We start from the raw sequence: 57,671 nt of genomic DNA on the forward strand, positions 1-57,671 counted from the left end.
CTTCTTGCTCAAAACCAAGCTTGGTTAATAATGCCCTAGAGGCTTGGTTATCGGGATGTATATCCGCTTCTAAACGGCGTATTGATAGATGTGTTCTTAAATAATCAATAAAAGCAATCATTGCCTCATACATCAACCCTTTTCCTTGAAAGGCGTTATCAAGACAATAACCAATTTCACCACGGCAAGAATGGAGATGATGATTGAAGAATACACACATGCCAATAAGTTTATCTGTTGCTTTATCAATAATGGCTAAACGCAGATATTCCTTACGCTCCATATGCGTAATATCCTGAATAATATCTTCCTTCGCTTGTTGTATATTTTGCCAAGGAAGATGGCTCCAATAACGAGTAACCTCAGGAGAGCTCATGATCTGGAACCACTCTTGAGCATCCTTCATGGCAAAAGAGCGTAATAATAATCGCTCTGTTTCAATACGAATATCAGCATAACGCATTTTACAACTTCTCTTATTGCTGTTTAGGCGAGACAAAAGCGATACATACCGGCTCTGCCAGTGCATCAGGCTCAGAGCGAAACATGATCTCTTGAGTATCTGCTATTTTTAAACTCGGCCAATATTGTAATCCCGCATCAAAATGGGCTTTATCACAGTAATACCCCACCGGGCCAATCAATAAGACACCTTTGTCCTCTAATTGCGCCAACGTAATATGACGGTTATAAATATTAGGGGGCTGAACATCTTTCTCGACAATCCAGGGTTGGGCTGATAGCGGTCTATCTTTGCCATAAAAAGTGACCCACTCATGCATATACTCACCCCCTACATAAGATAAAGGCTGATGATAATGCTGATGCCAAGCATTCTCGACATCTTGTACAAAGGTTTTAACACCAATAAACTTTTGACCCGCATTACGCACATTAGCAGCTTGTACTACCGTATAACCAGATACCACTAACATACCAAAAACCGCTAAACCATATAACACACCACGTAATGAACGCTTAGGTATGACACTAATTGAGCCGACAAAAAGAGCGGTAGCCACTGACATAAAAGGTTGTAACCACTCAGTGATACGTCCCCCTTCATGGAAACTAAACCAAATAAAAATAATCGCTAATGGGAATAGCAAAATAAAATTCAATAATTGACTATCTTGAGAAGTACGCCAACTAACTCGCCCACCATAAAGACGTACAATTCCCCACATTAGTAGCACTGGATAGAAAACCGTTAAAGCGGCACGTAACGTACGTAAATTAAAACGTGCTTCTATTTGTGAGCCGACCCATTTAAAGGCGGCAAAGTCGTTTTGCCACAACCAAATAAAATTAGGTATGACAAACGCCAACCAAATAGCTATCGCAAAGTAAAAATAAGGGGAGCGATAGCTTTGACGAACTTTAGGTACTAATACGCTTAATAAGAATACCGCACCAATCAGGGCTAATGAGGAGTATTTCCCCATAGTAGCCACCCCCATCACTGCAGCGAATCCACACCAATATTTGGGGTTGTCATTGATAGCGCATAAAAAGAAATAGAGCGCCCAAGGCCAGCAACCCACTAAAATATAATTATCGTTATAAGGAATGATATCGAAATTAATAATTCCTGATAAATTTAAACCTAACATGGCAAACCAAGCTAGGTGATAATTTTTGGTTAACTTATAGGCTAAATTCCAAACACCTAATAAGCCGATGGCTATCATCACAAAGTGGATAAAATACCAATAAAAGCTAAAATCAATACCACCATAAATGGCTGGCCACATAATAAAACCAACAAACCAAGGGTTTTTAGGTGAGCCCCAACCGCCATTAGTACCCCAGTTAACCGCTTCTACGGCATCATAAGGTACGGTGGGATCAAATAAATAGCTGACGATAATCCATAAAACCGCATAACCAATTATCCACCAATAAACTGGTTTGCGTAATCGAGCAAATGATAATGTCATAATAAACAGAATGTTAAGTTAATTAGTTTAAATTTATAGTTAATTGCTATCACAATACAGTAAAGTATAGTAAACCGAGCGCTACATTGTACGTGAGTAAATATTAAATTGTCTTAAATTCGTGCTTTTATCGCAAAATAGTTTCTGATAGATTGCGCAACCAATAAGATCACAAATCGAGTTACCATTATGAATATGATTAAAAGAAAACCCGCAGCTAAAACGCGTAAAAAAACACGTGAAGAGCTAAATGCAGAAGGACGTGAACGTAAGCGCCAGAAAAAGCATCGTGGCAATCCTGCTGGTAACCGTCAGCAGGAAGCGATGAAAAAAGAGCAAGCGCAAACCAATGAACAGAAAGATCCACGTATTGGTAGTAAAAAACCCATCCCTCTCATCGTGGATAATCAGGCGCCTAAAGTAGATAAGAAAAAATCCACGCCAGCAAAAATGGAGCCTATGCGCTTATCGTTAGAAGAAGAGTTAGCACTCTTAGAGAATGATACTCGTTTAGATGAATTACTCTCTCGTCTGGAAGAAGGGGGTAAACTCAATCCAGAAGAGCAAGCTTATACTGAAAAAACCCTTGATCGCATCGATGCGTTAATGGCGGAATTAGGCATTGAGTTTGAAGAAGATGACGATGAAGAAAAAACAGAAGATATTATGCAGTTATTAAAAGGTAAGTAATTTATCGTTACCCTATCTTAATCTGACAGATACCAAATATATATTGGTATCTGTTCATTTCCTTTCTCTCTATTTTAGAGAGTCATAATTAGAAATTATGATTTTTTATTTAAATTTATTTTTTAAATAAAAGCTCAGACAACTCTATCTATTTCTTATTAATTAACCCTGATATTCTATTTTTCTTCTTTTAATATACGAGTAATAATAAGTATGGATAATAAACAACACTATTTAGATATCGCCGCAGGGCAAGGAAAAAAAGAGCCCTCTCGTATAGTGGCATTCCCTGCACAGCCACTAAACTATGCATTGATAGAACAACGCCTAGAAGAACAGACCGAATACACAGATGGTGAGATAAGCTATCTTAGTGATGATCTTGATGAAGGTTTTTTCTATCATTGCCAACATGGCGATGATGAGCTCCATTTTTTTATCTGTCTGCTACCACGATCAGAAGATTATCAAATACGTCCTATGTATGCGACAGATGAGATGACTCCTGAGCTATTAGCCCATGCCAATGCCACCACTCAAGACATCTTATTAGAAACGATGTTCTCTGACACCCTACATCCTTTAGCGAGTTATCGCCATCAGCTCAATCTACTGAACATAATTGCGCCAGAAATGATCCTCGCACTGGATGAATCTGCCGCAGGTAAAGGATTAACTCCCGAATGGATACGCTTTCAATTGGAGACACCCGATCTCTATCCTGAAGTAGAAAGTTTGTATGTTATTCATGCAGTTTACGATACAGAAAATGATCCACCAACCATGTTCTGGTTTCATACCCATGGCTTGCAACGTTGTGGCTTAACTGAAGTTGATTTAGTGATCCCAAGCATGTTGGAATCTTACTACGGTATTCCTGATCTTTTCCGTTGCTTCGTCAATAACAGTATTAACAACCGCCAAATTGAATTTGGCGAGCCGATGCTTTGTGGACAAACTTCGTCAGGATTAGAATATTTAGTCGCGCTACCCTTTGAAGAAGGTATACGTCACGTTAATCAGTCCACACCTTTAGATAGTCTTAGACCATTAGAAGAGATGCGTTATAACACTCAAAGGGCACCACATGGCGTATTTCTGGGCGATATGGCTGATAGAGACGAATATCATCAGCACCCATCATCGATGTTATTTAGAACTAATGAAGAAAACCCTATTTTAGAAACTTTCTTTAAAGGTTATGAAGAACAACAAGCCATGATGCTACTACGCAGTAACGAAGAAACCTACGAAATGGCAGAAAAGGCCAAAAGGCGTTGGCAATATTTTCTCTCCATGTTTGATAACTACCATCAGCCCCCCGTAGAGAAAAAAACCGGTTTCTTGGCAAAATTATTAGGTAGTAAAGAGAGCAATGAAGAAACTGAGAGCCCATGGCAATTTATGATTAAGTTTGGTATTCCTTATGGTGATAAGGAAGAAAAAGAGCTTGAGCACATGTGGTTTATCCCTCAGTCTCGAGAAGGTGACCGAATTTATGCTAAGTTACTTAACGTACCATTCTATGTACAAGAAATGGAAGAAGGTGGCATTTATCCCATTGATATTGCGTTCATCACTGATTGGGTTATCTCTTATGAAGGTTATAGTTATACCCCTAATACGATTTATCAACTTTTTAGCCACCAGCAGACTCACTAATCCCACTAATTAACTAGCACTATTCTCTGCAACGGGATCTGTCAGTATGACCTTGATGATAGATCCCGTTAATAGCATTCACTGATTGTTACACTAATGATGCGCAATTATCTCTAACTGTTACAGTTTGTTTTTTGATGAATAACAGTACAGCCTTCACGGCATTTATCTGATAGCTTTTCGACCATTATTATAAATTAAATTGATGTACATCAAGAGAACACATAGCCATTGTGGGCTAAATTATACTCAATAAAGATGGTTATAATTCTCATTTGCATTAAATATTTACCTAATCACCCTATTTTTCTTGTGCGTTTTCTTTTTAAATGCGTTAATAATTATCAGTATCATTATTTTTTGTATCAATATAATTAGTGGAAGGACGTTTTATGTCTCTCATTCCAAATCATAGCTACAAGATCCTCAGCTATTCCCCGCAAATTAGCCCTGCCTATCGGCAGAAGCTATTATCATTAGGGATGCTGCCAGGCGCTATTTTCAATGTGATCCGTATCGCACCTTTAGGTGATCCTATCCAAATTGAAACTCATCGGGTCTCTTTAATTTTGCGTAAAAAAGATCTCGCTTTGATAAATCTTAGCGAAATCGCTCATAACGAAAAATAACAGCTTATTTATCAACTACTCAGGCAATACAACTACTGGCATCACTATTATGACTCCTCTTACTATTGGTCTTATCGGTAATCCTAATGCGGGTAAAACAACGCTTTTTAATCAGTTAACAGGCTCTCGTCAACGTGTCGGTAACTGGGCGGGTGTTACTGTTGAACGTAAGGTAGGTCGCTTTACAACCAAAAATCATAAAATTGAATTAGTTGACTTACCGGGCACTTATTCTTTAACAACAATTTCAGAACAGACCTCTCTGGATGAGCAAATTGCTTGTCACTTCATCTTAAGTAATGAAGCGGATATGTTGATTAACGTTGTAGATGCTTCCAATCTTGAACGTAATCTTTATCTCACATTACAACTGCTTGAACTCGGTATTCCCTGTATCGTGGCACTGAATATGCTTGATATTGCTGAACACCAAAATATGCAAATTGATATTCAAGCACTTTCTGAACAACTCGGTTGTCCGGTGATCCCTATGGTATCAACCAAGGCATCAGGGATTGATAAACTGAAAGACACTATTGATAGCTTTCCAGCCACCAAAAGAAAACCCGAAGAGTTACTAACTTCTTATCCAACATGGTTATTAAACGAAGTTGAATCTTTAGCTGAAAAAATTAATCACGATGAATTCAATTTACAGCAACGCCGTTGGATGGCATTACAATGTTTAGAAGGGGATATCTATACTCATCAACGTGCTGAAATTACCTCACAAGAGATAAAAGCCATTCGTCAGCGCATTCAAACTGAGCATAGTAATGAGCCAGAATTAGTGATTGCCGATGCACGTTATCAAAACATTGAGCGTATTTGCCATGCAGTCATTAATATGGAGTCCATTAAGCCCAATCAGCTCACACAAAATATCGATAAAGTGATATTAAATCGCTGGTTAGGTGTTCCTATCTTCTTGTTTGTCATGTATTTAATGTTTGTGCTTGCCATCAATATTGGTGGAGCATTGCAACCCGCGTTTGAAGGTGGCTCTGAAGCTATCTTTATACATGGGATCCAATGGCTAGGTGCAACATTCAATTTCCCTGAATGGTTAACTATTTTCCTTGCTCAAGGTGTTGGTGGTGGTATTAATACTGTACTCCCTCTGGTACCACAAATCGGCATGATGTATCTCTTTTTATCTATCCTTGAAGACTCTGGCTATATGGCACGTGCTGCTTTCGTGATGGATAGATTAATGCAAGCGCTAGGATTGCCCGGTAAATCCTTTGTACCGCTGATTGTTGGATTTGGTTGTAACGTCCCATCTATTATGGGGGCACGTACTCTAGACGCCCCAAGAGAGCGATTAATTACTATCTTAATGGCTCCCTTTATGTCTTGTGGTGCACGTTTAGCCATATTTGCTGTTTTTGCTGCCGCATTCTTTGGTAAAAATGGCGCCAGCGTGGTTTTTTCACTTTATTTATTAGGGATCCTTGTTGCTATTTTGACGGGTTTACTACTCAAACATACCATTATGCGAGGTGAAGCTTCTCCTTTTGTCATGGAGTTGCCGGTTTATCACGTTCCCCATATCAAAACCTTATTAATACAAACTTGGCAACGTTTAAAAGGCTTTGTTATCCGCGCGGGTAAAGTGATTATCATCGCCAGTATGTTTATTGGTGCATTAAATAGCTTCACTTTTTCCGGTAAAGCGGCTGATAGTATTAATGATTCTGCCCTCGCTTCCGTCAGTAAAGTAATCACTCCGTTATTGCAACCTATTGGTGTGCATAACGATAACTGGCAAGCTACCGTTGGTTTAGTCACTGGGGCAATGGCAAAAGAAGTGGTTGTGGGAACATTAAATACACTGTACACCGCAGAAAGTATTGTTAATGAACCTTTCGTTCCTGAAGAGTTTGATCTATGGGGCGAAATTGGTGACGCCTTTGCTGAAACTTGGGATAGCTTAAAAGAAACCTTTACATTCGCCGCACTTTCCAACCCTATTGAGGCAAGTAAAGGTGATGGTGAAATGGATACGGGGACTATGGGTACCATGGGCAGCAAATTTGGTAGTGCAATAGCGGCCTATAGCTACTTAATTTTCGTTCTACTATATGTGCCTTGTGTCTCCGTAATGGGGGCTATTGCTCGTGAAACCAGTCGTGGTTGGATGACATTCTCTATTCTTTGGGGATTAAATATTGCTTACTCACTTGCCGCGTTATTCTACCAAACAGCGACATTTAGCGAACATCCACAAAGTAGTACCATCACCATTGCTGCTGTATTGATATTTAACTTAATTGTCTTTGTACTATTACGTAAATCTCGTCATCGTCTCAGTTTTAATTTAAGTAACAAACGCTCATTAGCGAAACAGTGCTGTGGTAAACAAGGTAGCTGTCACTAAGTCACAAAAGGAAAAATAAGATGGCAAGTTTGATGCAAGTTCGTGATTGTGTCGCGCTTAACGGTCGGGCTGATGCTCGTCTTGTCAGCCATCAGCTTAATATGCCTGAACCTATGGTAAAGGCGATGTTAGAGCGGCTTACGTTAATGGGTAAATTACAAGAGGTAGATGTAGAAGAGTGCTTGGTGGGTAGCTGTAAAAGCTGCCCTGAAGCCACCGCATGTCAGACTAAAGTTTATCAGTTACGCTCCTAACTCACTGTCTCTTTTAAACATATACCTTCCATATCCCCCTGCTATCTCACAGGGGGTTTTTCTGATAATCAAAATGAATTTTTTTCAACTTTTGCTGGTTATTCTTCATTTTACTTTTCCCACCATCTGCGCATAATCCAATCCTTAAATAGCCATAAAGACATCTAAATGTCCAAAATGAAATTATATACATTTACCTTAATTAGGATAATAAATTATGCCGATTACTGAATTCTCATCCATTATCTCTACGGGTACACAAGGTGGGTTGCAGATGCAATGTGCTTCTCGCCAATTTCAATTATTACTTGATGAGCCTATTTCATTGGGTGGAAACGACACCGCGATGACCCCCGTTGAAGCGTTACTTGGCACACTTGGTGCTTGTAAATGCATTGTTGCTAAGAGCTTCGCCCGCCTACATCATATTAATCTCCATAATATTCGTATTGAGGTAAAAGGCGAGCTAGATATCGATGGCTTTATGGGAAAGAATAAACAGGCTAAAATCGGCTTTAGTAAGATAACGACGCATTTCTATATCCAAGCAGATAATAGTAAAACAGAAATAGAAGCTTTTATCGCCTTTATTGAACGAACCTGCCCTATATTAGATACCATAACCAACCCACCAGAATGCGAAACGCTATATCATCTTGAATAGCCTATTAGCGTTATAACCTCTTCATTCATGCCAGAATTGATAAGGCCTCACACTGCTTTAACAAGGTTTCACTAAATTCATCCGGATGAGAAATAAAGGGAGCATGTGCGGCATGGCGAAAAATAACCGAAGGAGAGTCAGGATAATGAGCATCTAATAAAGCTGCGACTTTTCTTGGCACTAAACCATCTAAATAACCATAAAGCCGAATAAAAGGACAACATAAGGTAGTAAGCTGTTCTCGCAAATCTTCTGTACGTAAAATTTCCAGCCCGCCGTTTAATGTTTCAACGGAAGGCAAAGGTTGTGCCAACACGACCGCTTTCAAGGCCTTAGTATCTTCACGAGCACTTTGAGTACCGAGTGTTTGCAAGGCTAAAAAGCGCTCAACCGTTCGATGAAAGTTATCACTCAATTGTTGCTCGAAACCTTTTAACACGTCTGGCTTAATTCCTGGCCATGTTTCATGAGCAGCAAAACAGGGGGAAGAGGCAACGGTAATTAACGCCCGTACATTATTAGGATTATCAAGTGCAATACGGCTTGCCACTAATCCCCCTAATGACCATCCTAGCCAAATGGCTTTTTTTTCAGGCGCCTGTGAAAAAACAATATCAGCCATCTCTTTAAGCGTTAGCACAGGAAAACCTTGGCTTCTGCCGTATCCCGGTAAATCAACCAGATGCAGGGTAAAATGCGAGCTTAATCGCGTGATGATTGATTGCCAAACCTGAGCATTCAAGCCCCATCCGTGCAATAGCACAAGATGCGTTTTTCCTTCACCTAAAGTCTGCCAATACAATTTATTCATTGTTATGCTCTCTTCTCTTATTTTACAGGGATGTTCACTATGCTGATAACAATAGCAGGATATTGCTGGTTATGTCGTCAACCATTGCGGTATGGTAACCACAGCATTTGTTCAAGTTGTATTCGTCATCTGCCACAACAAAATAATCGTTGTCCGGGATGTTTGTATCCCTCTACCCACTCAATGATATTGTGTGGACGGTGTTTGCGATCACCACCTCGCTGGAAACAGATGTTGACAGTCACTGACTATCGCCCACCGCTTAATAAATTATTACACCTTTATAAATATCATCCTCGCCCTCAGATAGCATTATGTCTTGCGAAACTTTTTTTATTACGGTGGCTTGCTCATCGTCGCGAGAATTTAGTTCGCAAGCCAGAGCAAATTATTAGCGTACCGCTACATCGACATCGTCGTTGGCGTAGAGGCTTCGACCAAGTTGAGGCTATCGCTAAACCTTTGGCAAGATGGTTAAATTGTCCTTATCACCCTAATACCTTGATAAGAACTCGTGCTACACTGGCACAAACACATCTTAATGCCAAACAAAGGCAACAAAATTTAGATAATGCCTTTATCGTAAATCGCACAGTGTCAGTGGCAGGCAAGGATCTGGCACTGATTGATGATGTTATCACCACAAGCGCGACGCTCAATGCTATTGTACCTTTGCTATTTCGTGCTGGAGCACGCTCTGTTGAGGTATGGGCTATTTGCCGAACCTTGTAGTTAACCGTCAATTGGGCGTATGATAACCAACCAGAACAGTCAACTATTGAGCAAGACGATATGATTACTATTACTGATGCCGCACAGGCACACTTCGCCAAACTATTGGCTAATCAAGAACCCAATACTCAAATCCGTGTTTTTGTCATTAACCCAGGAACACCTAACGCTGAGTGTGGCGTTTCTTACTGTCCACCCGATGCAGTAGAGCCGAACGACACAGAAATTAAATTTGAAAAACTTTCTGCTTATGTTGATGACATCAGTGCACCTTTCTTAGAAGATGCAGAAATTGACTTTGTCACAGACCAATTAGGCTCACAATTAACATTAAAAGCACCTAATGCAAAAATGCGTAAAGTGGCTGACGATGCGCCTTTAATTGAACGTGTTGAATATGTACTGCAATCACAAATCAATCCACAGTTAGCGAGTCACGGTGGCCGCGTAAGCTTGATGGAAATCACTGAAGATGGCTATGCTATCTTACAATTCGGTGGTGGTTGTAATGGCTGCTCCATGATTGATGTCACTTTAAAAGATGGTATCGAAAAAGAGCTACTTAACCTGTTCCCAGAAGAGTTAAAAGGCGTGAAAGATTTAACCGAACACCAACGTGGTGATCACTCCTACTACTGATCCTCTATTACAAATCCCCTTTGATATTCACCTGCACAGATATCCTAGGGGATTTGTGTATATGCCATTATCATTTACAAAAGGTAACGCCATCTTTACTGATTTGACGTTATTATAGTGATATCGTTCTCTCGCTCAGAACATAACAATGTAATTAACAATATAATAAATAAGACAATTATGGATAGTTTTCAATTTCTTAGTGTTGAACAAGCCTATCAATTTTGGGTATCTCAATCGGCTATTTTAGTTGATGTAAGAGATCCGCAAAGTTATCGTCTTGGTCATGCCACTGGCGCTTTTCATTTAACAAATGATACGCTTAACCAATTTCTACAAGATGCTGATTTTGATGTTCCTGTGATGGTGATGTGTTATCACGGTCATAGTAGCCAAGGCGCAGCACAATATCTGGTCAATATGGGCTTTGAAACCGTATATAGTATTAATGGCGGTTTTGAAGCATGGCTAAGAGAGTTTCCTCAAGCGATAACTTCTCTGCAATAATTACAGATGAGTTTCTCAATGATCCACATTATCACACTATCTAACCCGCAACTTGCTGATATGTTCGTCAATTATATGGCGACAAAAGGTGTTCGGATCCACGCAAAAACAGAAAATCAACAAGTCAGCCTTTGGTTGGAAAACGAACAACAACTCAATCAGGTTGAAAGTGAGCTAAAAACCTTTCTTCGTGAACCTTTTCACCCTCGTTACCAAGCGGCAAGTTGGCAAACAGGTACGCCTCAACGTACGGGTCTACAATATCGCCCGGCTTTTTCAATCAAAAGCATGGTGCAACAATCAGGCCCTTTAACGGTTTTGACCATTATTTTATGTGTGCTCGTCTTTATCTGGCAGCAAATAGTGGGCGATTACAATGTCATGTTACACCTTGCATGGCCATACGATGCTAGTCTCGATTTTGAACTATGGCGTTATATCACCCCAGCATTTGTTCACTTTTCGCTCATGCATATCGCCTTTAATTTAGCGATGTGGTGGTATTTAGCCAGCCAAACAGAAAAACAACTGGGTACAGGCAAATTATTTGTCATTATGCTCATTTCTGCGCTATTTAGTAATTGGGCACAATCACTGTTTGCAGAATCCAACTTTGGTGGACTTTCTGGTGTTGTTTACGCGCTAATTAGCTATGTTGGCTTAACAGGTTTGCGGGCTCCAGAAAAAGGGATCGGTGTTCCTACCGGCTTAATTGTTTTTTCCATATTGTGGATAATCGCGGGTTATATGGGCGTTTTAGGTGATTCTATCGGAAATGCTGCACATTTTGCCGGCTTCCTTATCGGCTTATTGATGGCTTTGTGGGATAATCGACATCAATTATCTCGTCAATCATAATAAAATTAACATGATATTTTTAACTTTAGGGGACACCTGTGAAGCAAACACAACGGCATGATGCCATCATCGAACTGGTACGCTTACAAGGCTATGTCAGCACCGAAGAATTGGTGGAACATTTTGAGGTCAGCCCACAGACTATCCGACGTGATTTAAATGAATTAGCGGAAAAGAACAAAATCCAACGTCATCATGGAGGCGCTGCATTACCATCTAGCTCTGTGAATGCCGCTTACCACGACCGTAAGATCATGTGGTCTGATGAAAAATCACGTATTGCCCAACGTGTTGCTAGCTTAATTCCTGATGGTGCAACACTATTTATTGATATTGGTACTACCCCTGAAGCCGTAGCCCATGCACTGATTAACCATAAAAATCTGCGTATCGTCACTAATAATCTGAATGTCGCCACTTTATTGATGGATAAAGAAGACTTTCGCTTGATCTTAGCGGGTGGCGAAGTGCGTACCCGTGATGGTGGTATTGTCGGTGAAGCCACCCTGGATTTTATCTCTCAATTCCGCCTTGATTACGGCATCTTAGGGATAAGTGGTATTGATATGGACGGATCTTTGTTGGAATTTGACTACCATGAAGTCCGCACTAAACGTGCCATAATCGAAAATTCTCGTTGTGTTATGCTAGTGACCGACCACTCTAAATTTGGCCGTAACGCGATGGTCAATCTTGGTAATATGAATCTGATTGATTACCTTTTCACCGACCAAGAGCCACCATCTGGCATTCAAAAAATTATTGAACAACATAACGTTCAGCTTGAGCTTTGCTAGGATAACCCTCTATTAAAAAGTACCTTTCGGGGTACTTTTTCCTAAAATTTTCCGCTTTTTTTACCTATTTATTCTTTTGTCAAACCCCATTCCCTTTCCTATTCTTATCAATAACATCATTTGTTCTTTTCAGTTAATAAGCACACTAAATGTAGGGATATGATAATAAATTGTTATTTATATCACGCAGTAATGTTTTTTATCGGTTATATAGTTGGCATTTCCAACAAAATTCATTACAATTATGAGCGAAAACGAACATTAAAGAATTGTTTCGCGCATTCTTAGGAGGATGTTATGGAAACTAAAGACTTGATTGTCATCGGCGGCGGAATAAACGGCGCTGGAATTGCGGCGGATGCAGCAGGCCGAGGCCTTTCAGTATTAATGCTGGAAGCTCAAGACTTAGCCAGTGCAACATCTTCCGCTAGCTCAAAATTAATTCATGGTGGCTTACGCTATTTAGAGCATTACGAATTCCGTTTAGTCAGTGAAGCATTGGCTGAACGTGAAGTTTTATTGCGTTTGGCACCTCATATCGCATTTCCGATGCGTTTCCGTTTACCGCATCAACCTCATCTACGCCCAGCATGGATGATCCGCATTGGTTTATTCCTCTATGATCACCTAGGCAAACGTGTCAGTTTACCGGGCAGTAAAAGTATTAAATTCGGGGCTAACTCTGTCTTAAAACCTGAATTAACTCGTGGTTTTGAATATTCCGACTGTTGGGTAGATGATGCTCGTTTAGTAGTATTAAATGCGCAAGAGATCGTTCGTCGTGGCGGTGAAGTTCGTACTCGTACCAAAGTGACGCGCGCTTGGCGTGAAAACGATTTATGGATGGTGGAAGCACAAGATTTACGCACCGGTGAAACTTCTCGCTATCAAGCAAAAGCATTAGTGAATGCAGCCGGTCCTTGGGTTAAAACATTATTCGATGAAGGGTTAAAATTAAAATCACCTTATGGTATTCGCTTAATCAAAGGTAGCCATATTGTGATCCCACGTGCTCACGATGAACCCCAAGCCTATATCTTACAAAATGAAGATAACCGCATTGTATTCGTGATCCCTTGGATGGATGAGTTCTCTATTATTGGTACCACTGATGTTGAATACAAAGGTGATCCAAAAGATGTGGCTATTGATAACAATGAAGTTGAGTACTTATTAAAAGTCTATAACGACCACTTTAAGAAACAACTGACCAAAGACGATATCGTCTGGAATTATTCAGGGGTGCGTCCATTGTGTGATGACGAATCCGATTCGCCACAAGCTATCACTCGTGACTATACCTTAGATGTACATGATGATAATGGTAAAACACCACTACTCTCTGTGTTTGGTGGTAAATTAACGACTTATCGTAAACTCGGTGAACACGCGGTTGATAAGCTAAATGCTTATTTCCCTAATATGGGTCAAGCGTGGACAAAAGAGGGTCAATTACCGGGGGGGAACTTAGAAGGTTACGATCGTGATGGCTATTCACGTCTTATTCGCCAACGTCATCCTTGGTTACCAGAAGCATTAGCACTACGTTTTGCTCGCACTTATGGTAGCAATACTGAAGTGTTGCTAGAAGGAATTACTGATTTAGCCGGAATGGGCGAAAATTTCGGTCATAATCTTTACGAAGCTGAATTACGTTATTTAGTTAAACATGAGTGGGTGATTGAGCTTGATGATGCTATTTGGCGTCGTACCAAACTTGGTATGTGGCTTAATGATGAACAAAAACAACGTATTACGCAATGGTTAGAGGCAAATACGCACACAGCATAATGCAGTAAAATATTCTCTGACTCTGTTCAATGTTCTTATTAGCAATTTTTGTGGCGCGATAATAGCGCCACTTTTTTTATTGCCGCATATGATGCTATTGACATTACACCTGACAAACCCATCAATAATTGCTTCAGCTGGTTTTGCACTGTTTTTGCAAAAATTCCATTAAAACCACAGCATTATTCTGTTTTTCATCTTTAGCGGAATACAGTAATACTAATGGTTTTTCTTTGGCTACCTTCAATAGTGGTTGCCAACTTTCCGGTATTGCTTCTAATTCTTTTATATAGCGAGCCGTAAATTGTGTGAAATCGCCATTTTCATGAAACCATTTTCTTAATTCAGTAGAAGGCGCGAGCGCTTTATTCCATTCATCATAATGAAAATCGCTCTTTTTCACCCCTCTAGGCCATAATCTATCCACTAATACACGATAACCTTCATGCTTACCGTCTTTATCATCATAGACACGTTTACAAGTGATCATTTCTACTCCCATTCAATCAATGAGTTAATTTTATTATAGAAGAAAATCTTCAAACGTATCCCTTCTGCGACTTTACGTTATTTAAGGTTGTCATCGTGCAACATGAAATTTTCTCCTCTTCCGATTGAATTATCCTCATTGAAACTAAGGTGAATAACTGTTGACTAAATAACCGAATTAAGAGAATCTACATCTAGACGTCTAAATGGTTAGATGGGTAAAAATAAGTAGCGATACTTAACGGAATAACAATAACAACATGTGACACAACGATTGATGAGGTATAGGTATGAGCTTTTATCACGCAAGCCAGCATGAAGCGCTTAATCAAAATCTTGCTGAATTAGATGGCCAGATCCAAGTTTCTTTTGAGTTTTTTCCTCCTCGCACACAAGAGATGGAAAATACACTCTGGCAATCACTGGCTCGTCTAAATACCTTAAAACCTAGCTTTGTTTCGGTCACTTATGGTGCAAATTCAGGTGAACGAGATAGAACACATGCCATTATTAAAGATATAAAAGAGCGTACAGGCCTTGAGGCGGCACCACATTTAACCTGCATTGATGCCTGTCGTGAAGAATTACAGCATATTGCCCAAGACTATTGGCAAAGTGGCATTCGTCATATTGTGGCGCTACGGGGAGATTTACCTGATAACAGCCAGAAGCCAGATATGTATGCCGTTGATCTGGTTCATTTACTGAAAGATGTAGGAGATTTTGATATTTCGGTTGCTGCTTATCCAGAAGTGCATCCCGAAGCTAAAAGCGCACAGGCTGATCTTATTAATTTAAAAAAGAAAGTGGATGCCGGCGCTAATCGAGCCATTACACAATTTTTCTTTGATGTAGAAAGTTACTTACGCTTTCGTGATCGCTGTGTTTCAACGGGTATTGATGTAGAAATTGTTCCAGGTATTTTACCTGTCACCAATTTTAAACAGTTAAAACGTTTTGCCGGATTAACCAATGTGAAGATCCCCGGTTGGATGCATAAAATGTTTGATGGCTTAGATAACGATCCAGAAACTCGCGCACTGGTTGGGGCTTCTATCGCTATTGATATGGTGAAAATTTTAAGCCGTGAGGGCGTGAAAGATTTCCATTTTTACACTCTTAACCGCTCTGAATTGACCTACGCCATTTGCCATACATTAGGTGTTCGCCCACAACTTGCGAAGGTTTAGTCTTATCACCCCGCCCATAGTCTATTGGCGGGGTTTTTCTAGGCGAGATTATTTTGCAAAATGATAAGGTTGCTCGATAGGAAGTAAGCTATATGCAGTATCTAGATCGCCATTAGTAATACAAGTATCTATTTTACGCACTTTATCAGTAATATCGGTAATATTAACAATCCACTCATTGCAATATTTTTCTACTGCTTGATTACGTAACCCTATTTGAATAGTGCGATAACTTAAGCGATTAAGATAAATATCTCGTTCAGGATCCCACTGAATACGAATATCACTGGTTTCTGTTGCTTCTTGCCATTCTTTGGCACTCACATAGTGGTCTGGATCGAAATGACTGACCACACCTTGTGTTAGCATCTGTTGAAAGCCTTCATGGGTAATATCAACAGCCAAAATAGACGCTTGATTGGGATCTTTGCGCCCCCACCCTGAGCGATACATCATCCAAAGAAAGGAGGGTTTTACCCAAGTCATACGGGTCATACTAAAAGGGGGAGAAACAAAAGTACCATTTGCGACTGCGCTCTGAGCGATAGTAGTAGAATAGGCTTGGTAAACACGGACAAAATCATCCGTATAGTATGCCCTTACTTGACACTCAGGACATCGGTCAACATCATCGTTCATCTTTCTTTAATATCCTTTTATATTAATAAAATGGAGCTATCTGCTTAAATTATGAGCCTCTAACCAGAGATAATCAAGAGCCCCTATTTTCATTAGGGATTTAATAGAATATGACACCGTGACAAGCCATACAAAAGAATGATCATAAAGCGCATAAATTAAAATGGCCATTATCGCTGCAATAATAAAAAATTTAATCTTGCAAAATATATCTTACACTACGTCCACCAGCGCCAAAGGTGCTCAATACATTGTACTGATTATCAAAACGACTCGATCACGAAATTTACATTAAGTTCTCTTTTATTTTCTGATCACTAGCGCTGACTAAATAATTATTTTCTCTTTCCTTCTTTCTTTATAGGAAGAAAGGAAAATATTAAGCAAATAATCACAAATGATACTAATAGTATTCGACCATAGAAATAGGGAAAAAACCGAACAATCAAAACACTATAAAGGACAAAAAAAATAGCAATAATGCTTAATATTAAAGATTGTTTAAGGTCTTTTAAAAAAAAGAAAATATTTTTTTCATACATAGCCTACATTAAAGTCGCATATCTGATGATATAACATTCATCATATCAGAAGAGAATGGGTAGCCATTAACCACATACATCCCCCCAATGAGGCGAATAGAAAGCTTATTCTACTCACAAAGTGAGGCGAATAATCACGATATTTGACTCATGCTCCTGCAATTAAGCGTTTGATAAGTTGTGTTTTAATTAATGGAGGTGCTTTCACTACGTTACCTGCTATCTTAGCAGTCATGATTTCAAAGGCTTTTTCTACCAATAAGGTTTCATCTTGCTTCATTGACCAGACATTATTGGGTAAAAAACTTAACATAACGTGATCATCAAAAGTACCTATATTGATATGTGCGGGAATAACACCTTCTGTTTGGCGAATAGCACTTAATACGCCTTCTAAAATGGGCAGTGATGAGGCAATAAAATGACTGGGGATCTGCCGATGTTGTTCAAGATATTGCTTCATCATCTGTTCACCATCTTTGGTGGTGTTATGTTCTGCATAGGAAACGGTTACATGGCTTTCATCACCATAATGGGCTTTGATCGCCTGAACATAACCGCGCAAACGAGCTGCAATAGTAGGAAGAAGAGCATCACCGGCAAAAAAGTGGATTGGCGCATCTTGCTGTATCATCGCTTTCGTTAATTGTGCACCACTATCACAGTTATCAGACGCCACGCAAATTGCATTACTAACAGAAAAATCTCTATCTAAGAAAACTAAAGGCTTTTGACGATGTTTAACGTGATGTTGCTGATTTTTTCGACTCGCTGAAACAATAAAAATCCCATCAACATTACGCTCATCCATAGACTTTACGAGCTTATTTTCATTTTTAATATCACCATAGGTACAACTTATCATCAGCTGGCAACCAATCTGGTGACAATGCATCTCTAACTTTTCCGCTAAAGCAGCAAAGAAGGGGTTGGACAGCCGAGGAATAACCAGACCATAGGTATCTGTTTTATTGAGTTTTAAGCTTCTTGCCGCATGGTTAACGGTATAACCAAAAACTTCGACATAATCAGCAATTTTTTTCTGGGTTTTTGCACTGATCCGATATTGATCACCTTTACCATTGAGTACTAATCGTACTGTGGTGATAGATAAATTCAGATCATTTGCAATTTGTTCAACTGTTTTTGCCATTAATGTTCCGTCATTGATATTGCCCTCATTTTGCTAACAATGAGGGCGGATTAACCTTTATTAAGCAGATTGACTACGCCATTTTTTCCACATTGATTTTAACCCAGGTCCGACAATAGGTAACAGCAGTGTTAATAGTGCAATAGCGAGGAATGTCGCAGTAATAGGTCGTGTATAGAGAATCGATAAATCCCCTTGAGACATCATTAAAGCACGGCGTAAGTTAGATTCTGCCATCGGCCCAAGGATAATACCTATCACCACCGGAGACATCGAAAAATCGAGCTTAATCATAATATAAGCCAGTAATCCTGCCCCCATCATCACAAAAACATCAATGATGCTATGGTTAACTGAATAAGCCCCCACACTACACAACACAAAGATAATGGGTACTAATACTCTTCGTGGTACATCCATCACACGTACAAACAGTTTCATACACAAGAAGCCTAAGATACCGAGAAAAATATTCGCCATCATTAAGCCGATAAAAATACTGTTCACTTCAACGGGATTATCCGTAAATAACTGTGGCCCTAGCGCTAATCCTTGCACCATAAAAGCTCCCATAATAATCGCCGTTGCGCCATCACCGGGAATACCTAAAGTCATTAGAGGTACCATGGTGCCACCCGTCACCGAGTTAGCCCCCGCTTCCGGTGCTGAAACCCCTTCGGGTGATCCTTTTCCAAATTCTTCAGGGTGTTTTGACCAACGTTTTGCTTCGTTATACGAGATAAAAGATGAAATATCTCCCCCAGTCCCAGGAATAGCACCAATAGCCGTTCCTATCGCTGATGAACGAAAATAGGTAGGTAAAACACGTTTAAAATCGAGCCACGTAGGTAATACACGATGAATACGGGCATTAATTTTCTCGCTTTTCTTCTGCTTGCGCTCACGATACTCTTCTTCAAAGCTAATCAAGCCTTGAGAAAATGCAAAGAGTCCCACGAGGATTGGAATAAACGAGACGCCCCCCATAAGATACACGGTATCAAACGTAAAACGTGGCCCAGCTGTCATAGGATCAAGCCCGATAGTGGCAATTGCAAGACCAATCGCGCCCCCCATTAATCCTTTCACAATCGATTGCGATGATACACTGGTAATAATACTTATGCCAAATACCGCAAGAGCAAAATATTCAGCAGCAGAGAATCCCGTCGCCACTTTTGCCAATTGAGGAGCAATAACAATTAAAGCGATAGTACTAAATACACCACCAAACATCGACCCCATGGTTGATAAGCCTAATGCTCGCCCTGCTTCACCTTTTTTAGCCATCGGATAGCCATCTAAGACGGTGGCTGCAGATGCAGGTGTGCCCGGTGTACTAATTAATATCGCGGTAATGGAGCCACCATAAACAGCCCCACAATACATTCCCAATAATAATAAGATCCCCGTCATTCCTTGAAAGGAGTAAGTCAGTGGGAGTAACAGTGCAATGCCCATATTCACTGTTAAACCCGGTAATGCGCCGATAATAATCCCCGCGAAAACCCCTAACAGGATCATTGTTATCGTTTCTAAACTAAAAACGACCATTAAAGCATCTAAAATTTCCATACCAAGGCTCCTTTACCGCTTACTCAAAAAAGACAGAGGTTGGCAGAGGTGAATTAAAAATAATGTCAAAGAAAACATAAACCGCGGCTACAATCACAATCGGGATCACCACCATGGCAATAGGTTTCCTCTCATTCATCAACCACATAATGATTGGGATAAGAAGCAATGATGGAACAATAAAGCCAAATAGATATAAACCTGTTGCATATAGCAGCATAAAAATGCCTAAGCCATAAGCACGCTTAACTGCGGTCGAACTTAAATCTACGGACTGGTGTACATGTTTAATTTTATCAACCACGACACCTATCCATTGAAAAATCCCCAGTAAAATAAATAAGATGGCTAAACCGTAAGGCCAAAAACGCTCCCCAGGTACACCATATTCATCAAACATACTCATATCACGGGAGAGATAGATAATAAGTAGCCCAAAAGCTACTGAAATCGCACCGATGATTGTATTGATTTTAGTCATGTCGGGATCTCCCCGACCCTATCCGACTTGCGGATAGGGTGGTTTATTATAGAAAGGTTATTTTTTTAGGGTGGCTGAGATTAATTCAGCATACATCTCATGATCTTCTTTCATCATTTGATACGCATCGTCACCGACGATAAATACTGGCATAATACCTTGTTTTTTCAATGCTTCTTGATATTCTGGTTTTTGCACCACTTCTGAAAATGCCCCCACTAACTCATTTTTAACGTTATCAGGCACACCTGCTGTTGTGGCTAATACAGCCCATGCGCGCATTTTCACGTTGGTATCGAGATTTAAGGCTTCTTTAAAGGTTGGAACATCCGGAATAAGTGGGAAGCGACGTTCATCCATCACACCGAGAATGCGCAAAATACCCGCATCAACTTGTGATTTAACCGCACCGGGTGTGGTTAATACGCCATCGATATGATCGCCCACTAATGCCGCAATAGAGGGGCCTGTACCTTCGTTATAAGGAATATGATTAAACTTAGTTCCCGTAGTACGTTCGATATTCACCCCCGCGAGGTGATAAATAGCCCCCATACCTGAGTTACCAATCTTTAATTTACCGGGGTTCGCTTTTGCCCCGGCAATAAATTCTTCCAATGTTTTATAAGGCGAATTAGCATTCACCACGAGCACAACCGGATCAGCAATCGTTGTCGCAATCGGGGTAAAGTCTTTATAGGTCACGGGTGACTTACCTTGATGTGGGAACATCGCTAATTCAACCGTCGTCATGACTAATTTAGTGCCATCAGGACGCGCATTTGCCACTTCAATTAACCCAGTTAAACCATTACCTGCGGGTTTATTAACCGGTACAAAGATACGCCCTGCTGGCATCACATCTTTAGCAAATTCAATGATAGTCCGTGCAGAAGTATCAGTACCTCCCCCCGGGTTTTTTGGGATAACCACATCAATATTTTTAGTAGGATACGTTAACTGTTGGGCTACAGCATTCCCCATGCCCAATGTCATCGTAAGCGCCAACGCTGCGAGTAGACTCTTTTTCATAAAACCCTTTCTCCACATTTTTATTGAGTAGCTATTAACTGCTGATAAACAATGTTTTTTCTGTTCCAAGTAAAAGTCACATGTAGGGTATTGTTTTCAGCAATAATAGCCGGATATGAAAATTCGCCTTCCCCATCGAGTAAATCGAATGGTTCAGACCAAGTACTGCCATTATCGGATGAAAGACTGACAGAGATAGGATAACGACGACTCCAGTTGCCTGAATTCGGGTTATATACCAATGCCAACAGACCATCTGCGAAGGAGACGACATCAATGCCGCTATTATTATTTGGTAAGGTTGTTGCATAAGCCGGACACCAACTGCGCCCATAATCCGTTGAATCGCTACGATAAATTTTACCGCGCGTACTGCGCATCATGGCATGCACATGTCCAGGCTGAGATCCCCATAGTGTTGGTTGTATCACGCCATCCCATTGAAAAACACGTTGTAGATCAGTCTCCCACAAGGCATCGTCCTTTAGCCCTTGCCAGATTTCATGCTCCGCTTGCCCTCCTTGATGATGGGCAATCGGAATATCCACTCGCTGCCAGTGTTGACCATTGTCGCTAGAAATATCGACAAACGCATCCCAGTATCGATCATCCTCCACCGATCCCGGTGCTAACCACTCGCCGTTTGACATCACTAATACTTTGTTTTTCACAGGACCTCTAGGTGTTACATCACCCGAAACCAATTCACTTGGTAAACTCCAGCTATTTCCGCCATCCTTCGAGATAACATATTGGGTCGTCCAACTATGTACATCAGGACCCGTTTTATAAAACAGCCAGATATTACCTGTTGATGGGTCAACATGTAAAACTGGATTCCAGTGCGCAACACCTGGATTTTTAACCACAGGTTGAGCGGGTTGCCAATCATTTCCCTCTTTTATCGCCAACCAGATAGCGGTATTACCGCTACCTTCTTTATCGCCAGCAAAAAAAGCGGTTAATAAACGCTCAGAGTTAGGCACACGCACAATCGTTGAAGCATGGCAGTGATTAAAAAGTGAATGTGCATTATCCAGCACAAACTGGGTTTCCTTCATCACGAAAGGCATATTCCTACTCCTGTGTCCTAAATTAATTTAACGAAAGCCACTTCTTCATATTTTCACCCAATGCCGTCATGCTATTAACAGCAGAAGGGAAAAATGAGTTTTCAAACTGACTACTATTACGAGAGCGGCAAACCAGTGTCGCGAAATTGCCGATCAGGCGCTGATGATATTTAGCGCAGGCAGGATAATCCAGCGTTTCAGTCATCGCAGCTGTTGATAAATAATCAGCTAATAGCGCAGCTTGCTCTGGTTTATCCTGCCAATTTTCATACAGCCAGACATAAAGTTCGGGGTGGAAGTTAGCCATAACACCACTATATGCTTGGCATCCTGCTTGGAATGACGCTAATAAGGTTTGACTATTAGCATTGGCTAGATGCAAACGACTTCCTTTTGATAATGCTAAGCGACGTTCTATGAGAGGAAGAGAACAGCAAGTATCTTTAATAAAGGTAAAGCGATTACTTTGTGCGCACCACTCTACTATCTCTTCAGATAACAAGCGTTTGTAAGGATAAGGGCATTCATAAATACCCAAATCAATCTCTTTAGGTACAGCATGGGTTAAGGATTGTAGCGTTTCCAGCGCCTTATCATCAGACTCGCCCACTTGCGCTAAGCGATTACTGATCATAATAACACCATCAACGCCGGTACTCGCCATTGCCTGCAGTTGTTCTTTTTGCTGGCTTAAGGCCGTTGCCGTATGGCCAGAAGCAACAACAGGTACTCTTCCATCTGCTTTTTCAACGATAAAACGGGTGAGTGCTTGTGTTTCTTCATCACTCAAATAAAACATTTCGCTTGATTGGCAGGCGGCAAATAACCCATGTACGCCCGCATCGATATACCAATCGACAAGGCGCTCTAATGACGCCCAATCAATCTCTCCTTTAGTATCAAAAGGAGTGAGCATCACAGGCCAAACACCAACGTATTTTTGCTGACTCATTATAAGTTCCTTACAGTAAGTTAATGGCATCACCTGCCACTTTCACTTGAATACCTTGAGTCAGTGCTTGAGCAACAAAGGCTTGTAGCACAAACGCCAATTTATCGTCATCAACATAAGCCACTGTAATATGGTTACTTTGATGTCCCGCCATAAGATCATCACGAGTTACACCATCTAAAGTACAGTTGAGTAATGGCCATTCGTAGTTAGTGGCTCGACGGCGACGTTCAAACTCTGCCTCCGGTAATTCCACCGCCATACCTGTACCAATATGCATAATCACATCTGTACCTTGATAGTGTGCACGTGCCCATAACAAACGCCCTGCTTTACCTTGACCCGCTATAGTTGATCCCCCTTTAGGGAAAAACATAGCTGGCTGACGGTAACCTGTTGCGCCTTTGATCCCACCTTTAAGGTGTTCAAAAGGCACAGAGCCGGAAATTTCCATATCCCAGTAGAAGGTTCCCTGATACTCACTCCCCCAACGAATATCGTGTAATGTTGTTTCTGCAGGCAAGCCTAACGAGGTTAATAAACGCCATAACATCGTTTGTGGAATAGCTGTACCCATATCGACTTCGTTGATACAAGGGATCGGTGTGTTAGGGCTGATAATGTCGCCATTTTCATCCGGTAACGGGAAGCGTGCCGTTGACCCAATTGCACCTTCGGCAAAATCAGAGGCAGGACAACAATCTTTTAATCCTTGCTGATATTGCACGCCTACAGCGGTTAAGCCAAAGCGTTTAACGAAACGCGCCATTGCAATCATCATGGCACACTGCTCTTTCACCTGTTCACGAGTCAGTTCAGTTTTATCATCTGTACCAAACTTAAACGTCATGCCATTATTTTCGTACCATTGCACACACTCTTCTCTTAATGCATCAGGTACTTTTGCCATTTCGACCAATAATGCAGATTGAGAGAGTGATTCAATGGGCATACCAATATCGATCATTGCCTGTTGTGGGAAGACCCCATTAATCATTCCCATACAGAATGTATCGAACAAACCTATTATTTCTTTATTTTTAATTATATATTCGCCGACTTTTCGACCCACTTCGCCAGCTTCTGTCGCCATTACCCTGTGTGTTGGCGCAACTTCTTTAAGATAGCTAAGCTGATGATTTACATAACCATATTTCAACCATGTTGCTAAGCCATCAATAAAAAATGTATCGTCAAAATTTTCTGACCATAAGCGTGAATAATTTTTACCTAAACTGGTTAACGTCCCCGCTAAACACAACATGCCAACTAGCCCCGGCCATGTACCATCAAAATTAGCCAGCAACAGAATTGGCCCGCGATGATGCGCTAATGAAGAGGCAATATGGTGTGAGTATTGCCATGCGGTTAATAGCACAATAACGGGTGCATCAGGATCGATAGCCGCAAACATATCGCAACCTTCACGCTGACTACTGATAAAACCATGGCCTCGTGCTTCATCAATTTTATGTGCACGTTTCATGGTGTAACCTTGTGCTTTTAATGCAGCGGCTAGCTTATCTTCAAATTTTTTCTGCACAGGCCAGCATGTTACGTTTGCAGGCTCACGTAAGTCTGCGTTAGTGACCATCAGGATCTCATTAGCTTCTGCACTGATAACGTCCGGTAATTTTGGTAGATTTAAGTTCAACATAAGATATCCCTGGTAAGGTAAACTCGATTCATAATCGGAAAAATTTATGGTCAGCAATCTGCCATCATGTCGTTATAGCGCTGCTGATCTTGATACATCTGTAAATAAACTTGGTATTTCGCTTGATGGAAAGCAAAGGTGTCACTATCGGGTGTAATAACGCCGCCTTCTCGTACCATGGTATTTGCTGCTTGAGAAAAATTATCAAAGGCTTTACATGCCACGGCGCCTAATAAAGCAGCTCCTAGATTCACCGCATCTTCTTCTTGCGCTAAATGGATCTCACGACCTGTTGCATTGGCATATTCACGTAACCACAGTGGATTTTTGGTCGCTCCCCCACACATAACAAGGCGATTAATTTGGTGCCCTGCATCTTCAAGGGTGTCAATAATATGGCGAGTGCCATAGGCAATAGACTGCAATGTCGCAAGATAATAACGAGCCAAGGCAACCCGACCACTTTCAAGGGTTAATCCACTGACCATTCCTTTGGCGGCAGGATTAGCACGTGGAGAGCGATTGCCATGATGGTCAGCTAAAACATGAAATTGTGCTGTTGGATAAGGTTCATTTTCTTCCAATTCAGCGACAGCTTGGTTTAATAAGGTATAGTAACTAACACCTTTTTCTTTCGCTTCTTGTTCTAACTCAGCCCATGACTCATGGCGGCGGATAGACCATTCAACGAGCGCACCGGCAGCACTTTGCCCCCCTTCGTTTAGCCATAACTCTGGTAACATTGCGCCAAAGTAAGGCCCCCACACCCCAGGCACCATAATCGGGTATTGGCTGACAATCATATGGCAGTTAGATGTACCACTGATGATGGCCAAACTTCCCTCAGGTTGTGATGCGGTTAACGCCAACCCACCCGCATGAGCATCAATAATGCCACTAGCAACTATGACGCCAGTATGTAATCCAAAAGCCTCAGCCACAGAGGTCGTTAAACATCCGGCCGATTCACCTAAAGCCAAAATGGTTTGTGGTACTTTTTCTAATAATTCATCCAAACCTACATCAGCTAACAAGCTTTCACTAAAATGCCCTTGGTGTGCCAAATAGTTCCATTTACACGTTAATGTACAGATACTGGCAACATCAGCAGTGGTTGCTTTCCACACTAAAAAATCAGCTAAGTCAAAGAATCGCCAGACATGTTTATAACGCTCCGGATAGTGATTTTTTAACCATAGAATTTTAGGCAATTCCATTTCAATGCTCACTTCGCCCCCGACATACCGCAAAACGGGATCGTTAGTCAGATTAATGGTCACTGTTTCTTGTACTGCCCGGTGATCCATCCACATAATAATATCCTGCTCAGGTTTATTACTGGGTGAAACCGAAAGTGCTTGCCCTTCTTTACCAACGGCCACTAAAGAGCAGGTGGCATCAAAACCAATAGACTTCACATGGAGAGGATCGATGGCTGATAATTTCACCGACTCTTTTACAGTGGTGCATACTTGTTGCCAAATATCAGCGGAAGATTGCTCGACAAAATCCGTTTTCGGGCGAAATTGTGCAATTGGACGCACTGAAAAGCCCAGACGCTTTCCAAAGCTATCAAATACTGCTGCACGGACACTGGCTGAGCCAACATCAACGCCAATAAAATATTGTTGTTCCATGCGAACCCTCATCATTTGCTAACGCTATGCTAATTTTTGCTACTTCGAGTTAGCAAGTTAATTCGAGCATGGAGAAAAAACAATCACAATAGGATTGGTTTGTGATGCAGATCTACATCAATAATTTAATACATTGATTTAGAAAGAAATTTATTTATTTCACTTTGTTCACCATTTTAATAGCGAACTGAAACGATTATGTTCGTTATAAAACAAACGAACATTTAGCTATCAATGAGAATAAAAACCGTGGTTAACATATTAATATCACTATCAATATAGGATGTTATTAAAATATACCTAACTAATAGTAAAATTTATTTTTAAAAAGAGTAATATGTTAAAAATAACCATTTTTCTATTTTTATCATATTCAATCATTTTATTTTTAATAGACTAATCTTTAGTTATATATTCACTTTTGGAGTATTAAATTATGTTGAAAAATATTGCTATCAGTCTTTCTTTACTTCTTATCACTTCTTCGGCTTTTTCAGCCACACTGGCAGAAAGAGAATTACAACAGAAATTTGAAGAAAATATTCAATCTCGTGTTGTTGACTTAAATAAAAGCTGTGATGCTAATATAAAAGTTGCGTTTGATTGGTCGGCATTTACTGTTGAGGATCTAAAAACAACAGGTATTGATGGTTATTGCAGTGAAGGGTTAAAAGGTGTCATTAATACCTGTGAAAGCTCGAAAATAGCACAAGAAACCGTAAAAGAGAAAATACAGAATATTACCTGCTCTAAAGCGTCACCTCGTAGTATTGAACTTAAAGATGGGACACTGAATTTTGGTATTGATTTTAATGCTGCAAATGATGCCAACGCTATTCAAACGCATTTAATGAATAATCTCTAAATAGAGTAAATACAGCAAGCAATGATGCGATAATACATTATTGCTTGTTGATTAAATAACAGATTGAATTAATTTTTTAGCATAAGGATGAGTAACAGTACTTAATTTATTTATCTCGCATAATTCAATTTGTTGACCTTGTAAAATAAACATGACTTTATCGCAAAAATAAGTCACTGTTTGAATATCATGACTAATAAAAAGATAGGATAATTGGAGTTCCTCTTTTAATAATTTTAATAAATCCAATATTTCAACTTGTGTAGGTATATCGAGAGAGCTTATTGCCTCATCTAAAATAATTAGTTGTGGGTAAGATGCTAACGCACGACATAAGCAAACTCGTTGAGCTTGCCCACCAGACAATTCAAAAATATAACGCTGATAACAACTTTTAGGTAATTGCACCTTCTCTAAAAAAGAAAAAATAATTGTTTCTAACTCGTTATGACGGAGAGTCGGATTAATCAGTTTAATAGGTTCAGCAATCATTTCACCCACTGTAAAAGTCGGATTGACTGAAGCGATATGATCCTGAAACACAATACTTATTACACCTTGTCGATAACATCGTTTCGTCACTGGCTTATCATTTAAATAAATAGCCCCTTGATCAGGTAATTCTAAGCCACTGATTAACCGTGCAAGGGTACTTTTTCCACTGCCACTTTCTCCAACTAACCCGAAAGCTTCACCCTTTTGTATATTAAAAGAGAGCGCATCGAGAATAGTCACTTTTTCTTTAAAAAAGCGCGCCCCTTTTTGATAATAATATTTACTGACGTTGTCTACTCGTAATAGCATTCGATCCTCTTGTTGTTTATCGCCGTTTCATGCTGATCACCGAGCATAAAGCACCTGTGCAAAACGTTGGGAAAGCTTAGCTCTAGCCTCAATTAAATAACGGGTATAGGCTTGCTTAGGTGTATCTAATACGCTGTTTTTGTCACCAAACTCGATTAATTTTCCCTCTTTCATCACTAAAATATCATCAGCAATCTGACTGACTAATCCTAGATCATGGGAGATAAAAATTAAGGTGGTGTTTTTAGATATCGTGATACGTTGCAATAGCTGTAATATTTCTCTGCGCAAGGGAGCGTCTAATGCGGTAGTAGGTTCATCAGCAATTAATAACCTTGGTGATAACGCCAAAGCCATGGCAATCATCACACGTTGTAATTGCCCCCCACTTAATTGGTGAGGAAATGCCTGCATAATCATTAAAGATTGATGCTCAAACACCTCATCCAATGCTTGTTTAGTGGCATTGAATGCTTGTAATTTAGTATAAGAAAAATGGTAAATTAAAGTTTGGCTAACTTGCTTGCCTATTTTTATCAACGGATCAAAAGCACTCATGCCGTTTTGCACAATCATACCTAGCGATGTCCCTAATAGGGCACGCCGTTGTTGCTCTGAATATAAATGAAGGGGCTTTTCATCAAAAAAAATTTCTCCCGATAGTGCAAGTGTACTTGGAAGTAAGCCAATAATGGCTTTACTGATTAAGCTTTTACCACTACCACTCTCACCGACAATAGCTAACGTTCGCCCCTGTTTAAGGCTAAAGGAGAGATTATCTACCCGCTTTTTTTCGCTGTGAGGATCATAGATTGAGACTTGATTAAGCGTCAGTAAATTGTTCATATTTATCCCCGACTGATTGACGATTATCGGGGTCGAACACATCGCGTAAAAAATCGCCCCAAAAGTTAAATGCAGTAACAACAACCGTAATCGCTATCCCCGCAGGTAGCATTTGTTCGGGATGTAATACCATGACATTTTTTGCTTCACTCAGCATATTACCCCATTCTGGGGTGGGTGGCTGTACCCCTAACCCCAGAAATGAAAGAGCAGAGATCATTAAAATAACACTACCAATATCACTTGAGGCTAAAACGATAGTTTCAGCTAATGTCACGGGTAATAAATGGCGTCGTAAAATATGTGTTGGTGGTGCGCCAATCACTTGAGCATAAGCAATATAGTGACGATGTGAATATTGTCGAACAATGCCTCGTATCATTCTGGCGTACCAAGCCCATTTAACCAAGATCACCGCAATCAAGATGTTACCTATTCCAGGCCCCATTATGCCCACTAAGGCTAAGATCATAATTTCCGCAGGAAATGACAATACCACATCACATAAACGCATAATCACTGTATCCGTTTTACCGTGAAAATAGCCCGCCAACATCCCCATTAGCCAACCGATCAGCAGTGTTATACCCATCGCATATATGGCATAAAAAACGGTGGTTCGAATACCAAAGAGTAAACGTGAAAACACACAACGCCCTAAATTATCTGTACCCAGTGGATAGTGAAAGCTGATTGGCTGAAATTTTAAGCGTATCGATGTTAAAGTGGGATCATGAGGTGCAAACCAAGGTGCGCCTATTCCGGCGATGGTAATCATCACTATCACCAATAAACAAAGTTGTGCACTTTTATCTTGCGCAAGTCGTTGCCAGAATAACCGCCACATTGTTACCGCCTTAGACGAGGATCGACTTTCATCTGAATGATATCTATCAGAAAGTTAAAAAAGAGAAATAACAATGACATCATTAAAATATAAGCTTGTATCATCGGATAATCGCGTCCAAATATGGCACTAATACACAGTCGCCCCACCCCAGGCCATGCAAAAATATTCTCGATCACGACCGTGCCCGCGATAAGTTTCGGAATACTCATTCCTAGCGCCGTCAGCGCAGAAGCGAGTGAATTACGTAATATATGGCGACGCAAAATCAGCTTATCAGGTAATCCTCTTGTTCGGGCATAAAATACATAAGGCTGATGCCATTGATTAAGCATTGCGCCCCGTAACAAACGTAAATAAGTGCCGATATAACCTAAAGAGAGTGCAAATGCCGGTAAAATGACCGATTGTGGTGTCAACATACCACTGACAGGTAACCAATCTAAATGAACCGCCACCGCCCAAATTAACAACAACCCTAACCAATAATTAGGAATTGCGGTTAACACAAAAACAATCAGCCGAATACTTTTGTCTATCAAGCTATGTGGTTTTGCCACACACCATAAGGCTAAAGGCAACGCGATAATAAGCGTAAATAATAATGCGGTAGCCGCTAACCAAAGCGTGGGGGGGAGAGCAGTTAACATCTCTTGTATCACCGGTTTTCGGGTCAAAAAAGAGGTGCCAAAATCCAGTTGAAATCCCGCTAAAAGCCATAAAAAGTAGCGTGTGAAAAAAGGCTTATCTAAACCAAGCTCACGGCGCATACCTTCAATCGCTTCGGGCGTCGGTACAATTTCGTTAACACGCAAAGCCACTTCTGCCGGATCAGACGGTGCTAAATTCAGCAAAACAAAGGCAATAAACGAAATAATCAACACTAGTGGCAATATCGCCAATAGGCGCCAACATAGATAACGTAACATCTGCTTTAACCAATATGGCACCGGATCAGTGCCATATTGAAGTAACCTCTTAAATTAATCGGTTATTCGGCTTTAAAACGCATCTTTTCAAAAGGTATTTCATATTGAGATGGATTAAAACCAACGTTTTCCAATTCACTACGGTAAATCGCTTTAGTACGCGAATAGGTTAATGGTATATAGACGGCTTGCTCCGCTAATGAGGTAAATAAGCGTTGATATAATGCCTGACGGCGATGTTCATCTGGCGTAATCAACAACTCGCCAATCATCGCATCTAATTGTGCTTTATTGGCTAACCCTTTCTGTCCCTGGTAATCAGCATGAGCTGGAATTCTAAAGGATGAGACAAAAGAGGCAGGATCGTAAGGTGTTCCCCACGAAAGAGAATACTGTAAATCGAAATCACCACTTTTCTGTCTATCTAAAAAGGCCTGTTTCTCTTCCCCTAATACCGTCAGTGCAACGCCAATTTTCTTAAAATCATCTTGCAATAGTTCGGCTATCTCTTTTTCAACCGCATTATTCACATTATAAGAGAGCAATAACTGCAACGGTTTTCCCTGTTTTTCACGCACTGTTTTACCCGCAGGTAATAGCCAGCCTTCCTCTTCTAATAACGAGGCAGCTTTTTCCGGTTGATAAATATAAGTTGGTGAATCAAAATCGCAATAAGGTACACTTCTTGCCATTAATGTATCAGCGACTTTTTCACTTCCCGCTAAAATACCTTGAGCAATCCCTTCTTTATCAACGGCATACTCTAATGCTTGGCGTACTTTTTGGCTTGAAGTAATAGGGCGACTACTGTTGAGCACAATAGCACGAGAAGCAATAGGTGCACTCATTTGTGTTTTAAATTTATCAGATGCCATTAATGCGTCAAAAGAGTCCATATCTAACATGTCGCCATCTGCACCAAAAATTAGCTGAATATCTCCTTTTTGTAAGGATAATAGCATTGTTTGTCTATCGGGGATCACTCGCCACATCACCCCAGTTAATGCTGGTTTTTGCCCCCAATAATGAGGGTTAACCTTAAATTCAGCATATTGATCTTTCTTATGTTCCGTGAGTACCCAAGGCCCCGTACCAATATAATGACTCACCCCTGTTTTAGTTTTACCGTTAATAAATGATTTAGGTGAAATAAAACGAAATGGGCGAGTTAAGCCAAGTTCAGTTAAGGTTGGATAATAGGGATTTTTTAAATTTAGCTTAACAGTATACTGATCGATAACCTCAACACTGTCGATTTGACGGACCAATTCTAGCCATGCATGACGCTGATAATTATCTAATACAGCCTCAATATTAAGTTTTACCGCTTGCGCATTAAAAGGTTCGCCATCACTAAATGTAACGTCTTGGCGCAAGAAAAAGGTATAACTTTTACCATCAGGAGAAATTTCCCAGCGTTGTGCTAAATAAGGTGCAACCCCCTTATCGGTATTTAAAACCAAAGGTTCAAATACCATGTTTTGTGCGGCCATTTCACCGGAATAAAGATGGGGGTTAATATCACGGATATCTTTTGTACTGGCATAATCCAATATATTATTACTTTGATTGGCAAAAGCAGGAAATACGCACGCCAATGTTAATAATAGTGTAGGAATAACTGTAAATAGAGGTTTCACATTATTTTCCTTTTATCATTCTCATCGATTATTTTTCTGAGCATGGATCATAAACATAGGGGTTGAGCCGTAATTAATTTTTTCTTCTTCATCCCAAACGTGATCACCAATACGAATATCCACGCTATAACGAATAAAACCGATATCTAGTAGTGTATTAATATCCCACTGTGGACGCTTAACTTGGCTTAATGGTAATTGGCGAGCAATTCTTTCCATCTCTTTTGTATCAGTATTAACATAGTGATCAGCAACTTGCTTTTGCGCCGCTCGCTCTCTATCAGCAAGAAAACCTTGCCAATATTCATCATCAAACAGATGTAAATACCAATTGGCATCAAAATTAATTAAGCTTCCCCCAGGTTTTAATACGCGAAACCACTCTTGATAAGCCTCACAGGGTGATTTTAAATTCCATGTCACATTACGGCTGACGACCAAATCAAATTGTTCATCGCCAAAGGGAAGATCTTGCACATCACCACAAACAAAGTTAATAGAAACATTATGTTGGCTGGCGTTATTTTTAGCCTCAAGCAACATCCCAGGCGTGGCGTCAATTGCAGTGACTTGGTGGCCCGACAACGCTAATAAAATAGCAAAGAATCCCGGCCCCGTACCGATATCAAGAACCTTTAATGTCTCCCCTTCTTTGACATGGCTTAACAATAACTGACGCCATTTTTGTTGTTTTTCACTTAATAACTCTTGCTGGTTGGCAGCACTATAGCTTTCAGCGCGGATATTCCAGTAACGGGTCACATCATGAAGTAATTGGTTATTATCGATTTTATTTGTCATCAAAAACCTGCTGTTGTATCAACATAAGAGAGGTAAAAATTCCCTAAACGAGAAAAAGAAGGGGATTGTGTGTCTTCGTCAGCCACCTTACCTTTTAGTTTCGAGATCCTCCATGTGCTATATCAATGATTTTTAGCTCTCCAAAGGCAAGCTGGCTTTCGTTGACTCACATCGATTTTTACCGAAACGCGTTATCGTAAGGTGTAAAATGGATACCAAGCAAACAGAATTTAGGCTAATACTGACGATAGAGAAGATCTAGAAACAATTTGCGCAGATAGCTTAATAACCGCTATTACGTCGCCCAAATAGTGTTCTTATTAAGGATAAAAAATAGCGGCCTTGATTTCTTCTTGCACACAAAAGCGCTATAGTGATTAGATAGTCATGTTGATTGATAATTTTCTTTTCGCTATCAATAAAGGCACTCTCATATGGATCTCATTTCACGATTAACAACCAATACCACTCGTGCTGATTTTGCCTTAGCTCATCAACAGCAATTAATACAGTTACTGATACAACACTTTCCTGCTAAATATCACACCTTGTTTGCAACCCCGCAAAAAACCGCAGAAGATACTATTGAATGGTATGGTGAATTATCCGGTCAGCCAGTGGCATTAAATGCATTGTCAGAGCAACAACGCCAAGAGATAAGAGATGCTCTCGATGATGATTTAAAAAATCTTAAAGAGCAAACGGCATTACTTGCTTCACAGCAACGCATTACCGATGAAGAGCGCCATCTGCTTGATACCGCCTCAACCCTACCCGATGCAGAGAGCATCTATATCATTAATGGAAAACCCATTATTACTTGGTGGCCTCGTACCACACCTTTAGCGCCGACTGTTGCACAAGTCACTGCTGGCTCTAGTGCAGCGGCTGCCGGAGCGGCGCTTGCAAAAATATCACCAAAAACTCGCCACCGTTGGTTACGTTGGTTACTGGTATTATTATTGGTTTTAATTGCCTTAGTCTCATGGTTAAGAGGATGTTTTGATATCAATACAACGCCTTCTATCAATAATACTTCAGCGACCGCTGTCGCAACTCACTCTACCTCAACGATGACAGCTACAACTAATACGACTAATACGACTAATACGACTAATAAGCAAGATAACCTAACAACAAATAAATAACTTAGGTATTAAATAAAATAAAAAATAGCGTTTTATATTGATATAAACGCTATTTATTTATAAAAACAAACACGCCAATAAATTATTATTTTTATATAAAAAAAACCTATTTTATCTCATTTATCTTTTTTTATTCCAATTTAAACAATTGTCATTACTATAATTCACCATTCTAAATAGTAAGCAAATGGGATATTAAAAATGAAAAAACAACTATTATCAGCATTATTTATCAGTGGAATATTTTCTATTTCTACCGTTCAAGCACATGAAAATACCTCATTAGATAAAACAACAATTTCTGCAGGTTATGCACAAATAAAAATTGCCGGCCAATCAGGCATTATGCGCGGTGGTAATCTCTCTATACGTCAAGAATTCAATCAACAGCTAGGTATTATGGCAATTGCTACCTATGCGCAAAATGAATATGATTTAAATAAGCCTTTAAAACAATTAATAAAAGATGTTGATGCCCGCTATTATTCAGTGATGGCGGGGCCAACCCTACGCCTCAATGACTATATTAGTGTATATGGTGTGGCAGGTATGGCTCAAATCGAATTTAAAGGTTTAGATACTAGACAAGTACCTGAAAGTATAATCAAGAAAAATGCTTTTAGCTGGGGAGCCGGTGTTACCATTAACCCTATCGATATGCTTTCTGTTTCCGTTGGCTATGAAAACAGCCGTTATAAAATGAATAAATTAAGTGATAATAAATTAATTATTGATGGCTTTATTGCAAATATTGGTTATAGCTTCTAATTATTGATTTAATTAAATTATAAAAAAAGCCTCTGTCATTATCAATAACAGAGGCAAATTATTTCACAGACACACTCTGGGATATTTTTAAAATACGAGATAATATTATTAAATTAAATCTTGATAAGTACCTAATTGATATCCACGCTCAGCAATCGCTTGTTTTAACGATGATTGCGTCAACACCTCTAATTCCGTTAAACGTTGGAAACAGTAACCACTCGCACGTAAAGGATTATCAATAAAAGCAGGATGTGTCATCACTTCAAGTGATTGTTCACCACGTGCTTTAGCGTCATCCAGTGTCTTTAAAAACAAGGCTTGGCTGATTTCATCACCATAGAATTGACTATCAAAACCATCACTACTAATAACCCCTTGAGTATTAAGACTTTCTTTTTGTGCCAACAGTCTATCAACACGTATCGGTAATGCTTTTTGTTGTGCAAACTCTGCCACGATGGGGAAAATTTGTTTAAACATATGCACGTGATGATGGCTGTCTATATGGTCGGGGGGACAACCAAACAACTCAACAAAGCGCTGATATTGTGCATTAAGCTCCACTCGTATCTCATCTAAAGGTAACTGCTCTTGCTCTGCCATTTGCCATAGCCATTTACCTAACACCCCATTACGCGTTAAAGAAGGGATAGGAGACAGCGGCTGTCCCATAGTCAATGTAAAATGAAGCCCGACACCAAGATGAGGTAGCTCCTTGCATAATTGTGCAGCATGCTCAATACCTTCAGCATTCACCAACGCTGTCGTTGATGTCACTATGCCATGACGATGACATTCAACAATGCCATAATTTTGCCCTCTACTCAGCCCAAAATCATCGGCATTGACAATTAACAAATGTGCCATTCTGTCTCCTTTTTATGATTTATTGAGTCTAAATCACTTAGTTTGATGCTGCTAATTGTGCAATCGCATGAGCAAAATTAGGTAAGTGCGCTTTGTGTGCTAATAACAGCTCACGAGTCAGTACTTCAGCATCTTTATCGGAAAGTACCAGCGGCGTTAAATTCATCGCAAGTAATGCATCATTAAACTCACCACTAATAGCCGCTTGACTGGCTGCGATCTCAAACCCTTTGATAGTATGAATAAGCCCCAGCACTTTTTCATCAAAATGGGTTAAACGTGGATGTGGTTTGGCTCCGTCTTTACCTAAAATAGCCGTCACTTCAATTGCCCAGTCTGCAGGGATATTATCAATATGACCATGATGAGGAATATTGACGTAATGTTCCGCCTGTTTATCGTTATAAATCGCATTAATCACTTCACAAGCAGCATCAGAATAATAAGCCCCTCCACGTAATTCCAACTCTTTAGGTTTAATATTTAAATGTGGATCTTTATACAATTCAAACAGTTGTTTTTCGACTTGCTGAACAACCTTAGCCCTAGCGCCACCTTTATAGTATTCCCCCATTTCAATGGCTAACATCTCTTTTTGTTTAAAGTAGTAAAGTAAATAAGAGCATGGCAACAGATTAAGAGAACGAATTAACCCCTCACTAAAAGGTAAATCAAAAATATTTTTCACCGATCCTGCGGTTAACGTCCCCGAAGCAACTCCTTCTAATAATTCAGGGAAACGAGATTGACCGTTAACAATTACATCTTTAATAAACACCATATGATTTAAGCCAAACAGATCAATAGAAAGCGTATCTTGCTCCGTTAGCTTAAGCACATCAGTAATAAACATTTTCATACCGATAGGAATATTACAAACACCAATAAATTTCTTAAAATTGGTATGGCGATAAACCGCTTCCGTCACCATACCTGCAGGGTTAGTAAAGTTTATGATCCACGCATTAGGGCAAATTTCTTCAACATCTTTAATAATGTCAAAAATAACCGGAATAGTACGTAATCCTTTAAATAGCCCACCGGCACCATTGGTCTCTTGGCCTAAATAACCATGGCTTAACGGAATGGCTTCATCCAATTCTCTTGCTTTTAATTGACCAACTCGCAACTGTGTAGTGACGAAATCAGCCTCTTTTAATGCCTCACGACGATCAAGTGTTTTATAAATGGTTAAAGGGATACCCGCTTTTTTTATCATACGCTGGCAAAGCGCAAAAATAATATCCAGTTTTTCTTTGCCTTCTTCAACATCAACCAACCATAATTCCGTGATCGGCAATTCATGATAACGTTTAATAAATCCTTCTAATAATTCAGGTGTATAACTACTTCCTCCACCAATGGTAACCACTTTTAACTTATGACTCATAAAATACTCCCATACAGCACAATCATGCTGTTATTTGTCTATTAATGGCAAAATTAAGGCGTAAAAATCCCTAAAGAAAATAACGTTATTTTCTTCTTTCTCTCTCTATTTAATAAAAATCAATTGATATTATTGATTGCTTTTTACGCTTAATTATAAATTAGTTAGTCTCTTTAATACTGTATAAATTCTTTCTATAACTATTTGGTGTCAGCGATGTTATCTTCTTAAAAGTCTTAATAAATAAGCTCGGGCTACTATAACCTGCATCAAAAGCAATATCGGTAACGGAGTAATTCGTAATTTCTAATTGTTTTTTAGCAAAATTAATTCGAATATCATGAATAATTTGCATCGGCGTTTTATCATAATAACGGCGAGTTGCTCGAGTTAAATACTCTTGCGATTTTCCAGATAATTGCACCATATTTGCTAATGCATTCTCCCCAAATCGGCTTTTATCATGCATTCCATCAATGGCGTCTTTTAGCCATAAGGGAATATCATCTTCAATACCATCATCTCTATAATGTCGTAATCTATTCACCACATTAAAGGTGACAATTTCAATAAATTCATTAAATTCTGTATGTCTAAAATTTAATGAGCTAATCACGGATTCAATATAAGAAAGAAACTCATTTTTTAATGCATAAACTTGAGAAGCAACAAAATAAGCGGGCAATAAAGGAAGATAATGTTTATCAAAAAAAGCTTTGCTTATTCCCACATTTAAAATACGAGTTACACCAAAGTCATAAAAACTTTGATGATGCGAGCCAATAGGAATAAAGACAAAATCACCACGCTCTAATAACACCTTTTTACCGTTAATTTCTTGATAATAGCGCCCTGTTAAAACAATAGTAAATTCATAATAATCATGCTGATGCAACCCACTGACGCTTTCTGTTTTGTTATAAATAAACACATGAAAATTCTTACCATTAAATAATTGGTTTTCATATACCATGCGTATTTCAGCTTGCGCTTTTAATGAGTGCATCATCATTCGCCTTACTTTATTTTTTCATGTAACTCGATAAGCTCTGTGACAAGCTCTCTGGCTAACATAGATGTCATTAAATGATCTTGAGCATGCACCAGTACCAAGCTCACTTTCGTTTTACCCAATCCTTGATCATCACCAATTAAGCGGGTCTGTATTTTATGAGCTTCATTTAATGCTGCTCGAGATTGTTCCATCATTTTCTTGGCTTGTGCAAAATCACCTTGCTTCGCTTTTTTTAACGCTGCATAAGCGATACTCCGTGCTTGCCCTGAATTAATAATTAACCCCATGATAATTTCTTCAAATTCATCATCTGTCGCTGAGCTATCAACGCAATTCTCAATATCTAACATCATTCCCCCTCTTTGGTGCTTAGCTGTGCAAAATAAGCGCTGCACAGCCATTGTCTATTCGTTAAAATTTCAATGCATTAGCAATATCTTCTTCACTTTCTTCTTTATCAATTTCGGTTTGTGCTTTATTCGAAATAATCACAAAAGGCAGATAAATCAGTGTTGCAACAGCTAAGTTAAAGAGTGCTAATAACAGTGCGGCAATACTGCCATTGGTATTAAAAAATGCCCCTAACCCTGTTGGCATCGTCCAAGGTGCAATATTTGTGACCGGCGGAATAATCCCAAGGTAATAAGCGGTTACGGTAATAGCAGCAAGGATTGGCTGAATAAGAATAAAAGGAATAAACATCACTGGATTCATAATCACAGGTAAACCAAAAATAATAGGTTCATTAATTTGGAATAGACCCGCAGGTAATGCTAACTTCGCCACTTGACGGTGATCTGCTCGACGCGATGCAATAAAGATAGCTAATATCAGACCTAACGTCGCCCCTGTTCCTCCTAAGAAGATAAACGAATCTAGCATCGGTTTTGCCCAAAGATGGAACGTTTTGCCTGCTGCAAGTGCCGCTTCAACTGAACCATACTCGGTATAAATAGAGACGTTTTCTAATGCCCAAGGTGTCATAATACCGCTATCAAGTGCCGCCAGCGCCAGTGAACCATGAATACCAAAGAACCACAGCAAAGAGGTAAAAATAACGTAAGCCCACCCAACAACCGATCCTAACGAAGCCAATGGCGTTGAAATAGAATCTAAAATGATTTGATGGAAATGTGTACCGTAATGCGCTAATCCCCAAGAGATAATTCCCATAATTGATAAAATAATAAAACCAGGAATTAAGGCAGAAAAAGAGCGCGAAACGGAGGCAGGTACACTATCGGGCAAACGGATAACCCAATTACGACGCACTATAAAGGTAAACATTTCGGCAACCACAAGGCCAATAATAATCCCTGAAATAATATTGGCACCTCCTAACCAGTTCGCCCCCACAGCATAAGCGCCACCAGCGTCATAAGGTGTTACCGTCATAAAGGCGGCGATAGAAAGTAATCCCGCCGCAATAGGGTCGACTTTTCTCTCTTCCGCCAGCGCCATACCAATAAAGAACGGCGCCATCAATGACATTATTCCCAACGTACCGTTATAGGCATTACCACCTATGGCTTTTAAACCATTAAGTGTTTCAATTGTTGAGGCATCTAAACGAATACCAAGAGAGTAAAAAAAGGAGCCCTCACCAAAACTGAGAAAAACATTATTGATAAGTACAAACATTGCCCCGGCAAGTGTTAATGGCATTAAACGGATAAAACCATTTTTTATCGCATTAACATGAGGTTGCTTTCCAATTTTAACCGCAAAAGGAAGGAGTACCTTTTCAAGTGAACCAATGACCTTACTCATAGAAAAATACCCTTAAAATGCCGCTAATTGCTCGGCTAGCTGAAAAATTCACTCTTTGACTGGAATAAATAAAAATAACAATAAAAATAATTAATTAGTTGTTGCTGATGCTTTCTTAATGGCGGCTACTGCTGCTTTTAATACACCTAATCCATCCACTTTCCCATATAACAATGAATCAATGACTTCGACAGGTTTATTGGGTAATAATTTTTGAATATCAGCGAGCATCCAACCAATTTGTGGCCCCAATAAAACGACATCCGCTTCTTGGCCTTTTTGCTCTGCTAATGTTTCTGGAAAAGCTTCAATAATAACGGGTACATCATATTTTTCTGCTTGTGCACGCATTTTTGTCACTAACAGAGATGTTGACATGCCAGCAGAACAAAATAGATAAATATATTTCTTTTGCATAAAACCCTCTCAAATTGGCCACACTCTGCCCTAGAGATAATGCTACTTTCTCATGTGCATTGATTAAGATGTCAGTACAGAATTAAAGTAAAATTTAGCAATTAAGATTGTTTCTGATTGAATAAAGTATACGCAATGATACTCACTAACGATATTTTTTACTGACTCATAATTGTCTCTGATTGACCTAGCGTATTGACCCTCTTCACAAATTAAGCAAAAAATCTTTAGCATTGTTTCGCGTTACAAAATTTGTCCATTCTTCTCTTCACATGATCTGATGCAAAGATTCAGCACAATAATATAAGTTAATCCTTTATTATTGTGAGAATGTGAATTAGTATCATTACTCTTTAGTTTTTTGGTATAATCATTGTTTCCTTTGTGAAGCTCATTATTAGGTCACAGCTAGTAACTGTGCTATTTCATATCGCAACAATATGGGAAAGAGAATGTTTAAAAAATCATTAAGCCCACTGTTCTTATTGCTGTCTTCTCTGGTTATCGCAGGTTGTGATAACGCACAAGATACCTCAACAACGCAATCCACAGAGAAACAAACTCTCACTATCGAACATGCTCAAGGCACCACTGAGATCCCTGCTCACCCACAAAAAGTGGTTGTGATGAACATGGAAACACTTGATATTGTTGATGCTCTTGGCGTACCTGTTGTTGGCCTACCACAAACAAACGTCCACCTACCTAAATTTCTAGAGAAATACACCAACGAAAATGAGTACATCAACGAAGGTGGCCTGTTTGAACCAAACTACGAAAAACTCAGTACTACTGCCCCTGATCTGATTTTAACGGGTAGTCGTGCTCGCGATGCATATGCCAAATTAAGTGAAATCGCACCATCCATTTCTATGGATATCGACAGCACACGCTTTATTGACAGTCTCACTGAGCGTACAACGACTTTAGGTCAAATTTTTGGTAAAGAAGAACAAGCTAAAAAATTATTAGCTGACTTCAATAGCAAAATTGATACGGTAAAAGCAAAAACCCCAGATGCGGGCAAAGCAATGGTCGTATTAGTCAGTGGCGGTAAAATTTCCGCTTATGGCCCAGGCTCTCGCTTTGGTTTTATCTACGATGTATTGGGCTTTGAACCTGCATATACTTTCGATAGCCCAGGCTCTCACGGTAATATTGTTAACTCAGAACTACTGCTAAAACTTAATCCAGATTGGATGTTTGTCATTGACCGTGATGCGGCAATTGGTCGTGAAGATTCACAACCTGCAAAACAAGTGCTTGATAATGCCCTAGTTAGAAAGGTTAATGCATGGAATAAAGACCAAATTATCTATCTTGATGCCAGCTCGATTTATATCTCAGGTGGGATACAAACTTACTCTCGCTTAATGGATACAATTAATCAGGCGTTGGATCAAAAAAATAAAGTAACTGAATGAAAACGTTCCATTTATCATTGGGGATAGGACTTATCGCTATCCTCTCAATGATCAGTCTATTTATCGGCGCAGGAGATATCACTCCTGCTTCGCTTTTTACTGATCCCGATATGCGCGATATCTTCTTTATTAGTCGCGTACCAAGAACCCTGTCATTATTACTTGCTGGGGGCGCAATTAGTGTTGCTGGTTTAATCATGCAACTGCTCACGCAAAACCGCTTTGTTGAGCCTTCTCTTGCAGGTACAACACAATCAGCCAGTCTCGGTTTATTAGTCGTGATGTTGCTTTTCCCCGCGGCAGGCATTTTCACCAAAATGATGGTAGCCACTGTTTTTGCACTTTTAGGCACTGTGTTATTTATGTTGTTGCTACAGAGAATTGCCTTAAAGACCGCATTAATCGTGCCACTTGTCGGTATTATGCTAAGTGCAGTGATAGGTGCTCTAACCATCTTTCTTGCCGTCTATTTTGATTTACTACAATCACTAGATGCGTGGACTAGCGGAGACTTCTCCAGTGTCTTACAAGGTCGTTATGAGCTGCTATGGCTTGTCGGTGCCCTTGCATTAATGGCGTGTTGGGTCGCGGATAGCTTTACCGTGGCAGGTATGGGACGTGAATTTTCCATCAACGTTGGACTTAACTATCGTAAAGTGATGATTATCGGTTTATCTATTATCGCTTTAATTAGTGGTGTGGTGGTGTCTGTTGTTGGTGCTCTACCTTTCCTTGGTTTGATCGTGCCAAATTTAGTTAGCCTAGTGATGGGAGATAATATTCGCAAAACCATCCCGTGGGTATGCTTAAGCGGTGGAGCCATTGTTTTACTCTGTGATGTGATTGGTCGCCTGATCCGTTATCCATTTGAGATCCCCGCAAGTGTCATTTTAGGGGCGGTAGGTGCTGTGATCTTCCTTTTCTTACTACTGAAGCAGCAACGTTATGCAAAAAGTTAATTCATCCATGATTAGCAAATATACTGGCGCTGTTCAACCTAAGAAAGTGCGCCTCTCACCTATGGCGCGTATTTGGCTCTTACTTGGCGTCTCATTATTAGCCATTGTGCTGTTTATGACGATCAACCTAAACGGTAATATCTCTTATATTCTGACACACCGCGCTTATATTATTCTGACGATGATCATCGTCGCCTTTGCGGCAGGCGTTTCTACTATACTGTTTCAGACTATCGCCAATAACCGCATTCTTACTCCTTCATTAATGGGCTTAGAAGCTCTGTTTGTATTGCTACAAACGCTCTTTATCTTTTTTGAAGGGGATATGCCCGCCTCTTGGATGGCCAATCTGACGAAGTTCTTTTTAGAGTCGGCCTTATTAGTGTTATTTTCGGTGGTTCTATATCGTTGGCTATTTAGTTCAGTGCGCTTTAATATCAATTTAGTCCTTATGATTGGTATTATTTTAGGCACCCTATTTCGTAGCAGTGCAACGCTATTACAACGCCTAATGGACCCAAATGAGTTTTCTGTCTTACAAAGCCGTATGTTTGCGACATTTACTCGAGCCACTCCTGATCTTATCTTATGTGCATTAGCCATTATTGTCGTCGTCGGCGTATTACTTTGGCGTATGCGTTATAGTTTTGATGTGATGGCCTTAGGTCAGGCGAATGCGATTAATCTTGGTATTAATTATCGTAAGCAAACGACTTATATTCTATTACTTATCTCTGTTCTGGTTGCGGTATCAACAGCATTAGTAGGGCCGTTGACATTTTTAGGCTTAATTGTTGCTAATCTGGCTTATCATATTAGTGGTAGCAGTCAGCACCGCTTTTTAATGCCTGTGGCATTCTTATTAGGCACTATCGCACTGATTGGCGGACAATTGATTTTAGAGTATGGCTTAAAAATGACAGGTACTCTCTCTGTTGTGATTGAGTTTATTGGTGGTATGTTCTTTATTTATTTGGTATTAAGAAGACTTTAATATGATTGAAATCAGTAAGATATCAAAACGTTATCAAGACACAACAGTGCTTGATAATATTACAACAACCATTCAACGTGGCGGTATTACTTCAATCATCGGACCTAATGGTGCGGGTAAATCCACCTTACTTTCTGTAATAGGCCGTCTACTGATGCCAGAAAGCGGTATGGTCAGTGTAAATGGCATGGATGTTGCGGCTACAGAGAGTGATGTATTAGCCAAAAACCTTTCCATACTACGCCAAGAAAATCAGTTTGTGAGTCGCTTAACTGTTGAAGAGTTAGTCGGTTTTGGTCGCTACCCTTATAGTAAAGGACGCTTAACGCTAGAAGATAAGAAAGTGATTGATGAATCACTCGATTTTCTTAATTTGACTGAATTTCGTCACCGTTATCTTGATGAATTATCCGGAGGGCAACGCCAGCGTACTTATGTCGCAATGGTATTATGTCAAGATACTGAATACGTGATGCTTGATGAACCGCTTAACAATCTTGATATGAAACACGCGGTCATTATGATGAAATTACTGCGTAAAGCCGCCGATGAGCTAGGAAAAACCATTATCATCGTCATTCATGATATCAATTTCGCCTCTGTGTATTCCGACTACATTTTAGCTATGCGCAACGGGCAACTTTACTATCATGGCTCACCTAAAGAGATCATGAAGTCCGATATTATCGAAGATATTTTCGATACTCCCGTCGACGTTAAAGAGTTGGATGATAAGCTTATCGCGATGTATTACTAATATTGCTATTTCACCGAAAGCCAAATAGCATATTGTTACTTTTAAACAATATGCTGTTTAATTACTTCGTAGTCACTGTAACCAGTTCAGAATCGATATCGCTAAAAATCTCTTCCCACTCATTATCATCAATATCCATTAAACCAAAATACCGTAGCAAGAAAGCCCCCTCGGTGGCTAAAAAAGCCAGTCTCGCCCGTTTCCCCTCTACTGTTGTGGTATCGACACCCGCTAATCTTTGCTGATACCACGCTTTAGTACTTTGCAAATATTCTGGCGTTTGCAGTAACGCAGCCATTAAGCTGGCTCCTTTGGCAAAAGAGAGCTTATCGTGATCATGAGTTGCATGAATATGTGCTCTAACGCGATTATTGGCTGAGTTATCATTGGCAACCACCTGATTAAATCGCGCTTCATATCCTCCTTCCCAATGTTCAAACATGGCATCAATCATCGCTTCTTTACTATTAAAGCAATATTGGACACCACCTTTAGAAATCCCCATTTTTTTGGCCACCGTATCGATAGTCAGAGCGGCAGCCCCTTGCTCCATCACGATGTCAAAAATAGCCTCAAGTAACTTTTCTCTATCAATCGTTCTTTGGCGTCCCATTTAAAAAAACCTCTTTTCAATACGACCGTATGGATTTAAAATTATTATTCCTAGCTAAATATAACACCTAAGATAACCACTGAGACTTTATATGATAAAAGATTATAAGCGTTGGATAGTCTTACTTTTAGTATCAAGTATGCTGTTTCTAATTGTTGTTGATGTTACCGTACTTTATACCGCACTACCGCGTTTAACTCATGATCTCAATGCGAGCGCCTCAGAAAAACTATGGATCATGAATGCCTATCCGCTGATTGTCGCAGGGCTGTTGCCAGCAGCAGGTATGCTTACCGATAGAATAGGCCATAAGACGTTATTTATTAGCGGATTACCCCTTTTTGCCATCGCCTCATTATGCGCGGCTTATTCCCCTAGCGCCACCAGCTTAATTATTTCTCGTGGTTTCTTGGCCGTCGGTGCTGCTATGAGCATGCCTGCAACGTTGTCTATTGTGAGACAAGTATTTACTCATCCACAAGAGCGTGCCGTCGCCATCGGTATTTGGTCTGCTGTTGCTTCTGGTGGCGCGGCATTAGGGCCTTTAATTGGTGGGTTGCTATTAAACCATTTCTGGTGGGGCTCAGTCTTTTTGATCAATGTCCCTATTGTACTACTTGTGCTTCCTTTCTCGATTTGGCTAATTCCTCACTTTTCGGGACAACGGCAGCATAAAATTGATTATTTAAGCTCAATACTTATTTTGATTGGCTTAGTCAGCGCTATTTATACCTTAAAAGAGATAGGTAAGGCTTATACACAATGGAATGAAGTGATCATCGCCACCCTTATTGCCATTATTTTTCTCACACTATTTGCGCGGCGCCAACGTCGTCAAACGCATCCAATGATTGATTTTAGCCTATTTAAAAAGCGCTATTTCAGTGTCGGTGTGGCAATGTCGACTCTTTCTATGGTGATCATCGTGGGTATTGAATTTCTGCTAAGCCAACGCTTACAGTTAGTCGCCGGCTTTACACCATTGAATGCAGCTTTAGTGATTTTACCTATCCCTATCGGCTCAGTATTAGCCTCTCCTTTGGCTGGGTTTTGGCTAGCGCGTTTAGGTGCAGTGCGCTTAATTATTATCGGATTCGCCCTAACATTAATGGGTAACTTATGGTTAATTGCCATTTCAAACTCATCGATAATGCTAATGGGTAGCCTCTTTTTGATTGGCTTTGGTTTAGGCATTATTTTTACCACCGCATCGACCTCTATTATGCTAAGTGTCGACGATAAACAAGCAGGTATGGCCGCTTCTATTGAAGATATCGCCTATGAGTTGGGTAGCGTGATTGGCGTGACCTTTATGGGGAGTTTAATGAGCACTCTCTATACCTTAAAACTAACTTTACCGAACACGCTTAACGTCAATAGTGTCGTTTATGATAGTTTAGATGAAGCACTTATTGTCGCTGAAAAGCTTCCCGAAGCAGCGGCGACCCTCTTAATCGCACAGGCTAATAGTGCATTTGAATATGCTTTTTCTATCGTTCTGATCGCCACAGCCATTGTGACTACAATAAGCTTAATTGCACTCCCTTATTGCTTGCGTAATGCGGTAAGAGAAAACAAGCCCAGCCACTAATTCAAGCTCATAGAAAACGCGCCGTTATGGCGCGTTTCTCACAAAATCAGAAGGTGATTGTCCCATCTGCTTTTTAAACATAGTAGAAAAAGAGCTAGCACTGTTATAGCCCAAATCAAAAGCCACAGCGGTAATGCTATGCCCTGATAAAATTTGCGTGAGTGAGTTTAAAAGACAGACTTGCTGACGCCATTGTGAAAATGCCATTCCCGTCTGTTGGCGGAAAAAACGGCTAAACGAGCGTTCACTTTTATGTAATTTCTCGGCCCACTGCTGAGGTAGAGCGTCAATTTTTGGCTGACGAATAAAATCGCGACATAATTTAGCTAATTTACTGTCCTGTGGAATAGGAACAAAGAAAGGCAAAGGTTCTGCTTTCGCTAACTCATATAAGATAAGTTGCATTAAAATACCATCGCGCCCTTTTTTATCATATTGCGCAGGCACATCAACGGCTTCAAGAAGTAATTGACGTAAAAGCGGTGACACTCTTAACACTTCACACTGTTGACTCTGACGAGGAGCAGCTGCTGGCTCAATATATAAACTTCTGGTACTCACATCTAACATGCGTGTTTCATGCCCCGTTTGAGGAGGGATCCACACACCACAAGAGGGAGGGATAACCCATTCCCCATCATTTGTGCTCACTTCAATCAATCCGGTAGCGGGATATAAAAATTGCGCTCGTCGATGTCGATGCGTTTCTAATAGCGTATTAGGCAGATAATCTGTACCCAGCGCAATCACATCTCTCTCAAGGAGATCAACACTTTCTAACGGCACATTTCTCACATTAAACCTACTTTTTTATCTTTCTTGCTGATGAGCAAATCTGGTCACTATCACATTGCAAGATGGCGAATTAACCCCTTTCGCTATTTAGCCACCCTATCCCGTTAACAGCTATAAAACTTATTATTAACACTGTCAATAAATAGGCCGAAATTCTAATGTCATTGTCTGATCTTGGCATGTTGGAAAGCGATTAATCCTCTACTATCCCTCTTGCAGAGGTTGTTTCAGGCGCTCTGCAACGCGGTATGCATTCAATAATAATGCAGCGGAAACCAGATATCCCCATATCAATAGTCTAGAAAACGCATACACATCTTTATATCAAGTATCGGGTAAATTGGCTTCCGCTTATTATGTCTAAGGTAGCATTTATATGAGCAATCAGTCCGATCATCATAGTATTAAGCCAATTTCCGGTGATATAAGTCGTCGCCATTTTATTCAAGCGAGTTCGGCATTAGTCACACTGCCCTTTTTTTCCTCCAACACGATGGCGGCAACACAAGATCATGCAATAACTGAAAAAACGATTGACGCCAAAGAGAGTGAGCGTGTTGTCTCTACCTGTAGTAGTTTTGACTGTGGCGGAAAATGTGATATTCGCGCGCACGTTAAAGATGGCAAAGTGACACGTATTAGCACTCGACCTGACGCCGATTTAGATGAAGAGATGCCTATCATGCGAGCCTGTGTACGGGGTCGTGGTTATCGTAAATTTGTCTATCATCCTGATCGATTAAAATATCCCATGAAGCGAGTAGGTAAGCGTGGTGAAGGTCGATTTGAGCGCATCACTTGGGAAGAAGCTACGACGCTTATTGCACAAAATATGCAACGCATTACCAAGCAATATGGCCCTGCCTCACGTTTTGTCAGTTTAAGCACTGGGGTGACTGGTGGCATTTTTTCTGGTGCTAATATGCTACGCCGTCTGTTTAACCTAACCGGCGGCTTTCTGGAGAATTATCACTCCGTGAGTAATGGTAACACCCTTGCCGTTACCCCTTATACTTACGGTACAGCCGCTAGCGGAAGTACATTAGATACATTAGCAAATACCCCTTTAGTTATTCTATGGGGACATAATCCTAATGAAACTATTTTTGGGCATTCCAATCATTACTTCCAAAAAATGAAAAAAAACGGCACTAAATTTATTGTCGTTGATCCACGTTATTCCGATACTGCCTCTTCTTTAGCTGACCAGTGGATCCCGCTGTTACCGACCACTGATAACGCGATGATGGATGCCATGATGTATGTCATTGTCAGTGAAAACCTGCATGATCAGGCCTTTATCGACAAATACACCCTTGGTTTCGATGAGCATCAGATGCCAGAAGGCGTTGGTGAAAATGAGTCTTTAGTTGCCTATTTAATGGGGAAAAAAGACGGGATCAAGAAAACCCCTGAATGGGCGGAGCCTATCACTAAAGTACCCGCAGATACTATTCGTCAATTAGCCCGTGAATATGCTTCTACAAAACCGGCAGCATTAATCCAAGGTTGGGGACCACAACGTCATATTTGTGGTGAACGGACGGCACGCGGTGCGACACTGTTAGCGACTATTACCGGCAACGTTGGTGTACGCGGTGGCTGGGCGGCAGGCTATGGCATGGCATTAAACTCTGAGTTACGTAAAACCATTGCCGGCCCAAGTTTATTGACCAATCCCGTTAAAGCAAAAATCAATATCACCAATTGGGTGCAAGCGTGCGAAGATAAAAATTTGGTCACACCACAAAATGGCTTACTCAATGCCGAGAAACTTGATACTGAAATCAAGATGATTTTCTCAATGGCGGGTAATTATATGGTGAATCAAAATACCGATATTCTTCATGCCGCTAAAGTGCTTGAAGATGAATCAAAAGTTGAATTTATCGTCTGTAGCGACCTCTATTTAACACCTAGCGCCAAATATGCGGATATCTTACTGCCTGAAACCAGCTTTTTAGAGCGCTGGAATATTGGAGGCACATGGAGTTATGGCGATTATATTATTCTGTCCGAAAAAGTGATAGAGCCAGAGTTTGAACGTCGTACCGACTACGATTGGTTACGTGAAGTGGCTGATAAACTGGGGGTCGGTGAACAATTTAGCGAAGGTAAAGCCACTGATCGCGACTGGATTGAATATTTAGTCAATGATGCCAGTATTAAACGTCCTGAAGATGGTATTCCTACCTTTGATGAATTATTGGTTAAACGTCGTCATCTGCTAAAACATCGCCCTCATACCCAAAATGTTGCGTTTGAGAAAAATATTCAAGATATAGAAAATAATCCATTTCCAACCCCATCAGGAAAAATTGAGATCTTCTCTAAACGCTTATATGAGATGAAGAATAGCGAGATCCCCGCACTTTCTCATTATGTGCCTGCCATTGAAGGGCCCGAAGATACGTTAACAGATAAATTTCCACTACAACTCATCACGTGGAAAGGACGTAACCGCGCAAACTCAACACAATTTGCTAATCCTTGGCTGCAAGAAGTACAACGTCAAGAATTATGGATCAACCCATTAGATGCCGAAGATAGAAATATCAAACAAGGCGATAAAGTCAAAGTCTATAACGACCGTGGGATCACCTTAGTTCCCGTCAAACTCACACAACGCATTATGCCTGGTGTCGTTGCCTTACAAGCAGGTGCTTGGTGGCAACCAGATAAACAAGGTATCGATCAAGGGGGATGTGCCAACGTCTTAACCTCATCCCGTAGCACCGCAATGGCACACGGTAATGCTCACCAAACTTTATTGGTCGAGGTAGAAAAAGCATGAGTAAATTTATCGTTTATCCCGCAGTAAGCAGTAAACAGCTAGGGTTTTATATCGACAGTGCTCGCTGTTCGGGCTGCAAGGCGTGTCAGGTTGCTTGTAAAGATAAAAATAACCTCGATGTTGGCCGCAAATTTCGCCGTGTATATGAAATCACTGGTGGTGGTTATAGCCGTAATACTAACGGTGCATTAATTAATAATGTCTTTGCTTACACTTTATCTATCTCTTGCAATCATTGCGATGATCCCATTTGTGTTAAAAACTGCCCAACTACCGCAATGCATAAACGCGAAGGTGATGGCATTGTGATGGTAGATACTGACAAATGTGTTGGTTGTGGCGCCTGTGCGTGGTCTTGTCCTTATGGCGCACCGCAAATGGATCCTGAAACCAAGCAGATGTCAAAATGCGATTTTTGTATCGACTTACAACAAAAAGGTGAACAGCCTGTTTGCGTTGCGACCTGCCCACTTGGGGCCATTCAATTTGGTCCAATTGATGAACTACGTGAACGCTATGGTGAAGTTAATTATGTCACTGGTTTGCCTTCTCCTGAAATAACTCATCCAAACCTAGTGATCAACCCTCACCAAGGGGCAAATAATGACACTATAAATAATAAAGGAGAAATAAAATGAATGAATGGTCATTATTGATTTTCACCTTTATGATGAATGCCACTATTGGCTTAACACTCATAACAGGCCTTTTTGCACGTCGTCTTGCACATTATCTCTGTGCTGAAAGCTATTATCGCTTTATGTTACTAACCTTATTGGTGATTTGTGGATTAGCCGGTTTAGGCTCTATTGCCTCCATTACTCACTTAGGCGTGCCGTTAAATGCTCCGAATGCCATTAGAAATGTCTTTTCAGCTTGGTTAAGTCGCGAAGTTGCTGTCACTGCCATTTTTGTAGGATGTTTAGGGATCACCTTTTTATGGCTATGGCGTACCAGTAAATTTTCGATGCTGCTATTTGGTGCAAGCCTTCTGATTGGTCTGTTTGACATTTATTGCATGGCATCCATTTATCGCCATACTTCCATTTTAACATGGATGGATAACAACACTTATGTGATGTTTTTTGGCGCAATGCTCACATTAGGGGCAACAATATTCTTTTTGCTGCTAAAGATATTGCAGCGTATAGGCAATAAATTAGGGATAGAAATACCATCAGCCCCTTTCCCTATCCGTTGGAAATGGCAATTGTGGGGGATCATGGCATTTAGTTTAATTGGCCGATTACTCTATCAACCTTTTTATGAACACTATTTAACTCGTACGCTCTATAGCCAAACATCGGTAACCTTTCCGTTATCACCCATTGAAGTCTATTACTCCATTGGCCCATTACGTATGACCAGTTGGATCTTAGCAACTTTGGCTGTATTGGTGTGTGGCTATAGTTTAGTAAAATATTTGATGGGCCAAACTCAGCAAAAATCAACGGAGTCCATTTTTGTCTATGGCGGTATCATGGCAATTATTGCAGAATTTGCTTTGCGTTATGTGTTTTATTCAATTCACTAAATCACGATCAGCCAGTTATTGAAGATGACAATTATCAGGGGAATTATTAGCCCCTGATTTTTTATCAAAGATCATCGTTCACCCTGAGTATCAATCAACAGACGTTGATTAATATAATCAATCGTTTCTTCTATTGTCATAATATGATTAATCACATTAGTAATACCCTGACCAATAATAATCTCAGCTTGCCTTAAGTTAAATAATTTACCATTCGGCACTGATGATTCTCGTATTCCTTGATTAATTTCCTGATAAGCTAGTGTCATCCATGGATAACGGTGGCTAATTTCTTGGTTATGACTAAAATTTTCATGGTTACTATTTCCACCCAATAAAATTAAGTGATCCATCACAACAGGAGAATAAAGCCAACGATAAAACAGTTCAGCGTAAGATGATTTTCTACTGTAACGCGACACCCCAAGTACCCCACCCCCTAATTGTGGTACACCACCCGGAACGGGAGCAAAACCAATTTTAGGTAAAATATCGCTATGTGCGACATCATTAAATAAATTCATATAAGAGATAAGCATTGCCAGATGACCTTGCTCAAATTGTCTGACAGAGCCACTCCACCATTTATGGTTGATATTTTCGGTGATCGACAACTGATGCAAATAATCTGCTAATACCTCAGCGGCCAAGGGCATCGCTAAGCGCGGAATATTATCACTACCGATTAAACGCCCACCTTTAGCGTAATAACGTAATAAGTATTCAGTTGCGATTAATCCCGCACTTCCTAATGTGGTTGAAGCTCCCATCGGACAATGAGCTTGCCCGGCTTGATGCAACTCAGTAAAAAACTGAGTCACATTATCGTACTCTTCAAAGGTTGTCGGCACAGTTAATTCATTACCTGTTTTTTCGTAATACATTCTTTTTAAAATAGTATCTTCAAACAGATCTTTACGATAAAACAGTAATTGAGCGCTAGCATCGAACGGCATTGCATAAGCGACATCATTAACCAAACCAAATTTTTGTTGCGTAGGTAAGGAAAAGTGACTCAATAAATCAGTTAATCCATCACCAATTTTATCTAATGGTCGCAATATTCGCTCAGCAAACCATGGAAAACACGCCATATCAATACGCAACAGATCATAATAAGGGTGTAAATGAAGTTGGCTTAAAATTTGATAGACTTCATCATAAGGATGAATAGCTAAATTCACCTTGATACCAGTTTGACGATAAAAATGAGGAAGTAGTTTTTTTAATGCCGTTGTTGAAGGGCTTGGCAACGTTAGTAAATTAAGACTAATTTGTGATTTATCATCACTCATTACTGCTGGTGTTGCCGTATACAGATATGAACTTCGATTTGCGACAGATACATTATTATTTTTGTACTCATGCGGCTCTGCGATTAATAGTGCCTCAGCGACTTCCAAACCAAGCTGAGCATAGTTCATTGGAAAACAATATAACCCTTTTATTACCGGCGGAATATTATCACTTAGAGCAAAGATAATAGGACAATCTGAAGAACTGCCAAAATAGCTTGCTTGTGTTAAATAGCGAGCTTTCTCAATATCTTGTGTGACAAAGATATCGGGGACTTGCTCCATAGAAAAGAAATCAAAAGCAATTTTATAACTCTCTTCATCAGAAGCGCTAAGTATGACACATTTTTTATCGGGTGCAGTTTGAGAAAGCCGTATTTGCAATTGATTAGCAAAAACCTGACTATTTAATTCATCTTGATTATCGCCAAAAATCCCCACCACCTTGCCAGCTGTTTGTGACACTTGCTGGCAAATTGACTCCGCCGCTTGTGCAAAATCTAACGTAAAAAAACGTTGTGCATTGAGGGGTTTGTGATAAATAAAGATAATTTGTGAAGGTGGAAGTTTTAACGTGTCAAAATAGTATTTAGCATCTTTAAGACAACTTACGGTGACTACTTGCTTATAGCCACCTGCAGCAATTTTTTGTAGTAGATCACGCTCAGTGGTCTCAAGAAGATCTGTTAAAAAAAGATCGTAGCTGATCTCTGGAAAATTAACGATCGACTGTCTAAAAGCATTAAAGAAGATCGCATATTTTTCAGAAACCAGTTGGGGTAATAAGATCGCAATTTTATGGCTTCTATTGGTTCTTAGTAGTTGGGCTTGTGTATTTAATTGATAGCCCATCTGTTTAGCAGCTTGATAGACTGCTTCAATTTTTTCAACACTTACATTTCCACGTTTATTCAATACGTTAGATACCGTACCATGCGAAACACCCGCTAGTTTTGCAATGTCCTTGATCGTCGCCATTTCTCTTCTTTCACCTCTATTTCCACCTTCACTAGCATACCTGAATTATTTATCACGACTACTGATAATTGATTTGAACGTTCCACTTACAATTAGCTGATAAATCAATCTATTAAAAATTAAAGATAATAAATAATTATCAATACCAATTAAAATAAATATATATACTAATCAACATATTAGTAAATAATATTTGAATAAGATCACTGATCTGATCTTCATTTATTGGCAAATAACACATGTCATTTTATTATTGGAACGTTCAAATTTGTTTGTAACCTACAAATAGCCAACACCAGAAAATTAATAAAATACTAATAAACAATAAGATAAGGGGATTTATTATGAAGCTTCATTTTTTAGGGACGGCTGCCTCAGAAGGCATACCGAATCCCTTCTGCCGTTGTGAACACTGTCTGAAAGCAAGAAAATTAGCCGGTAAAGATATTAGAACGCACTCTTCTGCTATTGTGGATGACATTATGTTGATCGATGTCTCCCCCACTTTTAGTTACCAACTGATGCGTGATGGTATGGACGCAACACATTTTGAAAGTTTGCTATTTACTCATACTCATCCTGATCATTTTAATGTTGGTGAACTATTTAGCAGAATGGAAGGCTATGGTTTTGAAATTAACCATCCTTTACATATTTTCGGTAACGATCGCGCTATCAATGGCTGTATTGAAGTATTACCAGGTTATACGAAAGAGCGATTTGCATTTCATTGCTTAATCCCTTTCGTTACGGTCGAAAGAAATGGTTATAAAATTACGCCGCTACTTGCTAATCATGCAAAATGGGAACTTTGTTATGTGTATCATATTGAGAAAGATGGCAAAGCTATTTTCTATGGCCATGATTCGGGTTGGTTCCCAGAATTAACTTGGCAATGGTTAGAAAACAAACCGCTTGATATTGTTGTTTTTGAGTGCACTTATGGCTTAAATGGAAAAGATCGTACAGATAATCATATGAGCTTAGAAACGGTTTTTGCCGCCAAAGAAAAACTGCAACAACAAGGCTGTTTACATCAAGCTACACAGATTGTCGTTTCGCATATCTCACATAGCGGTAAATTACTGCATCATGAATTAGAAACGGTCTGTGCTCCTCATCATATCCGTGTTGCCTACGACAGATTAACGTTAGAAACCAATTAAGAGGGGTACGACAATGGATATGAAAATAACTTCTCGCCTACTTATTATGATGTTTGTGCAATATTTCATGCAAGGAGCATGGAATATGACCATGGGACTCGTATTAAGTAGTTATGGTATGGCAAGCATTATCGGCAATGCTTATGCCTTATTAGGTGTCGCGACAATTATCTCCCCCTTATTTATTGGTATGGTCGCAGATCGTTTCTTTGCTTCACAAAAAGTCATGGGGATACTTCATTTAATTAATGCCGTCGTTATTCTCTGTGTTCCCCAATTTATTGAAGCTCAAAACAGTGGCATGACATTATTTTTAATTTTTATTATTGGCTTATTGTTTTATCCAACCACTGCGCTATCTAATAGCATTAGTTTCTCCCATATTAATGGGGTTAAATATTTCCCAATTATTCGCGTATTTGGTACGTTTGGTTTTATGGCAATTGGTTTTATATTGGGTGAAATGGGCTTCTCTGGTAGCACAATGACTTGGTATATCGCTTCTGCAGTTGGTGTATTACTCGGTTTCTATTGTTTTACATTACCTAATACGCCACCTAAAGCGAAAGGCCAGCCTTTCTCACTACGCGATATTTTATGTTTAGATGCATTGTCTTTATTTAAAGATCGCTACTTTGCTATTTTGATGTTTAGCATCTTTATTTTAATGATCCCCAAAACAGCTTATTCTGCTTATATTCCTGTCTTTATTAAAGCATTAGGCTTTGATAATGCAGCTTCTATTATGCAAATAGGGATCGCTTGCGAAGTTCTGTTTATGTTTGTTTTGTCATTCTTCTTAATGAAATTTGGCTTCAAAATTACACTACTGCTAGGAGCCGTGAGCTGGATCATACGCTCTATGTTTTTCTCTTATGCTGCAGTAAATACAGAGCTTTACTTTATCGTCATCGGATTAATGCTACAGGGATTATGTTGGGATTTCTTCTTTACTGCAGGAGATATCTATGTCGATCGCAAAGCAAAACCTGAAATTCGTGCACAAGCACAAGGTCTGCGCTTTATTGTCTCTAATGGTTTCGGCTTACTATTTGCTTCCACTATTTGTGGTCAAACCTTTAACACAACCGTAACTGAAACAGGTGATGCAGCATTACCACAATGGTCAACATTCTGGGTCTATCCTGCCATTGTAGCGGCGGTGGTAACCCTATTCTTTATTTTCTTCTTTAAAGATGATGTTTCTAAAAAAAGAAATAGTGAAAATAAAGAAACATCACGAGGAATTACAGCACCTTAATTTTAAAATAAAAAATAAGCCAACGTCAGGAGCAAACCATGGATGCATTAATACAGTTTGTTGACACTATTGGCCCATTATCACTATCAAGTATTGCTAAATTACTGGCCGCCTTTATCTTAGGCGGTCTTATTGGCTTAGAGCGTGAATCAAAGGGAAAACCAGTTGGTTTTAAAACTTGTGTCATTATTGCTGTTGCCAGTTGTTTATTAACCATTGTCTCTATCCAATCAGCCGAATATTACGCCAATATTTCTGACAATATTCGCAGTGATCCCATGCGGTTAGCTGCACAAATTATCAGTGGGGTCGGCTTTCTGGGCGCCGGTGTTATTTTACATCGACGAGATGACGCCATTTCAGGATTAACGACTGCGGCCATTGTTTGGGCATCTGCGGGAGTGGGTATCGCCTGTGGCTCCGGCTTTTATTGGCATGCTATCGTTGTGACTTTCCTCTTTTTTATGGCTATTAAACTAAGCCCACAAGTAGTGCTGTTTCAAATGAATAATCAACGCTTAGGTAAAATTAAAGTGCGAATGCTATTTACTCATGAAAGTGGTGTTCCTCTTTTAATTGACTATTTAAAAAGCAACAAAAACGTTATTGAAAACCTGACTATTCGT

General features: G+C 39.9%; 55 protein-coding genes (1 of these 55 running past the window's edge). 27 read left to right on the forward strand and 28 right to left on the reverse strand.

Annotated elements, in window-relative coordinates:
• Both AACU95_RS15660 and AACU95_RS15665 read right to left on the reverse strand, forming a co-directional pair.
• On the reverse strand, positions 1-463 hold a 463-nt coding region (locus AACU95_RS15660; RefSeq protein WP_161737111.1), incomplete at its 3' end, for a GNAT family N-acetyltransferase.
• Between the two features lie 13 nt (positions 464-476).
• Positions 477-1,940, reverse strand: a complete 1,464-nt coding sequence (locus AACU95_RS15665; protein WP_161737112.1) for a glycosyltransferase family 39 protein — start codon at positions 1,938-1,940, stop codon at positions 477-479.
• 189 nt (positions 1,941-2,129) lie between these two features.
• Here AACU95_RS15665 and yihI point away from each other — a divergent pair, with 189 nt between their 5' ends.
• The 6 genes from yihI to AACU95_RS15695 all read left to right on the forward strand — a co-directional run bounded on the left by yihI (position 2,130) and on the right by AACU95_RS15695 (position 8,219).
• On the forward strand, positions 2,130-2,630 hold the full coding sequence (yihI, locus tag AACU95_RS15670; RefSeq protein WP_141192184.1) for a Der GTPase-activating protein YihI: 501 nt from the start codon (positions 2,130-2,132) through the stop codon (positions 2,628-2,630).
• Positions 2,631-2,843: 213 nt separating this feature from the next.
• The gene (locus AACU95_RS15675) at positions 2,844-4,292 is read left to right on the forward strand and encodes a DUF4026 domain-containing protein (protein ID WP_161737113.1); all 1,449 of its coding nucleotides are present in this window, start codon (positions 2,844-2,846) and stop codon (positions 4,290-4,292) included.
• Positions 4,293-4,684: 392 nt separating this feature from the next.
• Positions 4,685-4,921, forward strand: a complete 237-nt coding sequence (feoA, locus tag AACU95_RS15680; protein WP_004246763.1) for a ferrous iron transporter A — start codon at positions 4,685-4,687, stop codon at positions 4,919-4,921.
• A gap of 49 nt (positions 4,922-4,970) precedes the next feature.
• On the forward strand, positions 4,971-7,301 hold the full coding sequence (gene feoB / locus AACU95_RS15685; RefSeq protein ID WP_012368551.1) for a Fe(2+) transporter permease subunit FeoB: 2,331 nt from the start codon (positions 4,971-4,973) through the stop codon (positions 7,299-7,301).
• Positions 7,302-7,321: 20 nt separating this feature from the next.
• Complete coding sequence (locus AACU95_RS15690) at positions 7,322-7,555, forward strand: FeoC-like transcriptional regulator (RefSeq protein WP_004246761.1); 234 nt, start codon at positions 7,322-7,324, stop codon at positions 7,553-7,555.
• Positions 7,556-7,772: 217 nt separating this feature from the next.
• A complete protein-coding gene (locus tag AACU95_RS15695; protein WP_004246759.1) occupies positions 7,773-8,219 on the forward strand; it encodes an OsmC family protein in 447 nt (148 codons plus the stop codon).
• A gap of 25 nt (positions 8,220-8,244) precedes the next feature.
• On the opposite strand, the gene bioH is transcribed toward AACU95_RS15695, so the two are convergent.
• Complete coding sequence (gene bioH, locus AACU95_RS15700; protein WP_004246758.1) at positions 8,245-9,030, reverse strand: pimeloyl-ACP methyl ester esterase BioH; 786 nt, start codon at positions 9,028-9,030, stop codon at positions 8,245-8,247.
• A 39-nt stretch (positions 9,031-9,069) separates the two neighbouring features.
• Between bioH and AACU95_RS15705 the strand changes: the two genes are divergently transcribed.
• From AACU95_RS15705 to glpD, 6 genes are all read left to right on the forward strand, one after another.
• Positions 9,070-9,762 (forward strand): DNA utilization protein GntX, encoded by a 693-nt coding sequence (locus tag AACU95_RS15705; RefSeq protein WP_017827133.1) that lies wholly within the window; start codon positions 9,070-9,072, stop codon positions 9,760-9,762.
• A 60-nt stretch (positions 9,763-9,822) separates the two neighbouring features.
• The gene (gene nfuA, locus AACU95_RS15710; RefSeq protein ID WP_004246756.1) at positions 9,823-10,401 is read left to right on the forward strand and encodes a Fe-S biogenesis protein NfuA; all 579 of its coding nucleotides are present in this window, start codon (positions 9,823-9,825) and stop codon (positions 10,399-10,401) included.
• A 180-nt stretch (positions 10,402-10,581) separates the two neighbouring features.
• Positions 10,582-10,908: a thiosulfate sulfurtransferase GlpE gene (gene glpE / locus AACU95_RS15715; protein WP_004249057.1), complete on the forward strand. Its 327-nt coding sequence runs from the start codon at positions 10,582-10,584 to the stop codon at positions 10,906-10,908.
• Positions 10,909-10,926: 18 nt separating this feature from the next.
• Positions 10,927-11,766, forward strand: a complete 840-nt coding sequence (glpG, locus tag AACU95_RS15720) for a rhomboid family intramembrane serine protease GlpG (protein ID WP_004246754.1) — start codon at positions 10,927-10,929, stop codon at positions 11,764-11,766.
• Between the two features lie 38 nt (positions 11,767-11,804).
• Positions 11,805-12,563, forward strand: coding sequence for a DeoR/GlpR family transcriptional regulator (locus AACU95_RS15725; protein WP_004246753.1), 759 nt, complete (start codon positions 11,805-11,807; stop codon positions 12,561-12,563).
• A gap of 297 nt (positions 12,564-12,860) precedes the next feature.
• Positions 12,861-14,354 (forward strand): glycerol-3-phosphate dehydrogenase, encoded by a 1,494-nt coding sequence (glpD, locus tag AACU95_RS15730; RefSeq protein WP_004246748.1) that lies wholly within the window; start codon positions 12,861-12,863, stop codon positions 14,352-14,354.
• A gap of 133 nt (positions 14,355-14,487) precedes the next feature.
• Here glpD and AACU95_RS15735 read toward each other — a convergent pair whose 3' ends face one another.
• A complete protein-coding gene (locus AACU95_RS15735) occupies positions 14,488-14,844 on the reverse strand; it encodes a DUF488 domain-containing protein (protein WP_004249056.1) in 357 nt (118 codons plus the stop codon).
• A gap of 289 nt (positions 14,845-15,133) precedes the next feature.
• Between AACU95_RS15735 and metF the strand changes: the two genes are divergently transcribed.
• Positions 15,134-16,033 (forward strand): methylenetetrahydrofolate reductase, encoded by a 900-nt coding sequence (gene metF, locus AACU95_RS15740; RefSeq protein WP_004246744.1) that lies wholly within the window; start codon positions 15,134-15,136, stop codon positions 16,031-16,033.
• A gap of 48 nt (positions 16,034-16,081) precedes the next feature.
• Here metF and AACU95_RS15745 read toward each other — a convergent pair whose 3' ends face one another.
• The 9 genes from AACU95_RS15745 to AACU95_RS15785 form a co-directional block, all read right to left on the reverse strand.
• Positions 16,082-16,672: a DUF4291 domain-containing protein gene (locus AACU95_RS15745; protein ID WP_004246743.1), complete on the reverse strand. Its 591-nt coding sequence runs from the start codon at positions 16,670-16,672 to the stop codon at positions 16,082-16,084.
• Between the two features lie 690 nt (positions 16,673-17,362).
• Positions 17,363-18,367, reverse strand: coding sequence for a LacI family DNA-binding transcriptional regulator (locus tag AACU95_RS15750; protein WP_004249055.1), 1,005 nt, complete (start codon positions 18,365-18,367; stop codon positions 17,363-17,365).
• Between the two features lie 60 nt (positions 18,368-18,427).
• Positions 18,428-19,942, reverse strand: coding sequence for a tripartite tricarboxylate transporter permease (locus AACU95_RS15755; protein ID WP_004246740.1), 1,515 nt, complete (start codon positions 19,940-19,942; stop codon positions 18,428-18,430).
• Between the two features lie 19 nt (positions 19,943-19,961).
• The gene (locus AACU95_RS15760) at positions 19,962-20,423 is read right to left on the reverse strand and encodes a tripartite tricarboxylate transporter TctB family protein (protein ID WP_004246739.1); all 462 of its coding nucleotides are present in this window, start codon (positions 20,421-20,423) and stop codon (positions 19,962-19,964) included.
• Between the two features lie 57 nt (positions 20,424-20,480).
• Positions 20,481-21,455 carry a tripartite tricarboxylate transporter substrate binding protein gene (locus tag AACU95_RS15765; protein WP_223293382.1) on the reverse strand — a complete coding sequence of 325 codons (975 nt, stop codon included), beginning with the start codon at positions 21,453-21,455 and terminating at the stop codon, positions 20,481-20,483.
• 20 nt (positions 21,456-21,475) lie between these two features.
• Positions 21,476-22,528, reverse strand: coding sequence for a sialidase family protein (locus tag AACU95_RS15770; protein WP_004246737.1), 1,053 nt, complete (start codon positions 22,526-22,528; stop codon positions 21,476-21,478).
• Between the two features lie 22 nt (positions 22,529-22,550).
• Complete coding sequence (locus tag AACU95_RS15775; RefSeq protein WP_004249052.1) at positions 22,551-23,480, reverse strand: dihydrodipicolinate synthase family protein; 930 nt, start codon at positions 23,478-23,480, stop codon at positions 22,551-22,553.
• 10 nt (positions 23,481-23,490) lie between these two features.
• Entirely contained in the window at positions 23,491-25,137 is a 1,647-nt protein-coding gene (locus AACU95_RS15780; RefSeq protein WP_004246735.1) for a hypothetical protein, read from the reverse strand.
• 50 nt (positions 25,138-25,187) lie between these two features.
• Positions 25,188-26,774, reverse strand: coding sequence for an FGGY-family carbohydrate kinase (locus AACU95_RS15785; RefSeq protein ID WP_004249050.1), 1,587 nt, complete (start codon positions 26,772-26,774; stop codon positions 25,188-25,190).
• Between the two features lie 436 nt (positions 26,775-27,210).
• On the opposite strand from AACU95_RS15785, the gene AACU95_RS15790 reads away from it, so the two are divergent.
• Entirely contained in the window at positions 27,211-27,639 is a 429-nt protein-coding gene (locus AACU95_RS15790) for a hypothetical protein (RefSeq protein ID WP_004249048.1), read from the forward strand.
• A gap of 51 nt (positions 27,640-27,690) precedes the next feature.
• Here AACU95_RS15790 and AACU95_RS15795 read toward each other — a convergent pair whose 3' ends face one another.
• The 6 genes from AACU95_RS15795 to AACU95_RS15820 all read right to left on the reverse strand — a co-directional run bounded on the left by AACU95_RS15795 (position 27,691) and on the right by AACU95_RS15820 (position 33,506).
• Positions 27,691-28,443: an ABC transporter ATP-binding protein gene (locus tag AACU95_RS15795; protein WP_004246732.1), complete on the reverse strand. Its 753-nt coding sequence runs from the start codon at positions 28,441-28,443 to the stop codon at positions 27,691-27,693.
• A 36-nt stretch (positions 28,444-28,479) separates the two neighbouring features.
• Complete coding sequence (locus AACU95_RS15800; RefSeq protein ID WP_004246731.1) at positions 28,480-29,289, reverse strand: ABC transporter ATP-binding protein; 810 nt, start codon at positions 29,287-29,289, stop codon at positions 28,480-28,482.
• Entirely contained in the window at positions 29,267-30,136 is an 870-nt protein-coding gene (opp1C, locus tag AACU95_RS15805; protein ID WP_004246730.1) for a nickel/cobalt ABC transporter permease, read from the reverse strand. Before opp1C ends, AACU95_RS15800 begins: the two co-directional genes overlap by 23 nt.
• Before the next feature lie 2 nt (positions 30,137-30,138).
• A complete protein-coding gene (gene opp1B / locus AACU95_RS15810) occupies positions 30,139-31,065 on the reverse strand; it encodes a nickel/cobalt ABC transporter permease (RefSeq protein WP_004246729.1) in 927 nt (308 codons plus the stop codon).
• A gap of 62 nt (positions 31,066-31,127) precedes the next feature.
• Complete coding sequence (gene nikA / locus AACU95_RS15815) at positions 31,128-32,705, reverse strand: nickel ABC transporter substrate-binding protein (protein WP_017628629.1); 1,578 nt, start codon at positions 32,703-32,705, stop codon at positions 31,128-31,130.
• Positions 32,706-32,726: 21 nt separating this feature from the next.
• A complete protein-coding gene (locus tag AACU95_RS15820) occupies positions 32,727-33,506 on the reverse strand; it encodes a class I SAM-dependent methyltransferase (RefSeq protein WP_004249044.1) in 780 nt (259 codons plus the stop codon).
• 434 nt (positions 33,507-33,940) lie between these two features.
• On the opposite strand from AACU95_RS15820, the gene AACU95_RS15825 reads away from it, so the two are divergent.
• Positions 33,941-34,654, forward strand: coding sequence for a hypothetical protein (locus tag AACU95_RS15825; protein ID WP_017628628.1), 714 nt, complete (start codon positions 33,941-33,943; stop codon positions 34,652-34,654).
• A gap of 201 nt (positions 34,655-34,855) precedes the next feature.
• Entirely contained in the window at positions 34,856-35,422 is a 567-nt protein-coding gene (locus AACU95_RS15830) for an Ail/Lom family outer membrane beta-barrel protein (RefSeq protein WP_004246725.1), read from the forward strand.
• Between the two features lie 108 nt (positions 35,423-35,530).
• Here the strand turns inward: AACU95_RS15830 and chbG are convergent, their stop codons facing one another.
• From chbG to AACU95_RS15860, 6 genes are all read right to left on the reverse strand, one after another.
• Positions 35,531-36,292, reverse strand: coding sequence for a chitin disaccharide deacetylase (gene chbG / locus AACU95_RS15835; RefSeq protein ID WP_004246724.1), 762 nt, complete (start codon positions 36,290-36,292; stop codon positions 35,531-35,533).
• A gap of 37 nt (positions 36,293-36,329) precedes the next feature.
• Complete coding sequence (locus AACU95_RS15840) at positions 36,330-37,682, reverse strand: 6-phospho-beta-glucosidase (protein WP_036895788.1); 1,353 nt, start codon at positions 37,680-37,682, stop codon at positions 36,330-36,332.
• Positions 37,683-37,842: 160 nt separating this feature from the next.
• The gene (chbR, locus tag AACU95_RS15845) at positions 37,843-38,691 is read right to left on the reverse strand and encodes a transcriptional regulator ChbR (RefSeq protein WP_004246722.1); all 849 of its coding nucleotides are present in this window, start codon (positions 38,689-38,691) and stop codon (positions 37,843-37,845) included.
• A gap of 8 nt (positions 38,692-38,699) precedes the next feature.
• Entirely contained in the window at positions 38,700-39,047 is a 348-nt protein-coding gene (chbA, locus tag AACU95_RS15850) for a PTS N,N'-diacetylchitobiose transporter subunit IIA (protein WP_012368565.1), read from the reverse strand.
• A gap of 61 nt (positions 39,048-39,108) precedes the next feature.
• Complete coding sequence (gene chbC, locus AACU95_RS15855) at positions 39,109-40,467, reverse strand: PTS N,N'-diacetylchitobiose transporter subunit IIC (RefSeq protein WP_161737114.1); 1,359 nt, start codon at positions 40,465-40,467, stop codon at positions 39,109-39,111.
• Between the two features lie 90 nt (positions 40,468-40,557).
• The gene (locus tag AACU95_RS15860; RefSeq protein WP_004246718.1) at positions 40,558-40,884 is read right to left on the reverse strand and encodes a PTS sugar transporter subunit IIB; all 327 of its coding nucleotides are present in this window, start codon (positions 40,882-40,884) and stop codon (positions 40,558-40,560) included.
• A gap of 452 nt (positions 40,885-41,336) precedes the next feature.
• Here AACU95_RS15860 and AACU95_RS15865 point away from each other — a divergent pair, with 452 nt between their 5' ends.
• From AACU95_RS15865 to AACU95_RS15880, 4 genes are read left to right on the forward strand one after another with little or no spacing between them, the layout of a single operon-like run.
• Positions 41,337-42,308, forward strand: a complete 972-nt coding sequence (locus tag AACU95_RS15865; RefSeq protein WP_004250023.1) for a siderophore ABC transporter substrate-binding protein — start codon at positions 41,337-41,339, stop codon at positions 42,306-42,308.
• On the forward strand, positions 42,305-43,267 hold the full coding sequence (locus AACU95_RS15870; protein WP_004246712.1) for an ABC transporter permease: 963 nt from the start codon (positions 42,305-42,307) through the stop codon (positions 43,265-43,267). The genes AACU95_RS15865 and AACU95_RS15870 overlap by 4 nt, the downstream gene beginning before the upstream one ends.
• On the forward strand, positions 43,254-44,261 hold the full coding sequence (locus AACU95_RS15875) for an iron chelate uptake ABC transporter family permease subunit (RefSeq protein WP_004249038.1): 1,008 nt from the start codon (positions 43,254-43,256) through the stop codon (positions 44,259-44,261). The genes AACU95_RS15870 and AACU95_RS15875 overlap by 14 nt, the downstream gene beginning before the upstream one ends.
• Before the next feature lies 1 nt (position 44,262).
• The gene (locus AACU95_RS15880) at positions 44,263-45,018 is read left to right on the forward strand and encodes an iron ABC transporter ATP-binding protein (RefSeq protein WP_004246710.1); all 756 of its coding nucleotides are present in this window, start codon (positions 44,263-44,265) and stop codon (positions 45,016-45,018) included.
• Between the two features lie 61 nt (positions 45,019-45,079).
• Here AACU95_RS15880 and AACU95_RS15885 read toward each other — a convergent pair whose 3' ends face one another.
• Entirely contained in the window at positions 45,080-45,631 is a 552-nt protein-coding gene (locus AACU95_RS15885) for a TetR/AcrR family transcriptional regulator (RefSeq protein ID WP_004246709.1), read from the reverse strand.
• A gap of 91 nt (positions 45,632-45,722) precedes the next feature.
• On the opposite strand from AACU95_RS15885, the gene AACU95_RS15890 reads away from it, so the two are divergent.
• Positions 45,723-47,222 carry an MFS transporter gene (locus tag AACU95_RS15890; RefSeq protein ID WP_088206977.1) on the forward strand — a complete coding sequence of 500 codons (1,500 nt, stop codon included), beginning with the start codon at positions 45,723-45,725 and terminating at the stop codon, positions 47,220-47,222.
• A gap of 24 nt (positions 47,223-47,246) precedes the next feature.
• Here the strand turns inward: AACU95_RS15890 and AACU95_RS15895 are convergent, their stop codons facing one another.
• On the reverse strand, positions 47,247-48,017 hold the full coding sequence (locus AACU95_RS15895) for an AraC family transcriptional regulator (RefSeq protein WP_004246707.1): 771 nt from the start codon (positions 48,015-48,017) through the stop codon (positions 47,247-47,249).
• A 376-nt stretch (positions 48,018-48,393) separates the two neighbouring features.
• On the opposite strand from AACU95_RS15895, the gene AACU95_RS15900 reads away from it, so the two are divergent.
• From AACU95_RS15900 to AACU95_RS15910, 3 genes are read left to right on the forward strand one after another with little or no spacing between them, the layout of a single operon-like run.
• Positions 48,394-50,811: a DMSO/selenate family reductase complex A subunit gene (locus AACU95_RS15900; protein ID WP_046335168.1), complete on the forward strand. Its 2,418-nt coding sequence runs from the start codon at positions 48,394-48,396 to the stop codon at positions 50,809-50,811.
• Positions 50,808-51,449, forward strand: coding sequence for a DMSO/selenate family reductase complex B subunit (locus tag AACU95_RS15905; RefSeq protein WP_004246705.1), 642 nt, complete (start codon positions 50,808-50,810; stop codon positions 51,447-51,449). The genes AACU95_RS15900 and AACU95_RS15905 overlap by 4 nt, the downstream gene beginning before the upstream one ends.
• On the forward strand, positions 51,446-52,345 hold the full coding sequence (locus AACU95_RS15910; protein ID WP_126402941.1) for a dimethyl sulfoxide reductase anchor subunit family protein: 900 nt from the start codon (positions 51,446-51,448) through the stop codon (positions 52,343-52,345). The genes AACU95_RS15905 and AACU95_RS15910 overlap by 4 nt, the downstream gene beginning before the upstream one ends.
• A gap of 71 nt (positions 52,346-52,416) precedes the next feature.
• Here AACU95_RS15910 and AACU95_RS15915 read toward each other — a convergent pair whose 3' ends face one another.
• Complete coding sequence (locus AACU95_RS15915; RefSeq protein WP_004246699.1) at positions 52,417-54,618, reverse strand: extracellular solute-binding protein; 2,202 nt, start codon at positions 54,616-54,618, stop codon at positions 52,417-52,419.
• A gap of 344 nt (positions 54,619-54,962) precedes the next feature.
• On the opposite strand from AACU95_RS15915, the gene AACU95_RS15920 reads away from it, so the two are divergent.
• The 3 genes in view from AACU95_RS15920 to AACU95_RS15930 are tightly spaced (at most 38 nt apart) and all read left to right on the forward strand, a layout consistent with a single transcriptional unit that may run on beyond the window.
• Positions 54,963-55,784 carry an MBL fold metallo-hydrolase gene (locus AACU95_RS15920; protein ID WP_141192006.1) on the forward strand — a complete coding sequence of 274 codons (822 nt, stop codon included), beginning with the start codon at positions 54,963-54,965 and terminating at the stop codon, positions 55,782-55,784.
• A gap of 13 nt (positions 55,785-55,797) precedes the next feature.
• Entirely contained in the window at positions 55,798-57,045 is a 1,248-nt protein-coding gene (locus AACU95_RS15925) for an MFS transporter (protein WP_161737115.1), read from the forward strand.
• Positions 57,046-57,083: 38 nt separating this feature from the next.
• Positions 57,084-57,671 carry the 5' portion of an MgtC/SapB family protein gene (locus AACU95_RS15930; RefSeq protein WP_004246695.1) on the forward strand. The gene runs 126 nt beyond the window's last position, so the window shows 588 of its 714 coding nt (coding positions 1-588); its start codon is at positions 57,084-57,086; its stop codon lies beyond the right edge, outside the window.

It is taken from the genome of Proteus sp. G4415 (genome assembly GCF_963896075.1).
Taxonomy (GTDB): Bacteria; Pseudomonadota; Gammaproteobacteria; order Enterobacterales; family Enterobacteriaceae; genus Proteus; species Proteus mirabilis.

Excerpts from the sequence above, each read along its gene's own strand:
- opp1B (WP_004246729.1), bottom strand. The coding sequence starts at position 31,065 with ATGTTACGTTATCTATGTTGGCGCCTATTGGCGATATTGCCACTAGTG.
- AACU95_RS15890 (WP_088206977.1), top strand. The coding sequence starts at position 45,723 with ATGATAAAAGATTATAAGCGTTGGATAGTCTTACTTTTAGTATCAAGT.
- AACU95_RS15870 (WP_004246712.1), top strand. The coding sequence starts at position 42,305 with ATGAAAACGTTCCATTTATCATTGGGGATAGGACTTATCGCTATCCTC.
- AACU95_RS15885 (WP_004246709.1), bottom strand. The coding sequence starts at position 45,631 with ATGGGACGCCAAAGAACGATTGATAGAGAAAAGTTACTTGAGGCTATT.
- AACU95_RS15785 (WP_004249050.1), bottom strand. The coding sequence starts at position 26,774 with ATGGAACAACAATATTTTATTGGCGTTGATGTTGGCTCAGCCAGTGTC.
- AACU95_RS15780 (WP_004246735.1), bottom strand. The coding sequence starts at position 25,137 with ATGTTGAACTTAAATCTACCAAAATTACCGGACGTTATCAGTGCAGAA.
- chbC (WP_161737114.1), bottom strand. The coding sequence starts at position 40,467 with ATGAGTAAGGTCATTGGTTCACTTGAAAAGGTACTCCTTCCTTTTGCG.
- AACU95_RS15800 (WP_004246731.1), bottom strand. The coding sequence starts at position 29,289 with ATGAACAATTTACTGACGCTTAATCAAGTCTCAATCTATGATCCTCAC.
- AACU95_RS15820 (WP_004249044.1), bottom strand. The coding sequence starts at position 33,506 with ATGACAAATAAAATCGATAATAACCAATTACTTCATGATGTGACCCGT.
- AACU95_RS15875 (WP_004249038.1), top strand. The coding sequence starts at position 43,254 with ATGCAAAAAGTTAATTCATCCATGATTAGCAAATATACTGGCGCTGTT.
- AACU95_RS15905 (WP_004246705.1), top strand. The coding sequence starts at position 50,808 with ATGAGTAAATTTATCGTTTATCCCGCAGTAAGCAGTAAACAGCTAGGG.
- AACU95_RS15900 (WP_046335168.1), top strand. The coding sequence starts at position 48,394 with ATGAGCAATCAGTCCGATCATCATAGTATTAAGCCAATTTCCGGTGAT.
- AACU95_RS15775 (WP_004249052.1), bottom strand. The coding sequence starts at position 23,480 with ATGAGTCAGCAAAAATACGTTGGTGTTTGGCCTGTGATGCTCACTCCT.
- AACU95_RS15750 (WP_004249055.1), bottom strand. The coding sequence starts at position 18,367 with ATGGCAAAAACAGTTGAACAAATTGCAAATGATCTGAATTTATCTATC.
- AACU95_RS15755 (WP_004246740.1), bottom strand. The coding sequence starts at position 19,942 with ATGGAAATTTTAGATGCTTTAATGGTCGTTTTTAGTTTAGAAACGATA.
- AACU95_RS15925 (WP_161737115.1), top strand. The coding sequence starts at position 55,798 with ATGGATATGAAAATAACTTCTCGCCTACTTATTATGATGTTTGTGCAA.
- AACU95_RS15675 (WP_161737113.1), top strand. The coding sequence starts at position 2,844 with ATGGATAATAAACAACACTATTTAGATATCGCCGCAGGGCAAGGAAAA.
- AACU95_RS15760 (WP_004246739.1), bottom strand. The coding sequence starts at position 20,423 with ATGACTAAAATCAATACAATCATCGGTGCGATTTCAGTAGCTTTTGGG.
- AACU95_RS15830 (WP_004246725.1), top strand. The coding sequence starts at position 34,856 with ATGAAAAAACAACTATTATCAGCATTATTTATCAGTGGAATATTTTCT.
- chbR (WP_004246722.1), bottom strand. The coding sequence starts at position 38,691 with ATGATGCACTCATTAAAAGCGCAAGCTGAAATACGCATGGTATATGAA.
- AACU95_RS15860 (WP_004246718.1), bottom strand. The coding sequence starts at position 40,884 with ATGCAAAAGAAATATATTTATCTATTTTGTTCTGCTGGCATGTCAACA.
- AACU95_RS15915 (WP_004246699.1), bottom strand. The coding sequence starts at position 54,618 with ATGGCGACGATCAAGGACATTGCAAAACTAGCGGGTGTTTCGCATGGT.
- AACU95_RS15865 (WP_004250023.1), top strand. The coding sequence starts at position 41,337 with ATGTTTAAAAAATCATTAAGCCCACTGTTCTTATTGCTGTCTTCTCTG.
- AACU95_RS15695 (WP_004246759.1), top strand. The coding sequence starts at position 7,773 with ATGCCGATTACTGAATTCTCATCCATTATCTCTACGGGTACACAAGGT.
- AACU95_RS15665 (WP_161737112.1), bottom strand. The coding sequence starts at position 1,940 with ATGACATTATCATTTGCTCGATTACGCAAACCAGTTTATTGGTGGATA.
- glpG (WP_004246754.1), top strand. The coding sequence starts at position 10,927 with ATGATCCACATTATCACACTATCTAACCCGCAACTTGCTGATATGTTC.
- bioH (WP_004246758.1), bottom strand. The coding sequence starts at position 9,030 with ATGAATAAATTGTATTGGCAGACTTTAGGTGAAGGAAAAACGCATCTT.
- AACU95_RS15790 (WP_004249048.1), top strand. The coding sequence starts at position 27,211 with ATGTTGAAAAATATTGCTATCAGTCTTTCTTTACTTCTTATCACTTCT.
- nfuA (WP_004246756.1), top strand. The coding sequence starts at position 9,823 with ATGATTACTATTACTGATGCCGCACAGGCACACTTCGCCAAACTATTG.
- glpE (WP_004249057.1), top strand. The coding sequence starts at position 10,582 with ATGGATAGTTTTCAATTTCTTAGTGTTGAACAAGCCTATCAATTTTGG.
- opp1C (WP_004246730.1), bottom strand. The coding sequence starts at position 30,136 with ATGTGGCGGTTATTCTGGCAACGACTTGCGCAAGATAAAAGTGCACAA.
- AACU95_RS15690 (WP_004246761.1), top strand. The coding sequence starts at position 7,322 with ATGGCAAGTTTGATGCAAGTTCGTGATTGTGTCGCGCTTAACGGTCGG.
- AACU95_RS15840 (WP_036895788.1), bottom strand. The coding sequence starts at position 37,682 with ATGAGTCATAAGTTAAAAGTGGTTACCATTGGTGGAGGAAGTAGTTAT.
- chbG (WP_004246724.1), bottom strand. The coding sequence starts at position 36,292 with ATGGCACATTTGTTAATTGTCAATGCCGATGATTTTGGGCTGAGTAGA.
- AACU95_RS15735 (WP_004249056.1), bottom strand. The coding sequence starts at position 14,844 with ATGATCACTTGTAAACGTGTCTATGATGATAAAGACGGTAAGCATGAA.
- AACU95_RS15745 (WP_004246743.1), bottom strand. The coding sequence starts at position 16,672 with ATGAACGATGATGTTGACCGATGTCCTGAGTGTCAAGTAAGGGCATAC.
- AACU95_RS15705 (WP_017827133.1), top strand. The coding sequence starts at position 9,070 with ATGCTGATAACAATAGCAGGATATTGCTGGTTATGTCGTCAACCATTG.
- AACU95_RS15795 (WP_004246732.1), bottom strand. The coding sequence starts at position 28,443 with ATGCTATTACGAGTAGACAACGTCAGTAAATATTATTATCAAAAAGGG.
- metF (WP_004246744.1), top strand. The coding sequence starts at position 15,134 with ATGAGCTTTTATCACGCAAGCCAGCATGAAGCGCTTAATCAAAATCTT.
- glpD (WP_004246748.1), top strand. The coding sequence starts at position 12,861 with ATGGAAACTAAAGACTTGATTGTCATCGGCGGCGGAATAAACGGCGCT.
- AACU95_RS15880 (WP_004246710.1), top strand. The coding sequence starts at position 44,263 with ATGATTGAAATCAGTAAGATATCAAAACGTTATCAAGACACAACAGTG.
- AACU95_RS15825 (WP_017628628.1), top strand. The coding sequence starts at position 33,941 with ATGGATCTCATTTCACGATTAACAACCAATACCACTCGTGCTGATTTT.
- AACU95_RS15910 (WP_126402941.1), top strand. The coding sequence starts at position 51,446 with ATGAATGAATGGTCATTATTGATTTTCACCTTTATGATGAATGCCACT.
- feoB (WP_012368551.1), top strand. The coding sequence starts at position 4,971 with ATGACTCCTCTTACTATTGGTCTTATCGGTAATCCTAATGCGGGTAAA.
- AACU95_RS15770 (WP_004246737.1), bottom strand. The coding sequence starts at position 22,528 with ATGCCTTTCGTGATGAAGGAAACCCAGTTTGTGCTGGATAATGCACAT.
- yihI (WP_141192184.1), top strand. The coding sequence starts at position 2,130 with ATGAATATGATTAAAAGAAAACCCGCAGCTAAAACGCGTAAAAAAACA.
- chbA (WP_012368565.1), bottom strand. The coding sequence starts at position 39,047 with ATGTTAGATATTGAGAATTGCGTTGATAGCTCAGCGACAGATGATGAA.
- feoA (WP_004246763.1), top strand. The coding sequence starts at position 4,685 with ATGTCTCTCATTCCAAATCATAGCTACAAGATCCTCAGCTATTCCCCG.
- AACU95_RS15765 (WP_223293382.1), bottom strand. The coding sequence starts at position 21,455 with ATGAAAAAGAGTCTACTCGCAGCGTTGGCGCTTACGATGACATTGGGC.
- AACU95_RS15920 (WP_141192006.1), top strand. The coding sequence starts at position 54,963 with ATGAAGCTTCATTTTTTAGGGACGGCTGCCTCAGAAGGCATACCGAAT.